At 66.9% G+C, this 55,229-nt stretch carries 53 protein-coding genes and 1 tRNA gene (2 of these 54 running past the window's edge); 21 read left to right on the forward strand and 33 right to left on the reverse strand.

All coding sequences use genetic code 11. The annotated features are described in order from the left end of the window. From QLQ15_RS17305 to QLQ15_RS17320, 4 genes are all read right to left on the reverse strand, one after another. Positions 1-1,230 carry the 5' end (the start) of an efflux RND transporter permease subunit gene (locus tag QLQ15_RS17305; protein ID WP_283214149.1) on the reverse strand. It extends 1,854 nt beyond the left edge of the window, so 1,230 of the gene's 3,084 nt are visible here — the first part of the coding sequence; it begins with the start codon at positions 1,228-1,230; the stop codon falls past the left edge of the window. Between the two features lie 177 nt (positions 1,231-1,407). Then, positions 1,408-1,956, reverse strand: coding sequence for a thioesterase family protein (locus QLQ15_RS17310; protein ID WP_283214150.1), 549 nt, complete (start codon positions 1,954-1,956; stop codon positions 1,408-1,410). Between the two features lie 57 nt (positions 1,957-2,013). Next, positions 2,014-2,880: a LytR/AlgR family response regulator transcription factor gene (locus QLQ15_RS17315; RefSeq protein WP_283214151.1), complete on the reverse strand. Its 867-nt coding sequence runs from the start codon at positions 2,878-2,880 to the stop codon at positions 2,014-2,016. Between the two features lies 1 nt (position 2,881). Continuing rightward, positions 2,882-3,967, reverse strand: coding sequence for a sensor histidine kinase (locus QLQ15_RS17320; protein WP_283214152.1), 1,086 nt, complete (start codon positions 3,965-3,967; stop codon positions 2,882-2,884). Between the two features lie 189 nt (positions 3,968-4,156). Here QLQ15_RS17320 and QLQ15_RS17325 point away from each other — a divergent pair, with 189 nt between their 5' ends. Further along, positions 4,157-4,765: a DNA-3-methyladenine glycosylase gene (locus QLQ15_RS17325; RefSeq protein WP_283214153.1), complete on the forward strand. Its 609-nt coding sequence runs from the start codon at positions 4,157-4,159 to the stop codon at positions 4,763-4,765. A 4-nt stretch (positions 4,766-4,769) separates the two neighbouring features. Here QLQ15_RS17325 and QLQ15_RS17330 read toward each other — a convergent pair whose 3' ends face one another. From QLQ15_RS17330 to QLQ15_RS17340, 3 genes are all read right to left on the reverse strand, one after another. Then, positions 4,770-6,902: a putative bifunctional diguanylate cyclase/phosphodiesterase gene (locus QLQ15_RS17330; RefSeq protein ID WP_283214154.1), complete on the reverse strand. Its 2,133-nt coding sequence runs from the start codon at positions 6,900-6,902 to the stop codon at positions 4,770-4,772. Continuing rightward, on the reverse strand, positions 6,899-7,825 hold the full coding sequence (locus QLQ15_RS17335; protein ID WP_432277868.1) for a phosphate/phosphite/phosphonate ABC transporter substrate-binding protein: 927 nt from the start codon (positions 7,823-7,825) through the stop codon (positions 6,899-6,901). Before QLQ15_RS17335 ends, QLQ15_RS17330 begins: the two co-directional genes overlap by 4 nt. Positions 7,826-7,914: 89 nt before the next feature. Continuing rightward, on the reverse strand, positions 7,915-8,715 hold the full coding sequence (locus QLQ15_RS17340; RefSeq protein ID WP_283214155.1) for an RNA methyltransferase: 801 nt from the start codon (positions 8,713-8,715) through the stop codon (positions 7,915-7,917). A gap of 99 nt (positions 8,716-8,814) precedes the next feature. Between QLQ15_RS17340 and QLQ15_RS17345 the strand changes: the two genes are divergently transcribed. Beyond that, a complete protein-coding gene (locus tag QLQ15_RS17345; RefSeq protein ID WP_283214156.1) occupies positions 8,815-9,633 on the forward strand; it encodes an inositol monophosphatase family protein in 819 nt (272 codons plus the stop codon). An 81-nt stretch (positions 9,634-9,714) separates the two neighbouring features. On the opposite strand, the gene QLQ15_RS17350 is transcribed toward QLQ15_RS17345, so the two are convergent. The 8 genes from QLQ15_RS17350 to QLQ15_RS17385 all read right to left on the reverse strand — a co-directional run bounded on the left by QLQ15_RS17350 (position 9,715) and on the right by QLQ15_RS17385 (position 19,042). Continuing rightward, on the reverse strand, positions 9,715-9,996 hold the full coding sequence (locus QLQ15_RS17350; RefSeq protein ID WP_283214157.1) for a hypothetical protein: 282 nt from the start codon (positions 9,994-9,996) through the stop codon (positions 9,715-9,717). 122 nt (positions 9,997-10,118) lie between these two features. Beyond that, the gene (locus QLQ15_RS17355) at positions 10,119-12,647 is read right to left on the reverse strand and encodes a Cache 3/Cache 2 fusion domain-containing protein (RefSeq protein ID WP_283214158.1); all 2,529 of its coding nucleotides are present in this window, start codon (positions 12,645-12,647) and stop codon (positions 10,119-10,121) included. 279 nt (positions 12,648-12,926) lie between these two features. Continuing rightward, positions 12,927-13,901 (reverse strand): protein translocase subunit SecF, encoded by a 975-nt coding sequence (gene secF, locus QLQ15_RS17360; RefSeq protein ID WP_283214159.1) that lies wholly within the window; start codon positions 13,899-13,901, stop codon positions 12,927-12,929. 18 nt (positions 13,902-13,919) lie between these two features. After that, positions 13,920-15,773, reverse strand: a complete 1,854-nt coding sequence (secD, locus tag QLQ15_RS17365; RefSeq protein ID WP_283214160.1) for a protein translocase subunit SecD — start codon at positions 15,771-15,773, stop codon at positions 13,920-13,922. A 55-nt stretch (positions 15,774-15,828) separates the two neighbouring features. Further along, entirely contained in the window at positions 15,829-16,167 is a 339-nt protein-coding gene (yajC, locus tag QLQ15_RS17370; protein ID WP_283214161.1) for a preprotein translocase subunit YajC, read from the reverse strand. A gap of 111 nt (positions 16,168-16,278) precedes the next feature. Further along, positions 16,279-17,400 carry a tRNA guanosine(34) transglycosylase Tgt gene (tgt, locus tag QLQ15_RS17375; protein WP_283214162.1) on the reverse strand — a complete coding sequence of 374 codons (1,122 nt, stop codon included), beginning with the start codon at positions 17,398-17,400 and terminating at the stop codon, positions 16,279-16,281. Further along, positions 17,397-18,455, reverse strand: a complete 1,059-nt coding sequence (gene queA, locus QLQ15_RS17380) for a tRNA preQ1(34) S-adenosylmethionine ribosyltransferase-isomerase QueA (protein ID WP_283214163.1) — start codon at positions 18,453-18,455, stop codon at positions 17,397-17,399. The genes tgt and queA overlap by 4 nt, the downstream gene beginning before the upstream one ends. A 155-nt stretch (positions 18,456-18,610) precedes the next feature. Beyond that, the gene (locus tag QLQ15_RS17385) at positions 18,611-19,042 is read right to left on the reverse strand and encodes an Lrp/AsnC family transcriptional regulator (protein WP_283214164.1); all 432 of its coding nucleotides are present in this window, start codon (positions 19,040-19,042) and stop codon (positions 18,611-18,613) included. 118 nt (positions 19,043-19,160) lie between these two features. Between QLQ15_RS17385 and QLQ15_RS17390 the strand changes: the two genes are divergently transcribed. Continuing rightward, positions 19,161-20,657 (forward strand): aminotransferase class III-fold pyridoxal phosphate-dependent enzyme, encoded by a 1,497-nt coding sequence (locus QLQ15_RS17390; protein WP_283214165.1) that lies wholly within the window; start codon positions 19,161-19,163, stop codon positions 20,655-20,657. Between the two features lie 105 nt (positions 20,658-20,762). On the opposite strand, the gene QLQ15_RS17395 is transcribed toward QLQ15_RS17390, so the two are convergent. Further along, complete coding sequence (locus QLQ15_RS17395) at positions 20,763-21,887, reverse strand: phytase (RefSeq protein WP_432277865.1); 1,125 nt, start codon at positions 21,885-21,887, stop codon at positions 20,763-20,765. A 149-nt stretch (positions 21,888-22,036) separates the two neighbouring features. On the opposite strand from QLQ15_RS17395, the gene QLQ15_RS17400 reads away from it, so the two are divergent. Together QLQ15_RS17400 and QLQ15_RS17405 are read left to right on the forward strand one after the other, a co-directional pair. Next, complete coding sequence (locus QLQ15_RS17400; RefSeq protein ID WP_283214166.1) at positions 22,037-23,347, forward strand: TonB-dependent receptor plug domain-containing protein; 1,311 nt, start codon at positions 22,037-22,039, stop codon at positions 23,345-23,347. After that, a complete protein-coding gene (locus QLQ15_RS17405; RefSeq protein WP_283214167.1) occupies positions 23,347-24,366 on the forward strand; it encodes a TonB-dependent receptor plug domain-containing protein in 1,020 nt (339 codons plus the stop codon). Before QLQ15_RS17400 ends, QLQ15_RS17405 begins: the two co-directional genes overlap by 1 nt. A gap of 63 nt (positions 24,367-24,429) precedes the next feature. On the opposite strand, the gene QLQ15_RS17410 is transcribed toward QLQ15_RS17405, so the two are convergent. After that, the gene (locus QLQ15_RS17410; protein ID WP_283214168.1) at positions 24,430-25,224 is read right to left on the reverse strand and encodes a class I SAM-dependent methyltransferase; all 795 of its coding nucleotides are present in this window, start codon (positions 25,222-25,224) and stop codon (positions 24,430-24,432) included. Between the two features lie 73 nt (positions 25,225-25,297). On the opposite strand from QLQ15_RS17410, the gene upp reads away from it, so the two are divergent. Continuing rightward, entirely contained in the window at positions 25,298-25,933 is a 636-nt protein-coding gene (gene upp, locus QLQ15_RS17415) for a uracil phosphoribosyltransferase (protein WP_283214169.1), read from the forward strand. 277 nt (positions 25,934-26,210) lie between these two features. Here the strand turns inward: upp and QLQ15_RS17420 are convergent, their stop codons facing one another. From QLQ15_RS17420 to rsmD, 9 genes are all read right to left on the reverse strand, one after another. Beyond that, entirely contained in the window at positions 26,211-26,612 is a 402-nt protein-coding gene (locus tag QLQ15_RS17420; protein WP_283214170.1) for a GFA family protein, read from the reverse strand. A gap of 147 nt (positions 26,613-26,759) precedes the next feature. Then, positions 26,760-27,110: a DUF805 domain-containing protein gene (locus QLQ15_RS17425; protein ID WP_283214171.1), complete on the reverse strand. Its 351-nt coding sequence runs from the start codon at positions 27,108-27,110 to the stop codon at positions 26,760-26,762. A 110-nt stretch (positions 27,111-27,220) separates the two neighbouring features. Beyond that, positions 27,221-27,949 (reverse strand): TMEM43 family protein, encoded by a 729-nt coding sequence (locus QLQ15_RS17430; protein ID WP_283214172.1) that lies wholly within the window; start codon positions 27,947-27,949, stop codon positions 27,221-27,223. Continuing rightward, positions 27,946-28,836: an MBL fold metallo-hydrolase gene (locus tag QLQ15_RS17435; RefSeq protein ID WP_283214173.1), complete on the reverse strand. Its 891-nt coding sequence runs from the start codon at positions 28,834-28,836 to the stop codon at positions 27,946-27,948. The genes QLQ15_RS17430 and QLQ15_RS17435 overlap by 4 nt, the downstream gene beginning before the upstream one ends. Positions 28,837-28,964: 128 nt before the next feature. Next, complete coding sequence (gene ggt, locus QLQ15_RS17440) at positions 28,965-30,677, reverse strand: gamma-glutamyltransferase (protein WP_345782437.1); 1,713 nt, start codon at positions 30,675-30,677, stop codon at positions 28,965-28,967. Then, positions 30,677-30,931: a YfhL family 4Fe-4S dicluster ferredoxin gene (locus QLQ15_RS17445; protein WP_283214174.1), complete on the reverse strand. Its 255-nt coding sequence runs from the start codon at positions 30,929-30,931 to the stop codon at positions 30,677-30,679. The genes ggt and QLQ15_RS17445 overlap by 1 nt, the downstream gene beginning before the upstream one ends. Positions 30,932-31,119: 188 nt before the next feature. After that, complete coding sequence (locus tag QLQ15_RS17450; protein ID WP_283214175.1) at positions 31,120-31,608, reverse strand: hypothetical protein; 489 nt, start codon at positions 31,606-31,608, stop codon at positions 31,120-31,122. Between the two features lie 63 nt (positions 31,609-31,671). After that, positions 31,672-32,175 carry a pantetheine-phosphate adenylyltransferase gene (coaD, locus tag QLQ15_RS17455; RefSeq protein WP_283214176.1) on the reverse strand — a complete coding sequence of 168 codons (504 nt, stop codon included), beginning with the start codon at positions 32,173-32,175 and terminating at the stop codon, positions 31,672-31,674. 86 nt (positions 32,176-32,261) lie between these two features. Further along, the gene (rsmD, locus tag QLQ15_RS17460; RefSeq protein ID WP_283214177.1) at positions 32,262-32,858 is read right to left on the reverse strand and encodes a 16S rRNA (guanine(966)-N(2))-methyltransferase RsmD; all 597 of its coding nucleotides are present in this window, start codon (positions 32,856-32,858) and stop codon (positions 32,262-32,264) included. A gap of 65 nt (positions 32,859-32,923) precedes the next feature. Here rsmD and ftsY point away from each other — a divergent pair, with 65 nt between their 5' ends. Genes ftsY through QLQ15_RS17480 form a run of 4 tightly spaced genes read left to right on the forward strand, consistent with a single transcriptional unit; the run spans position 32,924 to position 36,748 of the window. Further along, the gene (gene ftsY / locus QLQ15_RS17465; protein WP_283214178.1) at positions 32,924-34,123 is read left to right on the forward strand and encodes a signal recognition particle-docking protein FtsY; all 1,200 of its coding nucleotides are present in this window, start codon (positions 32,924-32,926) and stop codon (positions 34,121-34,123) included. A 20-nt stretch (positions 34,124-34,143) separates the two neighbouring features. Beyond that, a complete protein-coding gene (locus tag QLQ15_RS17470; RefSeq protein ID WP_283214179.1) occupies positions 34,144-35,406 on the forward strand; it encodes an AsmA family protein in 1,263 nt (420 codons plus the stop codon). Then, positions 35,403-36,473: an A/G-specific adenine glycosylase gene (gene mutY, locus QLQ15_RS17475; RefSeq protein WP_283214180.1), complete on the forward strand. Its 1,071-nt coding sequence runs from the start codon at positions 35,403-35,405 to the stop codon at positions 36,471-36,473. Before QLQ15_RS17470 ends, mutY begins: the two co-directional genes overlap by 4 nt. Before the next feature lie 2 nt (positions 36,474-36,475). Next, positions 36,476-36,748 carry an oxidative damage protection protein gene (locus tag QLQ15_RS17480; RefSeq protein WP_283214181.1) on the forward strand — a complete coding sequence of 91 codons (273 nt, stop codon included), beginning with the start codon at positions 36,476-36,478 and terminating at the stop codon, positions 36,746-36,748. A gap of 2 nt (positions 36,749-36,750) precedes the next feature. Here QLQ15_RS17480 and QLQ15_RS17485 read toward each other — a convergent pair whose 3' ends face one another. Beyond that, positions 36,751-37,188: a DUF6491 family protein gene (locus QLQ15_RS17485; RefSeq protein WP_283214182.1), complete on the reverse strand. Its 438-nt coding sequence runs from the start codon at positions 37,186-37,188 to the stop codon at positions 36,751-36,753. A gap of 172 nt (positions 37,189-37,360) precedes the next feature. Between QLQ15_RS17485 and QLQ15_RS17490 the strand changes: the two genes are divergently transcribed. After that, a tRNA-Phe gene (locus tag QLQ15_RS17490) sits at positions 37,361-37,436 on the forward strand. 110 nt (positions 37,437-37,546) lie between these two features. Here QLQ15_RS17490 and QLQ15_RS17495 read toward each other — a convergent pair. Both QLQ15_RS17495 and QLQ15_RS17500 read right to left on the reverse strand, forming a co-directional pair. Next, positions 37,547-38,029, reverse strand: coding sequence for an SRPBCC domain-containing protein (locus tag QLQ15_RS17495; RefSeq protein WP_283214183.1), 483 nt, complete (start codon positions 38,027-38,029; stop codon positions 37,547-37,549). Next, on the reverse strand, positions 38,026-38,367 hold the full coding sequence (locus QLQ15_RS17500; RefSeq protein ID WP_283214184.1) for an ArsR/SmtB family transcription factor: 342 nt from the start codon (positions 38,365-38,367) through the stop codon (positions 38,026-38,028). The genes QLQ15_RS17495 and QLQ15_RS17500 overlap by 4 nt, the downstream gene beginning before the upstream one ends. Positions 38,368-38,974: 607 nt before the next feature. Between QLQ15_RS17500 and QLQ15_RS17505 the strand changes: the two genes are divergently transcribed. The 6 genes from QLQ15_RS17505 (at position 38,975) to dxs (ending at position 45,648) form a co-directional block, all read left to right on the forward strand. After that, positions 38,975-39,172 (forward strand): hypothetical protein, encoded by a 198-nt coding sequence (locus tag QLQ15_RS17505; protein ID WP_283214185.1) that lies wholly within the window; start codon positions 38,975-38,977, stop codon positions 39,170-39,172. Positions 39,173-39,236: 64 nt separating this feature from the next. Next, on the forward strand, positions 39,237-39,719 hold the full coding sequence (locus tag QLQ15_RS17510; protein ID WP_283214186.1) for an LEA/WHy family protein: 483 nt from the start codon (positions 39,237-39,239) through the stop codon (positions 39,717-39,719). Between the two features lie 113 nt (positions 39,720-39,832). Beyond that, positions 39,833-41,617 (forward strand): acyl-CoA dehydrogenase C-terminal domain-containing protein, encoded by a 1,785-nt coding sequence (locus QLQ15_RS17515; RefSeq protein WP_283214187.1) that lies wholly within the window; start codon positions 39,833-39,835, stop codon positions 41,615-41,617. A 232-nt stretch (positions 41,618-41,849) separates the two neighbouring features. Then, positions 41,850-42,362 (forward strand): HNH endonuclease, encoded by a 513-nt coding sequence (locus QLQ15_RS17520; RefSeq protein ID WP_432277869.1) that lies wholly within the window; start codon positions 41,850-41,852, stop codon positions 42,360-42,362. 154 nt (positions 42,363-42,516) lie between these two features. Continuing rightward, positions 42,517-43,623, forward strand: coding sequence for a hypothetical protein (locus tag QLQ15_RS17525; protein ID WP_283214189.1), 1,107 nt, complete (start codon positions 42,517-42,519; stop codon positions 43,621-43,623). 117 nt (positions 43,624-43,740) lie between these two features. Further along, the gene (gene dxs / locus QLQ15_RS17530) at positions 43,741-45,648 is read left to right on the forward strand and encodes a 1-deoxy-D-xylulose-5-phosphate synthase (RefSeq protein ID WP_283214325.1); all 1,908 of its coding nucleotides are present in this window, start codon (positions 43,741-43,743) and stop codon (positions 45,646-45,648) included. Positions 45,649-45,716: 68 nt separating this feature from the next. Here dxs and QLQ15_RS17535 read toward each other — a convergent pair whose 3' ends face one another. Together QLQ15_RS17535 and QLQ15_RS17540 are read right to left on the reverse strand one after the other, a co-directional pair. Further along, entirely contained in the window at positions 45,717-46,754 is a 1,038-nt protein-coding gene (locus QLQ15_RS17535; protein WP_432277870.1) for a TraB/GumN family protein, read from the reverse strand. 66 nt (positions 46,755-46,820) lie between these two features. Then, complete coding sequence (locus QLQ15_RS17540) at positions 46,821-47,288, reverse strand: cupin domain-containing protein (protein WP_283214326.1); 468 nt, start codon at positions 47,286-47,288, stop codon at positions 46,821-46,823. A 58-nt stretch (positions 47,289-47,346) separates the two neighbouring features. On the opposite strand from QLQ15_RS17540, the gene QLQ15_RS17545 reads away from it, so the two are divergent. Then, positions 47,347-49,197: a Na/Pi cotransporter family protein gene (locus QLQ15_RS17545; RefSeq protein ID WP_283214191.1), complete on the forward strand. Its 1,851-nt coding sequence runs from the start codon at positions 47,347-47,349 to the stop codon at positions 49,195-49,197. Between the two features lie 522 nt (positions 49,198-49,719). Here the strand turns inward: QLQ15_RS17545 and QLQ15_RS17550 are convergent. Beyond that, positions 49,720-50,328, reverse strand: coding sequence for a hemerythrin domain-containing protein (locus QLQ15_RS17550; RefSeq protein WP_283214192.1), 609 nt, complete (start codon positions 50,326-50,328; stop codon positions 49,720-49,722). Positions 50,329-50,525: 197 nt separating this feature from the next. On the opposite strand from QLQ15_RS17550, the gene QLQ15_RS17555 reads away from it, so the two are divergent. Next, entirely contained in the window at positions 50,526-52,928 is a 2,403-nt protein-coding gene (locus QLQ15_RS17555) for a catalase (RefSeq protein ID WP_283214193.1), read from the forward strand. Positions 52,929-53,007: 79 nt separating this feature from the next. After that, positions 53,008-53,568: a cysteine hydrolase family protein gene (locus QLQ15_RS17560; RefSeq protein ID WP_283214194.1), complete on the forward strand. Its 561-nt coding sequence runs from the start codon at positions 53,008-53,010 to the stop codon at positions 53,566-53,568. Positions 53,569-54,162: 594 nt separating this feature from the next. On the opposite strand, the gene QLQ15_RS17565 is transcribed toward QLQ15_RS17560, so the two are convergent. Beyond that, complete coding sequence (locus QLQ15_RS17565; protein WP_283214195.1) at positions 54,163-54,426, reverse strand: hypothetical protein; 264 nt, start codon at positions 54,424-54,426, stop codon at positions 54,163-54,165. Between the two features lie 355 nt (positions 54,427-54,781). Between QLQ15_RS17565 and QLQ15_RS17570 the strand changes: the two genes are divergently transcribed. Next, a protein-coding gene (locus tag QLQ15_RS17570) for an Hsp20/alpha crystallin family protein (protein ID WP_283214196.1) crosses the window boundary here: on the forward strand, positions 54,782-55,229 show its 5' portion. It continues 23 nt past the right edge of the window; only the first 448 of its 471 coding nucleotides appear in the window; the start codon lies at positions 54,782-54,784; its stop codon lies off the right edge, out of view.

Genomic DNA, 55,229 nt, shown 5'->3' on the forward strand with positions numbered 1-55,229 from the left:
CTCGGCCACCACCACCGCCGCATCCATCACCATGCCCACCGCGAAAGCCAGGCCAGCCAGTGAGATCACGTTGAGGCTGCGACCCGTCAGCTGCAGCACGATGAACGTGGCAAGCAGCGAGATGGGAATGGCGCAGGCGATCAGCGCGGTAGCGCGCACATCGCGCAGGAACCACCACAGGCAGCCCACCGCCAGCAGCACGCCCGCGCCGAGGCTGCCCGAGAGCAGTCCGATGGCCCGGTTGATGAACACCGAAGCATCGAAGCTCTGGCGGATGTCCAGCCCCTGAGGCTTGAGCTCCTTCTCACGGATGTCCTCGACGACCGCCTTCACCTGGTCGAGCGTGTCGAGCACGTTCGCGCCGGTCTCGCGCAGGATGCGCAGGCCGATGGCGGGATTGCCGTTCTGATAGGCGAAGAAGCGCTGCTCGGGGCGCTTCACTTCCACCGTGGCCACGTCACCCAGCCGCACTGGCCGGCCGTCGCGCCAGGCCAGGATGAGGTTGCCGAGCGCTTCGGGGGAATAGCGCCCGGCGAACCTCAGAACGTACTCACGACGACCGGCCTCGACCACGCCGCCGGAGACGTCCGTCGCGCGCGCGGCGACGTCGGCCACCTGCGGAATCTGGATGCCCAGCGCGGCGGCGCGCTCCAGGTTGAGGGTGATGGTGAGTTCCTCCGGCGCGCCACCGTTGATCTCCACGCCTGCCACGCCTTCCACCGCGGACAGACGCGGCACGATGCGGTCCTCGATCATCTGCCGGTAGTCGAGGATGTCGCCGGCCGTGCCGGGCAACTTCTGCACGAAGAAGAACGTGAGCGAGTTGTTGGCATTGTCCGCGCCGGACTGCACCACCGGTGGCGTCGCGTCGCGCGGCAGCGGCTGCAGCCGGTTCATGCGCGACAGCACCTCCACCAGCATCGCATCCATGTCGCTTCCGACGGCGAAGGTGAGGTTGATGAAACTGTTGCCGGCATTGATGTTGGATTCGATCTCCTCCAGACCGGGCAGCCCCTGCATCACCGCCTCGATGGGTTCGACGATCTCCGATTCCATCTCCTGTGGCGACGCGGCGCGCCAGCTGGTCTGCACGGACATCTGCGGTCGCTCGATGTCCGGGAACAGTTGCAGCGGCAGGTCGAGCAGACTCATCACACCGAACGCGCAGACCATCGCCACGGTGACCGCGACGGCGGCGGGATTGCGCAGGGACATTTCGGTGAGTTTCATCGACGGTTCCGCGGGGGCGAATGCCGGCGCACGATGCGCCCACCCCGCTTTGCCGGAATGGTCCGGAAGTCATTCGTCGCGTGCCGTTGCGGCCAACGGTGTCCACTCCACGACGAACCGTTCGCGCAGGCTCGATGCGTTCAAGACTGGCGCGCTTCTTGCCGTATGCGCGCCGGTTCAGGTCACCTGCACGCAGGCGCCTTCCTTCTGTTCCATGTGGATCGCCACCGCGAGTGCCTGCAGGTCCGACACCACGTCCGGTTTGCAGGGCCTCACGACGGGCTGCCCGATTTCGGCCAGGACCTCGGTCGGACGCACCGCTGCCCGACGCGCCAGGAACGTCGCGCAGACATATGCGGTCGCCTGCGTGCGGCCATGGCGCTCGAATACCTGCTGCAGGTAGAAGGTGGTGTCGTCCCAGTACACGACACGTGTCCGCAGCTGGTAGCGCTGGAATGCCTTGAGCGGATGGCGGAAACGAATCGCTGCAACGGTGGCGAGCGGAGCCCAGCCCCGCTTCAGGAGCGAACGGGCCAGGCCCAGCCGTAACACCATGTCGAGACGTCCCAGGTCGGCAATGGCCAGGTAACGATCGTCGGTCATCTTGGACACGTCGATGTCGTTCGGCAGAACGGTGCACGGCAGCACGAACTCGTCCAGGACGCGCAGGCGCCTGCGCCACGCGAACGTGAGGATGAGCCACAGCAAGCGCAGCCTGAGCCGCATCACACACCCTCGCCGACGGTCCTTTCCTCTGAAACGCGATCCGCCGTCGAAACGGCCTTACAGCAACAGCGCCAGCTTGTCCCGATGCGTGCGCGACAACTTCAGTTCCTGCCCGCAATCCAGCCGCAGGAAGCCCTCGCCGTTGGTGTGCGGGCGCATCTCGACGACGCGCCGGGCGTTCACGATGGTGGAACGATGGATGCGCGGGAAACGCTGCGGGTCCAGCTGCTTCTCCAGGTCGCGCATCGTCGCGCGCAGGACCAGCGTCTCGCCCTGCGCCGTGTCGCCGTCGGTATGGATGCACATGTAGTCGCCCGCGGCATCGATCCAGCGGATGCTGGACAGGTCCACGCGCACGGTGCGGCCGCCGTCGCGCACGGCCAGCTTGTCCTCGCGGCGAAGTTGCTCCAGTGCGTCGGGCTTCAGCGCTTCGTCCAGGTCCAGCAGCGGTCGTCCGCTCAGCTCGCCCAGCAGGCCCAGCAGGTGCGCGCGGTGATCGATGGCCTGCCGCTGCGAGCGCGCTTCGCGGACGCGGGCCAGCGCCTGCGCCAGGCGCGCTTCGTCGACGGGCTTGAGCAGGTAATCGGTGGCCGAGGCCTCGAATGCGCGGATCGCGTAGTGGTCGTACGCGGTCACGAATACCACCAGCGGCATCTCGGCGGTGGGAATGCTGCGCAGTGTCTGGAAGCCATCCATGCCCGGCATCTGCACGTCGAGGAAGACCAGGTCCGGACGGTCGCGACGCAGGGCTTCGATGGCCGAAGCACCATCGCCGTACTCGCCGACGATCTCCACGTCGGGGTGCGATTCCAGGCGGATCTCCAGCCCGCGCCGCGCGAGCGGCTCGTCGTCGACGATCAGCGCGCGCAGGGGCAGGTGCGTCGTGTTGGCTTGCAGCGTCGCGTGGTCGACGGCCCGGTCCATGTCAGTCTCCACCCAGTTGCTTGGTCTCGAACGGCAGCCGCAGCGTCACCTCGATACCGCGCTCGCGGTTGCGCACGCCGAAACTGCTTTCCTCACCGTACAGCACGTTAAGTCGTTCGCGCGTGTTGCGCAGCCCCACGCCCTTGCCCGGCGGCAGCTGCCCACCCTCCAGGCTCTGGCAGCCGGGGCCGTCGTCCGTCACACGCAACACCAGTTGCTGGCCATCGCGTTGCGCCTCGATGCGCAGCGTCCCGCCTTCGATCTGCTTGGCCACGGCGTACTTGATCGCGTTCTCCACCAGCGGCTGCAGCAGCAGGCTGGGCAGCAGCGCGCGCCAGCAGTCCTCATCGATGTCGGTCTGGATGCGCAATCGCTCGGCGAAGCGGATCTTCTCGATGTCCAGGTACAGCGTCAGCGCATCCAGCTCCTGTCGCAACGTGACACGCTGCATCGGGTCGTTGTCGAGCGAATGGCGCAGGAACGACGACAGGCCCTGCACCATGCGGTTGGCGGTGGCGTTGTCACGATCAAGGATCAGCGTGGAGATCGCGTTGAGCGTGTTGAACAGGAAGTGCGGGTTGAGCTGGTAGCGCAGCATCTTCAGCTGCGCCTGGTGGGCCATGCTGCGCGCGGCCAGCGCGCGTTGCGTTTCATCCTGCAGCTGACGGTAGTACTTGATGCCCAGGTACATGCCCACCCACGCCAGGACGACGTAGATGTAGCTCAGCGAATAGGCCAGGTACGCGATGCGGCTGGTGGGCGCGCAGGTGTCGCAGAACTTCACCAGCACCGCGCGCGTGGTGAGATCCATCACGGCCGAGCTGGCGAGGATGGGAAGGATCATGGTCGCCAGCAGCTTGCGCGGCGACAGGCCCCAGCAGGCGCGCAGCAGATAGCGCAGGCCCAACGTGACGATGAAGCCGGTGCACGCGGCCGTGAGCGGGACGATCCAGTAACCCGACGGCTTGCCGTAGGCGATGGCCTGGATGTAGCCGAGGCTGAAATAGCCGACCCAGCCACCGGCGTGGAGGATCCAGAACAGGTGCTGGCGCGGAAGATCCAGCGGGTGGGTCGCGGTGATGGCCATGGCGTGCCGTGCAGGCGGCGGAGTACAGGGTTCCGATGCTATCGCCTGCAGAGGTCGGCACGGCAACGGTTCGTCGGCCGATTCGCACGCTTCGCCGCCGGAGGCCTCCCGTCGGCAATGGCATCGCGATGCAGGAATGGCCAGGGTGGCGTGAACGCGCGATGCGCGCGACCGCATTAGCATTCAGCGATGGTCCTCACGCCCCTGCCCCGCACCTTCTACGCCCGCGATTCGCGCGAGGTCGCTCCGGAGCTTCTCAATCGCGTCGTGGTGACGGCCGACGGTCGCGCCGGTCGCATCGTGGAGGTCGAGGCCTACCGCGGCGGCGAGGACCCGGCCGCGCATTCCTTCCGCGGCCCGACCAGGCGCACGCGCGTGATGTTCGGCGAACCGGGCCACCTGTATGTCTATTTCATCTACGGCATGCACTGGGCGATCAACGCGGTATGCGGCGAGGGCGCCGGCCACGCGGTGCTGATCCGCGCACTGTCGCCGCTGCAGGAAATCGAACGCATGCGCACGGCGCGTGGCACGAACGACGACCGCCTGCTCGCCAGCGGCCCCGGTCGGCTCGCACAGGCGTTGGGCATCGACGGTGCTTTCAACGGCGTGGACATCACCGATCCGGCCTCGCCGGTGTGGTTCGCCGACGACGGTACGCCGCCGCCGGGCGCACCCATCGCGTCATCGCGCATCGGCATCAGCAAGGCGGTGGACGAGCCGTGGCGATGGCACGTGCCGGACGACCCGCACGTCTCGCGCCGTCCTTCGCGCGCCGCGCGGCGCGCACGGCGCTGAACCGTCAAACGCGCAGGGCGAGGAACTCTTCGGCGGTCACCGGATGGCCCAGCCAGTAGCCCTGGGCGAAGTCGCAACCGCGTTCGCGCAGGATCGCGTACTGGCCTTCCTTCTCGACACCCTCGGCCACCACCATGATGCCCAGCGAGTGCGCCATCGCGATGATGGCAGTGGTCAGCGCGAGGTCGTCCGGATCGCGCAGCACGTCGGCGACGAAACTGCGATCGATCTTCACGCCATCCACCGGCACGCGGCGCAGATGGCTCAGGCCCGAGAAGCCGGTGCCGAAGTCGTCCAGCCACACGCGGATGCCCATGCCGCGCAGTTCCGACAGCAGCGCGCTGGCGTGCAGCTCGTCGCCGATCACCGCGGTCTCGGTCAGTTCCAGGTGCAGCAGCTTCGCGTCGAGCCCGGTCTCGCGCAGCGACGCGGAAATCACCTCCGGCAGATCGCCGCTGCGCAGCTGGCGCGGCGAGACGTTCACCGCGACGAACAGCGGGTGCTCGTCGTCGCGCTCCTGCTGCCAGCGCACGGCATCGGCGCATGCGGCATGCAATACCTGTGGGCCCAGCACTTCGATCAGGCCGCTCTGCTCGGCCACGTCGATGAACACCGATGGCGCGACGAAGCCCAGTTCCGGGTGACGCCAGCGCAGCAGCGCCTCGGCGCCGATCATCGCGCCATCGACCAGGCGGAACACCGGCTGGTAGACCAGGCTGAGTTCGCCGCGATCCCACGCACCACGCAGCTCCTGTTCCAGGTGCACGCGACGCTCCACCGCCTGGTTCATCGCGCGGCTGTAGAAACGGAAGCAGTTCTTGCCGGCGACCTTCGCCTGGTACATCGCGATGTCGCCGTTCTTCATCAGCGTGGTCGCGCTGGCGGCGTCCTCGGGGAACATGGTGATGCCGATGGAAGTGCCCAGGAACACCTGGCGATCCTGCACCGTCATCGGCACGCCCAGTTCCACCACCAGCGTCTCGGCCAGTTGCGTGGCCAGACCGCGTACGTCGTCGCCGGTGGCGTCCGTGCCCTGCACGAGGATCACGAACTCATCGCCGCCGAAGCGCGCGAGCAGCGCGTCCTCACCGCCCACGCGCTGCACCGCGGTCTCGATGCGGCGCGCGCACTGCAGCAGCACTTCATCGCCCGCGTCGTGCCCGAGGGTGTCGTTGACGCGCTTGAAGTCGTCGATGTCGGCGAACAGCAGCGCGAGCTGGCGGCCGGCACCGTGGATCTGGTCCAGGCGGCTCTCCAGCGATTCGCGGAAGGCCAGGCGGTTGGCCAGGCCGGTGAGCGCATCGGTGTAGGCCATGCGCCGGATCTCGCGATCGTGGCGGGCCAGGCTGCGGTTCATGCGGTCGAAGGCGCGCATGAGGTCGCCGACTTCGTCGTTGCGGTCGTCGATCGGCGTGGCGGTATCGAAATGCCCGTCCTCGATCGCGTGCGCCGCGTCGGCAAGCTGGCGGATCGGGCGCACCAGCATCCGCTGGATCAGCCCCAGGGACAGCGCACCGAACATCAGAAGGCCCACGCCCAGCAGACCGATCCAGATCACGTGGCGCTGGCTCAGCGCATCCAGTCGCGCGCGCAGCCTGCCCACCGCATCGTCCTGGTCGCGCCGCATGGCCTGCGTGTCGTAACCCACGCGCACGCCACCGATGCGTTGCCGGCCGATCATGATGGGCATCGAAACGTCCATCACGTCGCTGGCGATCTGCGTGTGCAGGCCCTTGGCTTCGATCACCTGCGTGGCCAGCGGATCGTCCATGCGGCGGCCGAAATGCGCGATCTCATCGCTGCCGTCGTGCACGACCTTGCCGTTCTCGTCGTACACCACGACGTAGCGCACCGCGGGCGTGCGCAGCGTGGTGCGTGCAAGCACGCCGATGGCATCCAGGTCGGAGTAGTACAGCGGATTGGTCAGCGTCGCCGCGAGCTGCGTCACCGCGCCCTCGCCCTGGCGGCGCAGGCTCTGCGCGACGATGGTGCGCATGGCCTCGCGGCTCACGCCCTCGACCTCGCGGCGCATGCGTTCCTGTCGGTTCAGCAGCAGTGCGACCAGCGCCACCACCACGATCAGCGCGATGCCCAGCAACATCAGGAACCGGGCCTGCAGGCCCATCCGCAGCTTCATTCGACCTCCGCCCGCACCCGCGCGACACCTTCGGAGATGCGGTCGAGGGTGCGCCTGGAGTCCGGATCGACCGGCATGAAACGCGTGGTGTTGAAGAAGCGCAACAGCGCGTCGCCCGCTTCCGGGTCGCCGGCGGCGTCGAGCAGCACTTCGCGCAGGCGCGCCTCGACGCGCGGATCGAGGTTGGAGCGCACCATCTCGATCGCTCGCGGATAGTCCGTGGTTTCGCCGATGACCATCAGGTCGTCGCGGAACGCCGGGGGCATGCGCTTGGGGTTGTTCCAGTCGAGATTGCTCATCACGCCGACGTCGGCCAGGCCCTTGTGCACCCAGGTCGAGATGTTCAGCTCCGACCAGGCGAACAGGTAGCCCACGCTGCCAGGCTCGATGGTGTCCTCGGGCGAGAGCAGGATCTCAAGCGGCAACCCACGCGTCAGCAGTTCCGCGGCCGGCACGAAATACGCACTGGTGGACGTCGGACGCTGGAAGGCGATGCTGTGGCCGGCCAGCTGGTCGAGCGAATGCACGTTGCCGTCGCGACGGGCGAAGAACACGCTGTGGTAGTGGCTGGCGCCGTCGCGCTCGGTGAGCAGCAGCGGGCGGGCGCCGGCGTTGCGCTGCAGGAGCATCGCCGTGCCGGTGGTCTCTGTGACCCAGTCCACGCGGCCACGGCGCAGGTAACTCGCCATCTGGTGCGAGTCCTTGGCCATGAGGATGCGCCCCTCGGTGATGCCGACATCGCGCATCCGCGGGACCACGTAGTCCAGCAGGGCCTTGAGTTGTTCGTAGTGGGTCTTGGGATCGTCGCTGATGCGGCCAAGCACCAGCACGCCGGGCGCGTTGCCCGCGATCGCCGAATGGGATGCGGTCGCCGTGGCCAGCGCGAGGAAGATCAGCAGGGCGATACGGCGCAGGCTGGCGATCAAGAACGACGACCCGGTCGGAATGCCGGAGCCAGCGTAATCGAAAATCCGGCTGACCCGATACGGCAAAGCGACGGCCGGGACGCAGTTCAGCGTTTTGACCCGGCCAGCATCGCCATGCGCTGGGCGTCGGCCAGGATGCCGCGCAGGATCCGCACCTCGCGCGTGTCCAGCCCGGCCCGCAGGTACAGCCGGCGCAGTTTGCGCATTGCCGACTCCGGTGCCCGCCCCTTGTGGAAGTCGATGGCGTCCAGGGTTTCGGCCAGCTGGGCGAAGAAGCCCTCCATCTCCGCATGCGAGGCCGGCGGGTCGCGCTGCTCGGCCTCGCCCGCGGCCTGCGATCCGACCGTGTCGAGCACGGCCATGCGCAGTTCGTAGCTCAGGACCTGCACGGCGGCGGCGAGGTTGAGCGAGCTGTAGTCCGGGTTGGCCGGGATATGGACGGCGGCGTGGCACAACTGCAGCTCGTCGTTGCTCAGCCCGGTGCGCTCGCGTCCGAAGACCAGGGCGACCTCGGCACCGCCCGCGGCTTCGCCCACCGCGCCCACCGCGCGCGCCGCCGCGTCGCGCGGGGACAGCTCCTCCAGCTGGACGCGACGGCTGCGGGCGGTACAGCCCAGCACCAGGCGGCAGTCGGCCACGGCATCGGCCAGGGTCTCGACGGTGACGGCCTCGCCGAGCACGTCGTCCGCGCCGGCGGCCAGGGCGTAGGACTCGGCGCTGGGGGCCTTTTCGGGCGCCACCAGCACCAGGCGCGAGAGCCCCATGGTCTTCATGGCGCGCGCGGCCGAGCCGATGTTGCCGGGGTGCTGGGTGCCGACCAGGACGATGCGGACACGGGCCGCCGGGGCATCGGCAGCGGGACGGGGGGAATTGGATTCGGAACTCATGGTTCGCAATGGTAAACTCCGCGACCCGGTCCAGAACCGGCGCGCTCTTTACCGCCGCCAGTCCATCCTCCCCCGTCCCCCGAACGAGGCGCTTGCCCCATGCAGAAACCCGCCGTCACCCTCATGGTCAAGGCCGCCCGCGCCGCCGGCAACGTGCTGCTGCGGCACATGAACAAGCTCGACGCGCTGAACGTGGTCGAGAAGGACCGGATGGACTATGCCAGCGAGGTCGATGGCCTCGCCGAGAAGGAAATCATCAAGGAATTCCGCCGCGCCACGCCGGACTACGCCATCCTGGGCGAGGAAACCGGTTCGATGGGCCAGAACCGCTTCACCTGGGTGATCGATCCGCTCGACGGCACCAGCAACTACCTGCACGGCATCCCGCATTTCTGCGTGTCGATCGCGCTGGTCGAGAACGGCGAGCCGATCCACGGCGTCATCTTCGACCCGCTGCGCAACGACCTGTTCACCGCCAGCCGCGGCAGCGGCGCCATGCTCAACGAGCGCAAGATCCGCATCGCCGACCGCAAGGATCTGGCCGGCGCGATGGTCATCACCGGTTTCCCGCCGCGCGAGCGCGAGCGCGTCAGCGCGCAGCTCAAGTGCGTGGATGCACTGCTGCTGGAGGCCGAGGACATCCGCCGTACCGGTTCGGCCGCGCTGGACCTGGCCTACGTCGCCTGCGGCCGCGCCGATGCCTACTTCGAAGCCGGCGTGAAGCCGTGGGACATCGCCGCCGGCGTGCTGCTGGTGCGCGAGGCGGGCGGCAAGGTCTGCGATTTCCGCGGCCGCACCACCGGCCCGATGGACAACCGCGGCCTGCCGGGGCGTCAGCTGGTCGCCGGCAACCTCAAGATCTGCGACGCCCTGCAGCAGAAGATCGTCAACACCGGTTACGCGGCCGCGTTCGACTGATCGCATCGCACGGGCGCCGATGACGAAAGGCCGCGCATCGCGCGGCCTTTTCGTTTTCGCGACCGTCGTCCGCCACGGGCCCTACTGCAGGGTCGACTGGCACTGCTCGAATTCAGCGCTCAGGGTGTTCTTGAAGACGTCGTCGCCGCCGGTGCGGAACGCGTCCGCCATCTGCGCGTTGGACACCTTGCGCGCCGAGGCCTTGAGGAAGCACGAACAGAACCGGTTCGCCTGGACGGGCGTGAGCCGGCTGTGTTCACCCAGGCGCTGCTCGCAGGTCGCCTGCAGCTCGTCGTCGCCGACCGACCGGGTGCAACCCACGCCGCACAGGACGAGCAGGAGGGAAATCAGGACGGTTCGCACGTGGGAAGCCTCCTTCGTTCGTGGGCACGCGTCGCGCGTATTGTCGCGCACCGACCGTGTTGCCCGCACCGCGGGCGCACCTCCCATCCCCCGACGGAGGCGTGCGCCCGCGATGCGTGCCCTCAGGCCACGTTTGCCCTGCGCGGGTGCGAGGCCGCCTCGGCGCTCCCGCGGTGCTGGGCCGATACGACGAACTGGCGCACTGCGTCGGCCAGGGTCTGTGCCTGCTCTTCCATGCTGTGCGCCGATGCCGAAGCTTCCTCGACGAGCGCGGCGTTCTGCTGCGTGCTTTCGTCCATGTGCGCGATGGTGGCGCTGACCTGTTCGATGCCCGTGGTCTGCTCCTGGGACGCATTGGAAATGTCGGCCATGATGTCGGTGACGCGGCGCACCGAGGCGACGATCTCACCCATCGTGGCGCCAGTGCGGTTCACCAGCGTGGAACCGTCGTGGATCTTCGCCACCGAGTCCTCGATGAGGCCCTTGATCTCCTTGGCCGCCTGCGCGGAACGCTGGGCGAGCGAGCGCACTTCCGATGCCACCACCGCGAACCCGCGTCCGCTCTCGCCGGCACGCGCAGCTTCCACGGCGGCGTTGAGCGCCAGGATGTTGGTCTGGAACGCGATGCCATCGATCACGCCGATGATCTCGGCGATGCGCTGCGACGCCGACTCGATGTCGCGCATGGTCGCCACCGCCTCGCCCACCACGTCGCCGCCCTGCGCGGCGACCGCGCCAGCGTCGATGGCGAGCTGATTGGCCTGGCGTGCGGATTCGGCGTTCTGGCGCACGGTGGAGGTCAGTTCCTCCATCGACGCGGCGGTTTCCTCCAGGCTCGCGGCCTGCTGTTCCGTGCGCGTGGACAGATCGGCGTTGCCCGAGGCGATCTCGGCGGCGGCGGTGTTGATGGCGCTGGAAGCGTCCTGGATCCGGCCGACGATGGCAGTGAGCTGCGCCACGGTGGCGTTGGCGTCGTCGCGCATGCGCTCGAACACGCCATGGAACTGTCCGTCCATGCGCTGCGTGAGGTCGCCGCGGGCGATCGCGCGCAGCAGCATCGAGACGCGCGCGAGGTTGTCGTCGCTCACCGCCATCATCGCGTTGAGGCCATCGAGCATCACGCGGAAGTCATTGCGGAAGCGCATCGCATCGCCGCGCACGCTGAAATCGCCCATCGCAGCCGCAGCCGCGAGGCGCTTGATCTCGTCGTTGATGGCCGACAGGCTGGTCTTGACGGCGTCCATCGTGCGCGTGAGCACGGCCTTCTCGCCGGGCAGGCGCTCCATGTCGACGGACAGGTCGCCCTCGGCGTAGTGCTGCATCACGTCCACCAGCTGCATCTTCACCGCGATGTGCGAGGCGACCAGCGTGTTGGTGTCGCGCACCATCTGGCCGTACTGGCCCGGGAACGCGGTGTCGTCCATGCGGTGGCTGATCTGGCCGGCGTCATGGCGTGCGGCCATCTCGCGCTGGGCGGCGATGACCGACTGCACCTGCTCGCGCATGCGCGCCATCGAACGCTGCAACCCGCCCAGTTCGTCGTCGCGGGCGGGCGGCATCGCGCCGTCCATGCGGCCCTGCGCGACGTCGTCGGCAAGGCGCGATGCAGCGGCCAGCGGGAAGATCACGATGCGGCGGATGCTCACCCACGACACGGCCAGGATCACCAGCAGCGTCACCAGCGAGGCGATCGCGATGAGTACGGTCAGCGCGTGGGTGGAGGCGACGATCTGCGCCTGCGGTTCGGCGGCGACCACGGCCCAGTGCCAGGTGGGGAAGGTTTCGACCGCCAGCAACGTCGGTGCGGGCGTGGCACCGTCCTTGCCCGTCATGCTGGCCTCCACCACGCCACCGCCCGCGGCGATGGCGGCGTCCAGCGCGCGGTAGCCGGCCGCGTCGAAGTGCGCACGTACAGGGGCGCCTTCCGCCGCGGAATGGATCGCGAAGGTTTCCTCACCCGCCTTGGTGCTGTCGATCACGAAGAACTGGCCGGCCTCGCCGATGCGCATCGACGACACCTTCTCCTTCAACGCGGTCAGTTCCTGCCCGTAGTCCTTGCCCACGAAGAGAATGCCCACCATCTGGCCCGCGTCGTCGTGCAGCGGCCGGTAATGGACCATGTAATCGCGGCCGAAGAGCTTGGTCTTGCCGGTGTAGGGCTCGTCCTTGAGCATGCGCGCGTAGGCCGGGCTGTCGTGTGCGAGCTTCGTGCCGATCACGCGCTCGCCCTTCTCGTTGCGCACGGACGTCGCCACGCGGGTGAACTCCTCGCCCTGCCGGACGAAGAGGCTGACCACGGCGCCGGTGTCCTGGGTGAAGCGATCCACGCCAGCGAATCCGGCGTCCACCTTCCTGTCCTGCAGCCACAGCGTGGGCAGGCCATCGTCCTTCGCGGGAGCCAGCCGCACGGAACCGCTGGCGAACGCGGTCTGCAACGCACCGCCCAGCGTGCGCGTGGCTTCGGTCAGGCTGTGCTCGTAGGTGGCGACGTTGTCGCGCAGGATCTGCGCAGTCGCGCGCAGGTCGTGGCTGGCGCGCTCTTCCACTGCCTGCGCAGCGTGACGGTTCACCAGCACGGCCAGGCCGGCGAGCATCAGCACCATCGTGACGCCCAGCGTGAAACCGATCTGGTGTCCCAGCGACGAACGCACCCAATGCAACAGGCCGGACCGCCGGTGATTCAGCGGGGAACGCGGGCTGCGATCGGCCGCATGGGCGGCGGAAGGAAGGGCGGAGAGGGACATGGCGAGCGCCGGGTATGGGGGTCGCCCCGTTATCGGCCGACTCATTTGTGACTTGAGTCTCACAATCCCCGATGCGGTAACTCTGCCCCGGCGCCGTGAACCTACCGGCCCCTTGCCGTCGCTTCCGGAAAAAAGAAAAGGCCGCGCAGTGCGCGGCCTTCTCCAGGAACCTTACGACGGTCCGGCTTACGGACGACGCGCCAGAGCGGCCTCGTCCTTGGCCTTCGGCAGCAGGTCCTGCTTGGTGACCTTGAACGGCCCCAGCGAAAGCATCGGCACCGCCACGAAGATCGTGGACACCACCACGACCACCGCGCCCACCATGTGGGTCAGCGCCAGGCCTTCCATCGACGAGCCGCCGTACAGGTACAGCGCCCAGGCCGAGAGGAAGAACATCACCGCCGTGATCACCGTGCGCGAGAGCGTCTGGTTGATCGAGCGGTTCAGCACTTCCATCGAGTCCACGCGCAGGGTGCGGAAGTTCTCGCGCACGCGGTCGAACACCACGATGATGTCGTTGATCGCGAAGCCCATCACCGACAGCAGGCCCGCCAGCACGGTCAGGTCGAACTCGCGACCCGTGCCGTAGATGTAGGCGGCCGTGACGATCAGGTCGAAGAACGCCGTGAGGCTGGCGACCAGTGCGAACTTCAGCTCGAACCGGAAGGCGATGTAGATCACGAAGCCGACCAGCATGAACAGCGTCGCGTAGATACCGTCGCGCACCAGGTCGGCGCCCACCTGCGGACCGACGAATTCGCTGCGCAGCACGCGCGCCGGGTTCTCGGCGGTGGATACCGCCTGGACCACCTGGTTGGCGATGGTCTTGTCGCCCATCGTGTTGTTGCTTTCGCCATGCGGTTGCAGGCGGATCATCAGGCCGTTACCGCCGCCGATGCCCTGCACCTGCGCGTTCTCGAAGCCGGCGGCGGCGAGCTTCTGGCGGACCTGCTCGACGTCGGCCGGCTTCTCGAACGCGGTTTCCACCAGCGTGCCGCCGGTGAATTCCAGCGCATAGGCTTCCTTGCGGAAGCCGAACGTGCCGATGACGATCAGCGAGGCGATCACCAGCAGGACCACCACCGTCATCGCGACATAGCGCGTGCGCAGGAAGTCGATCTTGGTGTCGTTGGGGATGAGATGCAGCGGGAAAAGTTTCATTGATTCGTTCTCACCCGGTCAGATGGCCACGGACTTGAGCTTCTTGCGGCTGCCGTAGATCAGCTGCGCCAGGGCACGCGAAACGGTGATGGCGGTGAACATCGAGGCGAAGATGCCGATGATCATGGTCAGCGCGAAGCCCTTCAGCGGACCCGTGCCGAACACGTACAGCGCCACGCCCACGATCAGGCCGGTCAGGTTGGCGTCGAGGATGGTGCCGCCGGCCTTCTCGTAACCGGCCGCGATGGCGGCCTTTGGCGGTACGCCATGGCGCAGTTCCTCGCGGATGCGCTCGTTGATCAGCACGTTGGCGTCCACCGACAGGCCCACGGACAACGCCAGGCCGGCGAAGCCCGGCAGAGTCATGGTGGCGCCGAACACCGACATCACCGCGACCACGATCAGCAGGTTCATCAGCAGCGCCACCGAGGTGATCACGCCGAACATGCGGTAGTAGAGGGTGAAGAAGGCCAGCGTGAACACGAAGGCGTACAGCACGGCGGTGATGCCGCGCTTGACGTTCTCGGCGCCCAGGCTCGGGCCGATGATCTTTTCCTCGACGAAGTCCATCGGTGCGGCCAGCGAGCCGGAGCTCAGCAGCTTGGCGAGGGTCTCCGCTTCGGTCCGCTCCAGGCCCGTGGTCTGGAAGTTCTTGCCGAACACGCCCGCGATGCGGGTCGGCGACAGCGCCTCTTCCTTCACGCGGACGCTGCGCACTTCCTGTCCGTTGACCATGGTCACGGTCGGGATGCGTTCGATGTACACCACCGACATCAGCTTGCCGACGTTCTCGCTGGTGAAGTCGAACATGCGCTGGCCGGCCAGGCTGTTGAGCGTGATGTCCACCGCCGGCAGGCCGCCCTGGTCACGACCGAGCTTGGCGCCGACCATCTGGTCGCCCGAGGCGAGCACGCGCTTGCTCAGCAGGACCGGCTGGCCGGAGTCGCGGATGGTGTACAGCTTGGCGCCCGCGGGCACCACGCCGGTGCGCTGGGCGTCCTGTGCGTCGCCATCGACGACGGCACGGAATTCGAGCGTCGCGGTGGCGCCGATCAGGCGCTTGGCCTCGGCCGTATCCTGCACGCCGGGCAACTGGACCACGATGCGGTCCTCGCCCTGGCGCTGGATGATCGGCTCGGCCACGCCCAGCTGGTTGACGCGATTGCGCAGCGTGGTGACGTTCTGCTCGATCGCGCTGCTGGCGATCTGGCGCAGCTCCGCCTCGGGGACGGTCACCGTCACGGTGTTGCCGCTGACCTCGAAGGCCAGCGCCGGCATCAGCTTGGCCAGTTCGTTGCGGGCGAGCTCGCCGGCATTCTGGCCCGGAGCCGGACTGAGCACGGCGACGATGCTGTTGTTCGGACGACGCTCCACCGACTGGTACGCGATCTTGGCGTCGCGCAGGCTGACGCGGATGTCGTCGGCGTACGCATCCAGGCGCTTCTCCAGCGCAGCCTTCTGGTCCACCTGCATGACGAAGTGCACGCCGCCCTGCAGGTCCAGGCCCAGCACCATCGGCTGTCCGCCCAGGCGCGAGAGCCAGTTGGGCACCGTCGAGGCCAGGTTCAGCGCCACGGTGTAGTTCTCGCCCAAGACCGTGCGCAATGCGTTGCTGGCCTTGTTCTGTGCGTCCAGCGTGGCCAGGCGCACCATCATGCTTTCGCCTTCCACGGCCACGGACTTCGGCGTGACGCCAGCCTTGGTCAGCTCGTCCTTGACGCGCGCGCGCAGCGCGTCATCGAGCTGGCCGTTGCGGTTGGCCGTGATCTGGACGGCGGGGTCCTTCTGGTAGGCGTTGGGCAGTGCGTAAAGCACGCCCAGCGCCAGCACAAGCAGAATCAGAACATATTTCCAGCGAGAAAATTCAAGCATCGCGGCAACCCGCGCGCGCCGGAGGCGCACGCTCAAAAGGAATCGGAAAAAGGAATCAGGCGGACTTCAGCGTGCCCTTGGGCAGCACGTTGGCGATGGCGCCCTTCTGCACGCGGATGCGCACGTTGTCGGCGATCTCGACGGTGATGAAGTTCTCGCCGATGTCGGTGACGGTGCCGGCGATGCCGCCGTTGGTCAGCACTTCATCGCCCTTGGAGAGCTTCTCCAGCATCCCGCGATGCTCCTTCTGGCGCTTCATCTGCGGGCGGATCATGAGGAAATACATGACGCCGATGAGCAGGATCGGGAACAGCAGCGTGCTCCAGCCACCGGCACTGGGCGCTCCCTGGGCCTGGGCAAAGGCGGGGGAAATCACGAGGTCAAGCAGGTTCATACCGGTCATCCTGATCGAAAATTAGCGGGGGATTATGCCACGGGGCCGCCCGGAGCCTGTTCCGCGCCGCGCCATTTCCGCGACGCGCCCCGGCCAGACCCCTGCGCACCCTCAGGAGGCGTCCCCGACGGCGCGTGCGGCATAGAAGGACTGCCGGAAGGCCTCGAAGGTTCCCCCTGCGATGGCTTCGCGCATCTGCGCCATCAGCCTCTGGTAATACCGCAGGTTGTGCAGGGTGCCCAGCATGGGGGCCAGCATCTCGTTGCAGCGGTCCAGGTGGCGGAGGTAGCTGCGGGTGAAACCGTTGCTGCAGGTGTAACAGTCGCAGCCTTCCTCGATCGGGCGCATGTCGCGCTCGTACTTGGCGTTTCGCACCCGCACGGTGCCGAACGAGGTGAAATAGTGGCCGTTGCGCGCATTTCGGGTGGGCATGACGCAGTCGAACATGTCGATGCCGCGGGCCACACCTTCCACCAGGTCCTCCGGGCGGCCCACGCCCATCAGGTAGCGCGGCCTGTCGGCCGGCAGCTGGGGGCAGGTGTGTTCGAGCATGTGGTTGCGCTCGCCCTCCGGCTCGCCCACGGCGAGGCCACCGATGGCGTAGCCGTCGAAGCCGATGTCCTTGAGGCCTTCGACCGAACGCGTGCGCAGCTCCGGATAGACGCCACCCTGGACGATGCCGAACAGCGCCGCGTCGTTGCCTTCGTGCGCGCGCCGGCTGCGCTCGGCCCAGCGCAGGCTCAGCTCCATCGAACGCCGCGCGACATCCTCGGTCGCCGGGTACGGCGTGCACTCGTCGAAGATCATCACCACATCCGAGTCCAGCACCTTCTGGATGCGCATGCTCTCCTCGGGCCCGAGGAAGACCTTGCTGCCGTCGGTCGGCGCGGCGAAGGTCACGCCCTGCTCGGTGATCTTGCGCTTGTGCGCCAGCGAGAACACCTGGAACCCACCGGAGTCGGTGAGGATGGGACCGTTCCAGCGCGTGAATCCGTGCAGGCCGCCGTGATCGCCGATCACGTCCAGGCCCGGGCGCAGGTACAGATGGAAGGTGTTGCCCAGGATCATCTCCGCGCCGAGTTCGCGGACCTGCTCCGGCAGCACCCCCTTGACCGACCCGTACGTGCCCACCGGCATGAAGGTCGGCGTTTCCACGGTGCCCCGCGGGAAGGTCAGGCGGCCGCGGCGCGCGGCGCCGTCGGTGCCCAGCAGCTCGAACGACAGACGGCTCATGCCTGCGCCTCCGGTGCGGGGAACAGCATCATCGCGTCGCCGTAGGAAAAGAAGCGGTAGCGTTCGGCGATGGCGTGGTCGTACGCCGCGAAGATGCGCGCCTTGCCGGCGAAGGCGGATACGAGCATCAGCAGGGTGCTCTCGGGGAGGTGGAAATTGGTGATCAGGGCATCGACCGAACGGATGCGGTAGCCCGGCAGGATGAACAGGCGGGTCTCGCCGGCATAGGGCTGCAGGTGGCCCTCGCGCATGGCGCTTTCCAGCGCGCGCACGACCGTGGTGCCCACCGCGATCACGCGACCGCCGGCGGCGCGCGTGCGCTGGATCTGTTCGATCAGCTCTGCGCCCACGTTGAGCCACTCGCTGTGCATCACGTGCTGGTCGAGTTCGTCCACGCGTACCGGCTGGAACGTACCGGCGCCGACGTGCAGCGTGACGTGGCCGAACTGCACGCCCCTGTCCTTCAGCGACCGCAGCAGGGCTTCGTCGAAATGCAGCCCGGCGGTGGGCGCGGCGACCGCGCCGACCTCGCGCGCGAACACGGTCTGGTAGCGCGTGTCGTCGTCATGTCCGGCTTCGCGCTGGATGTACGGCGGCAGCGGCAGGCGGCCGGCGCGCAGCAGGTACTTCTCCAGCGATTCGGGCACGTGGAAGCGCAGGTGGTAGAACTCGCCCTCGCGGCCGAGCACTTCGGCCTCGCCGCCCGCATCCAGCAGGATGCGCGCGCCGGCCTTGGGCGACTTGCTGACGCCCAGCTGCGCGCGAGCCTCCGCGCCGCCGAGCAGGCGTTCGATCAGGATCTCGACCCGCCCACCGCTGGTCTTCTGACCGTACAGGCGCGCCGGGATCACGCGCGTGTCGTTGAACACCAGCAGATCGCCCGGGGCCAGCAGGTCGGGCAGGTCCCGGAACACGCGGTCCTGGAAGCCGCGGTCAACCGCGTCATCGTCGGCCGCCGGCGGAACCATCAGCAGCCGGCTGGCCGAACGCTCGGGCAGCGGCGCCTGGGCGATCAGCTCGGGCGGCAGGTCGTAATGGAAGTCGGATTTCTTCAAGGGAAGGCCGGCAGGACAGGCCGGTCGGTCGCGGGAGGCGGTCGACCATTGTAAGAGGTTCGGGCGGGTCGCCCGTGGCCCGGTGTTCGGCCCACCGTCATTCCCGTGCCACGCCCCTTCCCCGGCCTCCCCGCGCGGGAGAAGCACCAACGCCGTCAGCGTTCGAACTTCGCCGACAGGATGATGGCCGAGGTGGTCCGCTCCACGCCGTCGATCGCGCCAATGCGGTCGGTCAGCTCGTCCATCTCGCGCACCGTCGGCACCACGCCCAGTGCGACCAGGTCGAATGCGCCGCTCACTGAATGCAGGGCCCGCACCTCCGGCATGGCATGCAGCGAGGCCACGACGGACGGCATCTGCTTGGGCAGCACGGTGATCATGATGTGCGCGCGGATGTGTCCGCGCTCGGCATCGTCGTGGATGCGCACGGTATAGCCGTCGATCACGCCCATCCGTTCCAGGCGTTCGATGCGGCTGTGCACGGTCGTCCGCGACAGCTTCAGCCGGCGCGCGATGTCGGCGGTGGAGGCGCGTGCGTTCTCGCGCAGGACCGACAGGAGCTGCTGGTCGGACTCGGTGATCTTCATCCTGCCCACCATTTTCGTCTAAACGACGAAATTATCCATAATTTCGTACAAACCAGCACTGTCTATCGACGATTTAATTTCGATAATAGAAGGAATAGATCCGACCCGGAGAACCCCCATGGCCGTCATCGACCGTCTCGCTTCCCTGCGCGCCCATGGCGGCCGCCGCCGTACCGTGGGCCTGGACGACGCCACCATCGTCCGCTTCGCTGCGAGCCACGCCGAGCTGATCGAGGCGATCGAGGCCGCCGAGCAGGAATACCAGCGCCTGAAGGACGAATTCGCCGAACTGCTGGACCTGGACGAAGACGCGCAGGTGCACGCCGTCCAGGCTGGCTACGTGAACTTCTACCCGGACGACGCGGTGAACCCGTACATCGCGCTGGCCGCGCGCGGGCCGTGGGTGGTCACGCTGAAGGGCGCGGTCCTGCACGACTCCGGTGGCTACGGCATGCTCGGCTTCGGGCATGCGCCCAAGGCCGTGATCGCCGCGATGGCGCGCCCGCAGGCGATGGCCAACATCATGACGCCGTCGCTGTCGCAGCTGCGTTTCGAGCGCGCGATCCGCGCCGCCATCGGCGCTTCGCGCGGCGGCTGCCCGTACGAGAAGTTCTTCTGCCTGAACTCCGGTTCCGAATCGGTCTCGCTGGCCGCGCGCATCGCCGATGCCAACACCAAGCTGATGACCGATGCCGGCGGCCGCCATGCCGGCCGCGCGATCAAGCGCGTCGTCGTCAAGGGCAGCTTCCACGGCCGCACGGAACGCCCGGCGCTGTACTCGGATTCCTCGCGCAAGACCTACCTGCAGCACCTGGCCAGCTTCCGCGGCGAGGACTCCGTGCTCACGGTCGAGCCCTACGACGTCGACGCGCTGAAGAACGTCTTCGCCGACGCCGACGCCAACGGCTGGTTCGTCGAAGCGATGTTCCTGGAGCCGGTGATGGGCGAAGGCGATCCGGGCCGCAGCGTGCCGCCTGCGTTCTACGCCGCCGCACGCGAACTCACCCGCGCGCACGGTTCGCTGCTGCTGGTGGATTCCATCCAGGCCGGCCTGCGCGCGCACGGCGTGCTGTCGATCATCGACTACCCCGGCTTCGAGCAGCTCGATCCGCCGGACATGGAGACCTACTCCAAGGCGCTCAACGCCGGCCAGTACCCGCTGTCGGTGCTCGCCGTCGGCAAGCTCGCGGCGGGGCTCTACAAGAAGGGCCTGTACGGCAACACCATGACCACCAACCCGCGTGCGCTCGATGTGGCCTGCGCGGTGATGTCGCAGGTCACGCCGGCCTTGCGCGAGAACATCCGTGCACGCGGCGCGGAGTCGATCGCGAAGCTGGAGAAGCTCAAGGGCGAACTCGGCGGGCTGATCACCAAGGTGCAGGGCACCGGCTTGCTGTTCTCGTGCGAGCTCGATCCCCAGTTCAAGTGCTACGGCGCCAACTCCACCGAGGAATGGCTGCGCGAGCACGGCATCGGCGTGATCCACGGCGGTGTCAATTCGCTGCGCTTCACGCCCACCTTCACCATCACCAGCGAAGAGATCGACCTGCTGGTGGCGATGGTCGCGCGCGCATTGAAGGAAGGTCCGCGCGCGCAGCAGGCCGTCGCGGCCTGACGTTTCCGGGTTGTAGCGGCGGCGGGTGCGTTCGTCCCCCGGCACCCGCCGCCCTCCCCTCTTTCGATTCCTGCGTGACCGCGCGCGCACAGGCGCGCGCGTATCTCACGGCGCTATGCACTCCGGCAGCGACAGCGCCGCCGCGATGTCGCGCCAGTCGAACGCCGCCACGGCCTGGTCGTCGTCCACGGCGTAGAACACGCCCTGCGGGAAGCGTGCATCGGCACTCTGGTCCAACCACACACCATCGGTGTTGGCGGTCTTGCGCCCGGCGAACGCGCCCAGGTGCTTCAGCGTGACGCGGTCGAACACGTGGAACAGGCTGCGATCCTTGAACTGGTCGGTGGCGATCCAGAAACCGGTGCCTCCCGCGCAGCGCATCAGCGCCATGCCTTCGGCCTGCGCCTTGAACAGGTCCGCGCCGATGTCGCGACCGCGGTAGCGTCCGTCCAGTCCGTAATCGCGCAGGCGCGTGCCGGTGGCGACGTCCTCTTCGGCCAGCAGCAGGCGGTCGTGTTCGATGTCGCCGAACACCGATTCAGCAATGCGGATGGCGCCGTCCGCCGTGGTCTCGCCGAACGTGCCCATCAGCCGCGCGTGCCAGCCGTCCGGCACGCGCCGCAACTGGTAACGCTTGAAGCGCTTGTCCAGTTCGGCCAGCGGTGGCGGCACGTCCTCGTTCTGCGGCGACATGTAGTTGTCGCTGACGATGACCTCGATGCTGTCCTTCTGCGCGCGCACCCAAAGGCCGTACGGCTGCTTCAGGTCCTCGCTGCCGAAGGCGAGCAGCGGTTTGAAGTCCGGCAGCTGGAACATCTGCACGCGGTGGTTGTCGCGCTCCACCACCAGCACGTAATCGTCGATCACCGCGATGCCGTTTGGCCGCTGCAACTGCCCCAGCGCCGTGCCTGGCCCACCGACCGTGCGCAGCGTCGCACCGCTGACGCCGTCGTAGACGACGAGCCGGTCGCTGGCCTTTCCGGTGGCGATCAGCCAGCGCTTGCCATCGTGCGTGCGCCAGCTCGCCGGCGAATCGATGTTCTCCGCAGGCGTGGCGGCGGTGAGGAAGGCCTCGGTGACGACGCGGTGGGCGATACCCGCCTGGCTGAGCAACGGCTCCACCTCCATCGCCTCGTCCGGTTCGCGGTCCCGCTGCGAAGCGGTTGGCGCGGTGGTGGTGCAGGCAACAAGGCAGGACACAAAGGCGAGCGTGGCCAGTCGCAGCGACATGATTTCCCCTGGGACTTCGTAAGCAAAGCGCGAGTTTCTACGCATCGATTGTGACGCGGCTGTGTCAGGTAACTGGCGCGTCGTTGTCATCCTTCCGCCATGCGACGTGCGTACAACACGCCGCTTGTCTTGCATGTGGATGCAACTCGATGAAACGTAACCTGCTGTCCGCGGCGATGTCGCGGGCGTTGTTGTGCGCGCTCGTCGCGCCGATCAGCTTTTCGGTGATGGCCAATGAAGCACCGGCCGACGCCTCGCCCGACCCGAAGCAGCTCGACGCGGTGGTGGTGCAGGCCGACATCGCATACCGCAACCGCAGCGACGCGATCGCGCCGGTGCTGTCGTACGACCTGGAGTACTTCCAGCGTTTCGAGCCGCTCACCGTTGGCGACATGCTCAAGCGCGTGCCCAGCGTGGCCTTCGTGTCCGACATCCTGGAGTATGACGGCGCACAGCTGCGCGGCCTGGATCCGGGCTATACGCAGATCCTGATCAACGGCAAGAAGGTTCCGGGCGCGTCCAACGACCGCTCCTTCTTCGTCGACCGCATTCCGGCCGAACTGGTCGAACGCATCGAGATCATCCGCAGCACCAGCGCCAATCGTTCGGGCGATGCCGTCGCCGGTGCGCTCAACATCGTGCTGCGCGATGCGTACCAGTTCGACGGAACGTACGTTCGCGCCGGTGCCTTGCGCTTCGACGACGGCGAGGTCAAACCTACCTACGGTGCAGTAGCCAGCGGCCAGGTGGGCGAAGGCCGCCTGCTCGGCGGCTTCAACGTGCAGGGTCGCTACAACCCGAAGCGCAAGCGCAGCGACCGTTTCGAAGAGCCGGGCGGGGACTTCGTCGACCGCGAGGACCAGGACGACACGCGCGACGGCGACGACTACTCCGCCAACCTGTCCTACACGCGCGACATCGGCACCAGTCGGCTGTCGATCGACGGCTTCTATGTGCGCACCGACCGCACCGAAACCGAGCATTCGCTGGAGTTCAACGACCCCACCAGCACCCTTCGCGACAACCTGCTCTCGATCAACGACCAGGTCGAGAAGATCGACCAGGACAACTGGTCGCTGGGCCTGGAATACGTCTTCGACATGGCCGGCGGGCGCACCGAGTTCGACCTGGACTACGCCCGCTTCGACGACGACACCACCTCCACGGAAGAGCAGACCAGTTTCGACGATGGCGACACCCCGCCGTCCTTCGACGAGCGCGAGGGCACACGCGAGATCGCCACCCTGCGCGACCGCGAAGCGACGTCGAAGCTTGCGCACAAGCGCGCATGGGGTACGACGACGCTTGAGTTCGGCGCGGACTTCATGGACAAGCGGCGCGACACGGCGCTGGCCGTGAGCGAGGTCGACACGGACGAGGAAGGTGCGGCATTGCCGCCGTACGATGAGTTCGAGCGCGCCGCCAGCCGCATCGAAGAGCAGCGGATCGACCCTACCTGATGGTCTCGGGCCGCTCCGGCGCGTTGGCATGGGAAGCGGGCCTGCGCTACGAGACCACCGACGTGGATGTGTCCGCCGACGGCGAGGACGACAGCAACGATTACTCGGTGCTGTTGCCATCGGCTCACCTCAAGTGGGACTTCACCGACGCCGACCGCCTGCTCTTCTCGGTGGGCCGCACCGTTCGCCGCCCGAACTTCGACCAGGTGTTGCCGCTGACGCTGGAGGGGGAATTCGGTGACAACGACTTCGCCGGCAATCCGCAACTCGATCCGGAGCGCGCATGGGGCGTGGACTTCGGCTATGAGCGCCGTCTCGGCACGCGCGGCGTGTTCGGCGTGAACGTGTTCTATCGTGACGTGAAGGACCTGATCGAGATGGTCAACACGGGCGAGCCCAGCGCCACCGCACTGGACGACTACGACGACGAGGTCGAGGAATTCCTCGATGACAATCCCGGCGCGGACGAGAACACGCCCGGCTTCCCCGAGTTCGACCCGGACAGCTTCGTCTATACCGCGCGCAACGTCGGCGATGGCAAGGTCTACGGTATCGAGTTCGACCTGTCCACGCCGCTCACCGCACTCGGCCTGCCCGACACGGGTCTGTTCGTGAACTACTCGTGGCTGGACAGCACGGTGGACGACGCCTTCGGCGAACGTCGCTTCAACAACCAGGCCAGTTACGTCTACAACGTCGGATTCATCCAGGACATTCCCGAATGGGGCATGTCGTTCGGTGCCAGCTATCGGCGGCAGGGCGATGCGTACTCGCGCGTGCTCGCCGAGGAAGTCACCACGCGCTACGACGGCGACCTGGAGGTATTCGTGGAGAAGCGTTTCGGCGAGCGCATGTCGGTCCGCCTGACCGGTTCGAACCTGCTGGATGCCTCCAAGGTCGAAGCCTTCAACAAGTTCGACAATGCCGCCGACCAGCTGTCCCGCGATTTCGACGAGTTCGAACTGGAACGCGAATCGTCCGGCCCGGTGTACCAGCTGATCGCGCGTTACTCGTTCTGAGCGACCGTCGCGCAGGCCGTGGTCGGGGGGCCACCCGCCTGCGCGGCGTCATCGCAGAACCACTCACGCACGCGCGGCGAACAGAAGCGCGTGCATCGGCACGCTGATCTTTCCATGATGGAGCTGGCCGGCAATGGCATCGGCCAGCTTCGTTTCCGCCGCGCGCGTCAGCGCCGCGCGCGCGGCATCGTTGAGGTGCTGCGTCACGGGAATCGCCGCGGCGATCACGTCCACTTCCATCGCGACGAACCCCTGCGGGTCGCCGAATACCGCATGCATCGATCGTGCGGCCAGGTCGATGTCGCGGAAGCCGGCCATCTGCAGCAGCATGCGCAGCTGCTCGGCATCGCCGAGGCAGAACGGGGCTGCGAGCGCGGGGATTCCGATCAGCTCGACCAGCACCTCGTTGAAGCGCGCCCAGAACGGATGCCTGTCGAGGTTTTCCCACACCGCCAGCGCGATCCGTCCCTGCGGGCCCAGCACGCGATGGGCCTCCTTCAGCAGTGCGGTGCGGTCGGGCACGAACTGCAGGCCGTGCTGGCACAGGACCAGGTCGAAAGCGCCATCGGCGAACGGCAGCGTCGTCGCGTCGCCCTGCTGCCACTCGATGCGCAGGCCTTCCTGCGCGGCTTGCGCCTGTGCGACCTCCAGCATCGCCGGATTCAGGTCCATGCCGGTCACCCGACCACCGGAACCGACGCGCCGGGCGGCCAGGCGGGCGACGATGCCCGTCCCGCATGCCAGGTCGAGCACGCGCTCACCCTCCTGCGGCCGGGCGAGGTCCAGCAGCACCTCCGCCCAGGGCCGGAACAGCGCTGGCACGATCTCGCGCTCGTAGGTGATTGCCGGGTTGGCCATCGCGCCTCCTCGCGGCAACGTCCACGCGCCGCCGCCGTGCTCACCCTACCCCCGCATGCGCTAGGCTTGCGCGATGAAAATCGTCGAAGTCCGTCATCCCCTGGTGCAGCACAAGCTCGGCCTGATGCGCGTGGGCGAGATCAGCACCAAGGAGTTCCGCGAACTCGCCTCCGAGGTCGCGACGTTGCTGACCTACGAGGCCACCGCCGACCTGGAGACCGAAGAGGTCATCGTCCAGGGCTGGGCCGGACCGGTGACGACGCGGCGCATCAAGGGCGCCAAGGTCACGTTGGTACCCATCCTGCGCGCGGGACTGGGCATGCTGCCCGGCGTGCTGGAACTGATTCCGGCGGCGAAGGTGGGCGTGGTCGGCCTGCAGCGCGACGAGAAATCGCTGCAGCCGGTCGGGTACTACGAAAAGCTGACCGGCCGCATGGACGAGCGCACAGCGATCATCCTCGATCCGATGCTCGCCACCGGCGGAACGCTGGTGGCTACGGTGGACATGCTCAAGGCCGCCGGCTGCAGGCGCATCAAGGGCCTGTTCCTGGTGGCGGCACCGGAAGGCCTGCGCGTGCTCGAATCGCGCCATCCCGATGTCGAGGTATTCACGGCATCGATCGACGAGCGGCTCAACGAGGTCGGCTACATCCTGCCGGGCCTGGGCGATGCCGGCGACAAGATCTTCGGCACGCGGCACGAACGCTGAAGCCGGGCCCCGGTTTCCGCACATGCATCGACGAAGGGGAACGTCGCGTCCCTGGAAAAGCTTGCCTCCCGCGCGGCGATGCATACAGCGGGTGATCAGGGGAATTGGGGTGCGTCAGCGTCGTCTCACGACGGGCCGGCCGCGCACGGAAGGCAAGACGTGCAGCCTCGCATCGCAAGACTGACGCGCAAATCAGAACTTTCCGAAACCGCACAGGCAGGGCTTGAGCCGCGCGCACCTCGTGACGAGGCGCGACAACGGCCCAACGCAGACCGCCTCACCAGTTGTTGCGGCCGTCCATCTTCTCCACGGCGATCGCCGACCAGTCGAGGTCGTCGACCAGTCGCAGGTTCACCGCGTAGATGCGTTGCTGCGGCACCGTGTTCGCGGTGACACCTTCCTTCGGGGTCCCGTCCGCGTTGTAGGACGACGCCCAGTCGGGTGAGTCGCCCCAGGTGTGCATGCCGCAGCGGCCGCAGAAGTGATGGCGGTTCATGCCGGTGGCCGAATAGGTCTGCTCGTCGTCCTGCGAGACGAACAGCAGTTCACCGGGTTTGTAGTAAGCCCACACGGCGCCGGTACGCGCGCAGAACGAGCAATTGCATTCCTTCGCCGCGCGTGGGATTTCCGCCGCCTGGATCTTCGTGGCGCCGCAATGGCAGGACGCGATGAGGGGCATGGCACGACTCCTTTCCGGGTGGAGTCCGCAGTATGGCGCGGGCTGCTGACAGGGTCTGGCAGCAGCGAGCGCCGGAAAGGAAAACGGCACGCCCGACCGGAGACCGATCGGGCATGCCGTCGTACTACAGGCCAGGGCTCTGGAACGTCAGCCGGCGGCCTTCGGGTCTGGCCCGAACGCATTCGGACCGCGCACGCCCTCCTGCGCCAGCAGGTAGATCAGGTACAGCCCGACCAGCGGGATGAGTCCGATAAGGATGAACCAGCCGCTCTTGCCGATGTCGTGCAGGCGACGCGCCGTCACACCCAGTCCCGGCAGCAGAACCGCCAGAGCGTAGATGCTCCCGATCCACGACTGTTTGATCAGGCCAGCGACAAGCCCGATGCACAGCGCCAGGATCACGTTGACCAGCAGGAACATCCAGTACTCCTTCCGGCGGGCGCGACCCGCGAAATCGAAGTAGTGGTTGCGCACGACCTTCAGGTACCACTCCATCATTCACCCCAGCTTTCGAAAGATCGAAAAACTAGAGGTGCGAGGCGCGATCCGGAATCAGACGTTTCGTATTCGCGGGGCTCCGAGCCCGACGCGTGTCGTCCCGACCAGACTCAATGGGCCCGGCGACGCATCCGTCGCCAGGTCAGCGCAGCCAACGCCAGCGCGGCCGCACCTGCGAGCAACCACGGCAGCAGCTTGCGATCCTGGCCCGGCGGCAGTTCCACGACGGCCGATGCGCGCGCCGCGGTCAGCGCCTGCGCGGCTGCCGCCGGCGTGAGTTGCCATCGGCCATCGCGCAGTTCGACCTTTCCTTCCAGCGATGGAAGGTGCAGCTCACGCCACTGGATGCGCAGGTCGCCGACCTGCGGGTCCAGCGGATTCTCGGCACTGCCCAGCCCATCGCCTTCCGGCTGGAACGACGCGGCCAGATTCGCCGGAAGGCGCGAGAAGTTGGGGCGGAACACGCGCCATTGACCCAGCGTCTGCAGCACCTGGAGGTCGATCGGCCGGCCGTCGAGTGTGGCGTCCTGAGACCACCACCGGCGCTGCTCCAATGGAACGCGCTTCGGGTTCTCGTGGCCCGCCGGGAACGACGACGAATCGATCGGCGCGGTGTGCCACACGCGTGTGTATCCGTCCGCACCCGCACGCCACTGGTACATCTCGACCTGGCGTTCCAGACCGAACTGTCGCGTGGCCACGCCGAAGTCACGGTCGCGCAAGGCCTTGCCCGCGCGCGGCGGATCCATCGGCTCGTCGGCGGTCGCCTGCGCCGATACCGCGCCCGTCATCAGTACGGCGGCCAGCGACAGCGCGGCGGCCGCCAGGTGCGGCTTCATGCAGCCAGTGCCCTGGCCTGCAGCTCCGGCACTTCGTGCGCCGTGCCGAACTTGCCTTTCTCGTCCTGTACGACCTGCGCCAACGCGCACTGCGGGTCGTGAGTGAAGAACAGGTGCACATTGCGGCGCAGCTTGTCGGACAGGAACGCCTTCTTCTCGTCGATCAGCAGTTCGGCGTTGCGGTCGTAGCCCATGGTGATCGGCACGTGCACCCACGGACGGCCCGGAATGAGGTCCGCACAGAACACCACGCCCCCGTGCGCTTCGTTTCCGACGACTTCCGGTCCCACGATCTCCGAAAGCATCAGCCCCGGCGTGTGGCCGTCGCTGTAATGGAAACGCACGGTGCTGCCGAGCGTTCTGGAGAATTCGCCGTCGACCAGTTCAAGCCGGCCGCTACCTTCCAGCAGGCCGGGCAGTTCGGGAATGAAACTCGCACGGTCGCGCGGATGTGGTTGCAGCGCGCGTTCGTAATGGCGACGGCCGACGACGTAGGTCGCGTTGGGGAACATCAGCCGGGGTGCCTGGCCTTCCGTCCATGGCGCGAGCAGGCCGCCGGCGTGGTCGAAGTGCAGGTGCGAGAGCACGACAACGTCGATGTCTTCGGGTCTGAAGCCGGCGGCGGCCAGCGACTCCACCAGCACGTGGCGGTCTTCCACCACGCCGTAGCGCTCGCGCAGTTTCGGTTCGAAGAATGCGCCGATACCGGTTTCGAACAGCACCGTCTTGCCATTGAGCGGCGAGGCCAGCAGTGCGCGGCACGCCAGCTCGATGCGGTTCTGGTCGTCCGGCGAGGACCACTTCGCCCACATGGCGCGCGGCGCGTTGCCGAACATCGCGCCGCCGTCGAGCTTCTGGCTGTTGCCGAGAATGGACCAGAGTTTCATGGCGTCACCTTGCGAACGGACGCTGCGATTTTAACGCCGTGACGATGGAATCTCGAATGACCGGGCACACGCGGACCGCGGCGCGGGCCGGCCATTCCCGGGGAGAGCGAAGGCCCCGAACGGGACCTTCACTTCACCAGCACGTCCGCCTTGCCCACCGGGTTGCGCGGGTCGGTGCCGCCTTCCAGCGTATTGGTGCGCTTGTCCCACGACACCGTCTGCAGGTTGCCCCAGGGACGCTCGGCGGCGTTCACCTTGTGGCCCATCGCTTCCAGCGCCTTGACCGTTTCCGGCGACAAAGCGCCCGCCTCGGCCGAGATCACGTCCGGCATCCACTGGTGATGGATGCGCGGCTTGGCGGCCACCTGCTGCGCGCTCAGTCCCTGGTCGTAGCCCAGGATGCCGATCAGCACCTCGGTGATGATGCGGCTGCCGCCCGGGGCTCCGAGGACGGCCAGCCTGTCCTTCGATTCGATGAAGCTGGGCGTCATCGAACTGAGCATGCGCTTCCCGGCCTGCGGCGCATTGGCGGCGAAACCCATCACGCCGAACGCGTTGGGCGTGCCCGGACGCAGTGCGAAGTCGTCCATCTCGTTGTTCAGCAGCACGCCGGTGCCGGGAGCGACCAGACCCGAGCCGTACAGCAGGTTCACCGTCTGCGTGGTCGAGACGCGATTGCCGTCGGCATCGAGGATGGAGAAGTGGGTGGTCTCATCGTCTTCCAGCGGAGCCGGCACGCCCGGCAGCAGATCGCTGGGCGTGGCCCGGGACGGATGGATGCTGGCGCGCTGCCCCGCGGCGTAATCGGCGCTGATCAGCCGTGCCAGCGGCATCTTCACGAAATCCGGATCGCCCAGGTACAGCGTGCGGTCGCGGAATGCACGACGCATGGACTCGACGATCACGTGCGTGCGCTGCGCCTCATCCAGCTTCGCCAGGTCCCAGCCCGACAGCATCTGCAGCATCTGCGCGATGGCCACGCCGCCCGACGACGGCGGCGGCGCGGTGGTGACCTGCCAATCGCGATAACGGAAATGCAGCGGCTCGCGTTCCTTGACGCGATAACCGCTGAGCTCCTCGGCTCGCCATTGCCCGCCTTCTTCCTTCACGGACGCCAGCAGCTTCTGCGCGATCTCGCCCTTGTAGAAGCCGTCGAAGCCCTTCTGCGCGAGCAGTTCCAGCGTGCGCGCCAGGTCCGGTTGCTTGAGGACCTCGCCGGCCTTCGGCGGCGTGCCGTCGGCCAGGAACACTTCGCGCGTGCCGCGATAACGCTCCATCACCTCGCGACGGCTGGCGTAGCCGCGCTCCAGTCGTGGGTAGACCTCGAACCCTTCACGTGCGATGCGGATCGCCGGCGCGAGCGAGGTCTTCAGCGGCAGGCGTCCGTACTTCTGCGACACGTGCACCAGTGCGGCCGGAAGGCCCGGGATGCCGGCCGACCAAGGCCCGTTGGTGGCGCGATCGTTGTCGAGCTGCCCGTTCGTATCGAGGTAGGCCTGCGGCGTGGCCGATGCGGGCGCGGTTTCGCGCGCGTCGACGAAGACATCCTTGCCGCTCTTCGCATCGTGCAGGAGGAAGAAACCGCCGCCACCGATGCCGGAGCTGATCGGCTCCACCACGGCGAGCGTGGCCGACACCGCGACCGCGGCGTCGAATGCGTTGCCGCCCTGGCGGATCATCTCCATGCCGGCGTCCGTCGCCAGCGCATGCGCGGATGCGATGGCCGCGCCCGGCGGCTTCGCCGTGGATGCCTTCTGTGCCGCCTGGAGCGGGAACGTTGCGGTGATCAGCAAACCTGCACTCAACGCGCCGGCAGCCAGCGCGCGCAACGTCATTCGCATCAGCGGTTCTCCTGTTGCAACCGGGCCAGCTTGGCCAGCAGCTGCTCGTTGGATTCGGGATGTTCCGGGTCGGGGTCGATGCACTCGACCGGACAGACGACCACGCACTGTGGTTCGTCGAAATGGCCGACGCATTCGGTGCAGCGCGCCGGGTCGATCACATAGATCGTCTCGCCCTGCGAGATCGCCTGGTTCGGGCAGGCCGGTTCGCAGACGTCGCAGTTGACGCAGAGCTCGTTGATCTTCAGGGACATGCACGCATTGTCGCATGGCGGCCCGCGGCAGGCCCTTTCGCGAAGGGACGCTGTGTTGCGAATCGGGGCGAACCGTCGAAAAAAGAACGGGCCCGCAATGCGGGCCCGTTCCAACGCGCTGGATTCCCGTTTTCGCGGGATGACGTTCCGCCAGGGGCGTGGCCGCTGCGCGGCCACGCGGCGTCACGTCACTTGGCTTCGATGAACTCGAACTTGGCGCCCGACGGCTCGACGGCCGCCTTGACGCGGTCGGCGTCGGCCTGCGCACCGATGAACATCACGCGCACGCCCTTCATCGTGCCCGGGGCGGCCTGGGCGAACGAAGCGACGGCCAGGTCGGCCGACTTGGCCGAATCCTGCGAACCGAAGGCCAGCAGCGTGCCTTCCACGCCACCGCGGGCGACGTCGCTCTGCGCCTTCTCGAGCTGGCGGGCGTACTCGTCCTGGAAGGTGGCGACGGCCGGGTCCGGCAGCGTGTACAGGTAGACGTTGGTGGCGCCTTCGATGTTGCGCTTGACCACTTCGGTCAGGTACGTGTCCCACGCTGCGCCGTCCTTGGTGGTCGGGGCGGCCAGCGGCGCTTCGGCGACGGCGGCGGTCTCGGCCTGCTTGTTGCACGCGGCCAGCAGCGGCATGGAGAGGCAGGCGATCAGCAGCAGGCGGGTGGTGGTCTTCATCGGGTTCCCCTTGGTTTTATTCGGGTGACAGGTGGTGTGAAACGTTGGATCCGGCGGGCCGGATCAGCGAGGTTGGCGTTGCCATTGCGTCTGCAACGCCGCTGCGACCGCCGGCGGCACGAAACCCGAGACATCGCCGCCGAGGCGGGAGATCTCGCGCACCAGCGAGGAGGAAATGAAGCCGTACTGTTCTGCGGGGGTGAGGAACAGCGTCTCCACTTCCGGAATCAGGTGGCGGTTCATGCTGGCCAGCTGGAATTCGTACTCGAAGTCCGACACCGCGCGCAGGCCGCGCAGCAGCACGCCGGCACCGACTTCGTCGACGAAGTGCGCCAGCAGGCAATCGAAGCCGCGGACCTCCACATGCGCATGGTGCGCCACGGCCTCGCGGGCCAGGCCCACGCGCAGCTCCAGCGGAAGGGCGGGCCCCTTGGCCGGGCTTTCGGCCACGCCGATGATCAGGCGTTCGAACAGCGGCGCAGCGCGGTCGACCAGGTCGATGTGGCCGTTGGTGATCGGGTCGAAGGTGCCGGGGTAGACGGCGATTCGGTTTCGGGCCACGGTCATTCTGGGTCAGGCGTTGGCACCGGAGTCAGGGTCGCCCGGCGAGGCCGGCAGTGTAGCAGCGGCCGCCCCGCGCGGGCGCCGGTGCACTAGGGTGTCCGGCGATAGAGCGCATAGCGCACCTCCCGGGTGCGTCCCTCGCGGTGCAGGCGCCAGTCCGCAGGCAGCGCGAAGGCCGCCTCGTGCGGCGCCTCCACGTACAGCCATCCGTCGGGACGCAGACGCGTCGTTACCTGCGGCAGCACTGCTTCCCACATTCCGGCCGCGAACGGCGGGTCGACGAAGGCAAGGTCGTACGCCCCTTCGGGCTGGGTCGCCAACCAGGACAGCGCATCGCCCTGGACGACGCTGGCCGCCTCGCCGCCGGGCAAGCGCGCCGCCACCGCGCGCAGCGCCGCGGCGAGCGTCGCATCGCGTTCGACCAGCACCGCGGAGGCCGCACCGCGCGACAGCGCCTCCAGTCCGAGCGCACCGCTGCCGGCGAACAGGTCCAGCACGCGCGCGCCGGGCAGCATCGGCATGAGCCAGTTGAACAAGGTCTCGCGAACACGATCGGACGTGGGCCGCAGACCCGGTGCATCGGGAACGCTCAGCCGCGTGCCACGCCAGCGTCCGCCGATCAGCCGGACCTTGCCTTCGACGTTGGAGGCGCCCGGTCGAGGCCGGCCTGGAGTCGGTTTGTTCATCGGGGACGCGCGGGGGCCGGTGCTAGCATGTGTGCATTCTCGCGCATTCCCCCACGCCCCCCTCGATGCTCAGCTTCTTCCGTCGCAAGAAACCCCAGACCCCAGCCGATGCGGCCAAGCCCGGGAGCGCGCAGGAGCACTACAGCGTCGAGGAACTGGCCGCGGCTTTCCCCAACACCGACGAAGGCGAAACCGTGGCTGAGCCGGTCACGGAGCCGGCGCCCCCAGCGTCTGCTATGGAGCCCGTTCCCGCGGAGATCATCGCCGCCGCGCTGGAGGTCGAACCCACCGCCACCGTAGCGGCCGCGGAGCCGGTCGAAACCACGCCTGCCGCTCCCGCCCCCGCCGGCAAGCCCGGCTGGCGCGAACGCCTGCGCGGCAGTGGCTTCGCGCGCAGCTTCAGCGGCCTGTTCTCGCGCCATCCGCGCCTGGACGACGACCTGCTCGACGAGATCGAGACGGCGCTGATCACCGCCGACGTGGGTGTCACCGCCACTTCGCAACTGATCGAAGACCTGCGTCGGCGCATGAAGGCGCGCGAGTTCGCCGATGCGAACGCGCTGCTCGCTGCGCTGCGCGGCGACCTGCTGGCGATGCTGGCGCCGGTCGCCCAACCGCTGCAGATCGACACCCAGGCCAAGCCGTTCGTGCTGCTCACCGTGGGCGTCAACGGCGTGGGCAAGACCACCACCATCGGCAAGTTGGCCAAGCGCTTCAAGGACGAGAACCGTCCGCTGATGCTCGCCGCCGGCGACACCTTCCGCGCTGCGGCGGTCGCGCAGCTGCAGGCCTGGGGCGATCGCAACGGCGTGCCCGTCGTCGCACAGGGACAGAACGCGGATGCCGCGTCGGTCGCGTTCGACGCGCTGCAGGCGGCGAAGGCGCGCGGCACGCAGGTGTTGATCGCCGACACCGCAGGCCGCCTGCATACGCAACAGGGCCTGATGGCCGAGCTGGGCAAGATCAAGCGCGTGCTGCAGAAACTGGATGCGTCCGCACCGCACGAAGTACTCATGGTCATCGACGGCACGACCGGCCAGAACGCGCTCTCGCAGCTGCGACAGTTCCATGCTGCCGTTGGCGTGACCGGCCTGGTGGTGACCAAGCTGGACGGCACCGCCAAGGGCGGCGTGGTGTTCGCACTCGCGCGCGAGTTCGGCATTCCGATCCGCTACGCCGGCATCGGCGAACGTCCGGAGGACCTGCGCGTGTTCGACGCAGAGGCCTTCGTCGACGCCCTGCTGCCCGAGAACCTGGGCGCCTGACGCCCGTCGCCCGTCCGCGAATGGCCGCGCCGGATCCCGTCCCGCCATCGCGCCGCCGCCGGGTCGCGCTGATCGTGCTGATCGGCGTGCTGGTGCTGTTCGCGTTTGCATTGCACTGGGTGTCGCGGCCCGACCGTGTCGCCGGGCTGATCCTGTCGCAGGTGGGCAAGGCGCTCGGCCTGGAGATCACCGCCAGCGGCGCCAGCGAATACCGGCTGCGGGGCGTTCCCATGCTGACCATCCGCGACGTCGTCGCGCGTCAGCCCGGCGCGGCGACACCCCTCCTTCGGGCCGAGCGCATCCGCCTTGAACTGCCGTGGTCGACGATCCGCGCGCGTGGCGCGGACCTGACGGTACGGCGCATCGAACTGGACGCACCGCAGCTCGACATCGCCGCGTTGCAGCGATGGCTGGCGACGCGCCCGCCGACGAAGGAAACGCGCATTCCCACGCTCACCGATGGCCTGCGCATCGTGCGCGGGCGCGTGACCGGCGATGGCTGGAGCGTGGACGCGATCGATGCGGACCTGCCCCGACTGCATCCCCGTCGCGCCGCGCACGCGCGCCTGCGCGGTCGCGTCATCAGCGGGACGACGCGAATGCCCTTCGACGTGCGCGTCGCCCTGACACGCCCGGCCGCACGCGCGGGACTGGGCGTCGTCGGCGACCTCACGGTGCAAGCGCCGACATGGTCGCTGCCCACGCGCACCAGGCTGTCCGGCCGGCTGCACAACGGCGACGATGGCATCGGCCTGGACGACCTGCGCATGGGATCGGACGCGACCTGGCGCAACTCGGGCACGGCGCTTCCCTTCACGTTCGGTATCGCCGGACCGGCACGCTTTCGTGAGGGCGAGCTGCGCATCGCACCTCTGGGCACGGTGCTGTGGGGCACGGGCGTGATTCCGCGCCTGGAAGCCATCGGCGCGTTCGGCTTCGGCCCGCAACTGCAGTTTCAGCTGCGCGGCACGCTGCAGGCATGGCCGCGTTCGTGGCCGGCGCTGCCCTCGCCGCTGTCGGAGTCCACATCGCCCCTGCCCTTCACGCTGGGCTATGCAGGGCGCGGTGATCTCTCCGGCCTCGCCATGCTGGGCCTGCAGCGCGACGGCGCGGAGTTCGACGGCCGCTTCCACCTGCCTGACGTGCTTGCATGGGTCGACACCTTCGATCGCGGCTCGCCGTTGCCGCCGTTGCGTGGACGCCTTTCCGCCCCCACGCTGGTGATCTCCGGCGCGACCCTGGAAGGCGTCGAAGTGGAATTCAGCGAAGACACCCCGCAATGAAGCCGACCAACGATTTCGCCACGCGCCTGCTGGCGTGGTTCGACGTGAGCGGGCGCCACGATCTGCCGTGGCAACACCCTCGCACGCCGTACCGGGTGTGGCTGTCGGAGATCATGCTGCAGCAGACGCAGGTGAAGACCGCAGCGCCGTATTTCGAACGCTTCGTCGCCGCGCTGCCGACACTGCGCGACCTCGCCGCGGCGCCGCTCGACGACGTACTCGCGCTGTGGTCCGGGCTGGGCTACTACGCCCGCGCGCGCAATCTGCACGCCGCGGCGAAACTGTGCATGGAACAGCACGGTGGCGAACTGCCGCGCGACGTCGAAGCGCTCAAGGCGCTGCCTGGCGTGGGTCGAAGTACGGCAGCGGCGATCGCCTCGCAGGCCTGGAACGACCGGCACGCGATCCTCGATGGCAACGTCAAGCGCGTGATGTGCCGCTATCACGGTGTCGAGAGTTTTCCGGGTCTGCCTGCGATCGAAAAACAGCTGTGGGAACTGGTCGACGCGTACGTCGCCGATCCTGCCCTGCCCGATGCCCGCATGGCCGATTACACGCAGGCACAGATGGACCTGGGCGCAACGTTGTGCACGCGCAGCGACCCCGCCTGCGTGCTGTGTCCACTGCAGAGCGATTGCGTGGCCCTTCGCGATGGCCGTGTCCAATACCTGCCAAGGCCGCGAATCTCGAAGAAGACACCACAGAAGTACGCGCATGTGTTGTGGGCGGAAGATCCGCAGGGCCGCATCCTGATGCAGCGCCGGCCGCCGACCGGCATCTGGGCCTCGCTTTGGACGCTGCCACAAGCCGACGACGAGCCGCTCGCACGCGACTGGTTCCAAACGCACCTGTCCGGCGAGTTCGCGCACGCGGTGCCGCTGCCGGCCATCGACCACGCGTTCAGTCATTACCGACTGAGGATCACGCCATTGCACTGGCGCGGCATGCAGCTGCGCGGGCGGATCGGCGACAATGACGCGCTGCGCTGGGTCGCGCGCGACGAGCTGGACCTGCTCGGCATTCCTGCCCCGATCCGCAAACTGCTGTTGACCCGTCCGGACGCCTGATCATGCCGCGCACTGTGTACTGCGAATACGAGAAACGCGAAGCCGAAGGGCTCGACTTCGTGCCCTGGCCCGGTGAGTTGGGCAAGCGCGTGTTCGCGCACATCGGCAAGCCCGCATGGGCGGCGTGGCTCGCGCATCAGACGATGCTGATCAACGAGAACCGCCTTTCGCCCATGAACCCGCAGCACCGCGCCTTCCTGGAAGGCGAGATGGTGAAGTTCCTGTTCGGCGGCGATGCAGCCAAGCCCGCCGGCTACGTGCCGCCGGCGGAATAAAGTCAGGCCTTGTCGCGCTCAGCCATCTGCGCCTGACGCTTCTCCTGTTCGGCGGCACGCAGCGCCTTGACGTCGATAGGGCGGATTTCCCTGATCCAGCACGGCACATGGCGCACCGCGCTGCCGAGTACGAGCACCTTGTCGAAACGCGAGTACACGCGCCCGAACTGGTTGGTCACACTGATGGCGTTGGCGAAGTCGAGGTCAGTGCAGGTCGCCTGCAGTTCGAGCAGGTAGACCTGGCTGGGACGCGTCCACACCGCCAATGCGGTGTTGCCCAGCGGCGTCCAGCCGTCGAGCTGGCCGAAATACTGGAAACTCGGAACCGGTGCGCCGGCATGCGCGCGATACAGCGCCAGACGGTCGGCGTCGGTGAGGCGGTCGCTTGCGCATCCGCCCAGGACGAACGTGGCCAGCACGGCAAAAACGAAGGATTTCATGGGGCCTCCCGGCAGCATCGGCGCTGCCCATCCAATCGTCGATTCCATCATGCGACCGCCGACAAAGCCCCGCCACCGCGTCGCGCGCGGCCGTTCAGCCGTCATCCGGCTTGCCATGTGGATTCGTCCTCCGTATCATTCCGCTCCTCGCACGGCCTGACCGTTGCGGAATGGCCGGGTAGCTCAGTTGGTAGAGCAGGGGATTGAAAATCCCCGTGTCGGGGGTTCGATTCCCTCCCCGGCCACCATTCAAATTCCAAGCCCTGCAAGCTCTCCAGCTTCGCGGGGCTTTTCGTTTCTGGCCTCTCGGATTCGCGAGCCCTCGGACACGGTCAGCGCCCGCGGGTTTCGCTCTGGGCTATCGCAACGACATCACGTGCTCTACGAACTGGTCGACGGCCATCTCGGTGCCCTGCTGCCATCCGGACGCTTTGTTTTCCTGGAAATCGGCTTCGTCCCGATGCAGTGCCGTGAAGACGTAGCGGGTTCCGGTTCCTTCGGCCTCCATCGTGACGATGGCAGTGATGGGGATGTCGTCGAACACCGCCGGCCGATAGCCGGGAAACAGCATGGACGTCCAGACGAGTCGCTCCATGGGAACGACGTCCAGGAAACAGCCCAGGTGCGGAACCTCCTGGTCCACCTGCGTTGTGAGGCTGAACCTGCCGCCCGGTCGCACATCCATCTCGCAGTCGTAAACCGCGCCCCAAGCCTTGGGCATGTACCACTCCTTGAGGTGTTCGGGCTTGGTCAATGCCTCCCACACAAGATGCCTGGGCGCATCGATGAAACGCTCGAGCACGAAATCGGTCTTGGGATTGATCTCGAAGCGCTTGCTCATGACTTCGACTCCTTCTGTTTGAGTTGCTTGACGTACTCGTCGAACCGATCCAGCCGGGACTCCCACGCCTGACGCCGCTCGGATAGCCAGTGCTCGGCGACCTTGAACCGTTCTGGCGCGATCTCGTACGTCCGCACCCGCCCCCGCTTCTTCGACTTCACCAGCCGGCTGCGTTCGAGCACCGATAGGTGCTGCACGAACGAGGGAAGTTTCATGTCGAAAGGCGCCGCCAGCTGGGTGACGGTGGCTGGTCCGAGGGACAGCTGCTCCAGGACTCTTCGCCGAGTCGAATTGGACAGCGCATAGAAGACATCGTCGGCGACAGCGGAGTGGACCATTTCGGCACCAGATTGGTCGGAAGCCCGATCTGGCATCGAGTTCTATCACCGGATAATACTTAGGTCAACACCTAACTATTTTCGATCCTGCGGGGCCGGCTCAGCACGCCAAGACGGCGGCCGTGGCTGCCCAAATCCGCCGGCCGTCGGCACTTCCCTGCGGGCGTCGGCCCGCTGCTAGGATGCCGATACCGGAACAGGGGCCGGCTCTCATGCATGCAGCCATTCACCAGGTACTGGTGTATGCCTCCTTCGGCGGCGGTGGACTGGTCGCCGCGGCCGTGGTCGTGCGCGCTTTCGGGGCGCATAGTGGGGGCGAAAGCGCTTTCTTCCTCAGAAATTGGCTGAGGTGAGCGCGGGCCATTTCCCGGGACGAAGTCCGGCCTGACCGGTCCAGCCGGTCCGCCGGAATGTGCGGGTAAGAAAATTCCTACCCAACCCTGCACAATTGCCCGATGGCGTTGCGCGAGGTTCACGAGCGATTCTTGGCCACGCCCCGGCAGCCCGGCCAATGCGCAAGCACGGATGCTGCTCAGCAAAGGAAAATGGCCGTCACCGTGAGCAGGTGATCAGCTGGGCCGGGGCGCTTTCTCCTCTCCTGCATCGCATGGACGACGATTTCGAAATGTTGGCCTCCGACGTCCGCGAGGATTCCGCACCTCGCGCCAATGCCGAGCTCTCAGCTTCCGTTCGCAGCTATCGCCGGATGCGCGCCAAACGCACCCTGCTCGGCTATCTGGCGGTCTGGAGCGTCGTGGCAGCCCTGGCCCTGATCGCCCAGGCCGTAGCCCCCGCAGCGAGCTGACGCGTCGCACCGGCGGCGCCATGCGCCGTAGTATCCTCGCCGTCCCATCACGCGGAGCGGCGGCATGAAGGCACGGCACTGGACACCTTGGCTGGCGCTTGGTCTGGCAGCGCTGCTGGCCGGTTGCGTTTCCGGTCCGGTTCGCCGGGTGTCCGAACCCTCCGCCCGCATTCAGCAGCTCACGGTCCGCGCCGACGGCAACTGGTCGATCGAGCTGCGGATCGAGAACTTCAGCAGCGTGCCGATGCGCTTCGATGCGGTTGACCTGCACCTGTCCGTCGCCCAGCAGGCGGACGCCGGACAGGTTCGCGCGCAGCCCGCGCTGTCCATCGGCCCCGAATCCGCCGACGTGATCACGGTGACGCTGATGCCGCAGGTGTCCGGCAAGATCGCCGCCGCCGACGCCCTGGCCGCCGGCCGCAGCGTGCCCTACACGTTGAGCGGCCGCATCGACGCCACGCCCGACCAGGGCAAGCCGCGCGTCTTCAACATCGAACGCAAGAGTGAGCTGAGCCCCGCGCCGGGCTTGCCCGGCGTCCTGCGCTGATCCGATAGGCGATCCGCCGCACGGTGGATCGCCTGCCCCGTTTCTCCGCCGCAAATCCAAACAATCGTTTGCTTGAGGCGGGAATCCCACCGATACGACCGCGAGACATCCCGATGAGCACCTACCACGCCCCCGTCGCCGACATGCGCTTCGTCCTTTTCGACGTGCTTGGCGCAGAAGCCCAGTTCCAGCGCCTGGGCTTCGCCGATGCAACGCGCGACGTGCTCGATGCCGTGCTGGACGAAGCCGCGCGTTTCACCGAAACGGTGCTGGCACCGCTCAATGCCGTCGGCGACCGCGAAGGCTGCAGGCTCGACCAGGCAAGCGGCCGCGTGACCACGCCGACCGGATTCAAGCAGGCCTATGCCCAGTTCGTCGAAGGCGGCTGGGCCGGCCTCACCTCTCCGGCCGAATTCGGCGGACAGGGCCTGCCACATGCAGCGGGCGTGCCGTTGAAGGAAATGATCGACGCGTCGAACCTGGCGTGGGGCAACTTCCCGCTGCTCTCGCACGGCGCGACGGAAGCGCTCATGCACCACGGCGAAGCCTGGCAACAGGAAGTGTTCCTCAAGCCGCTGGTGGAAGGGCGCTGGACCGGCACCATGTGCCTGACCGAGCCGCACTGCGGCAGTGACCTGGGCCTGCTCAAGACGCGCGCCGAACCCAACGGCGATGGCAGCTACTCCATCACTGGCACCAAGATCTTCATCACCGCCGGCGAGCACGACTTCACCGACAACATCGTGCACCTGGTGCTGGCGCGCCTGCCGGATGCGCCTGCAGGCAGCAAGGGCATCTCTTTGTTCGTCGTGCCGCGCGAACGCGTCGGCCAGGACGGTTCAGCGGGCGGTGCCAACGCCGTGCGCTGCGGCAGCCTGGAACACAAGATGGGCATCCACGGCTCGGCGACCTGCGTGATGAATTTCGACGGCGCGCAGGGGTATCTGATCGGCCAGCCGCACAAGGGCCTGATGGCGATGTTCACCATGATGAACACCGCGCGCCTGGCCGTTGGCCTGCAGGGCCTGGGCCTGTCCGATCGCGCACTGCAGAACGCATTGCGTTACTCGCGTGAGCGCCTGCAGATGCGTGCGCTGTCCGGCGCGAAGTTTCCGGACAAGCCGGCCGACCCGATCATCGTGCACCCCGACGTGCGTCGCATGCTGCTCACGTGCAAGGCGCTGGTCGAGGGCGGCCGCGTGATGGGTTACGACGCGGCGCTGCAGGTCGACATCGCGCACCATGCGCCCGACGCCGCCGAACGCGAGCAGGCCGATGTACTGGTGGGCTTCCTCACGCCCATCGTCAAGGCCTGCCTCACCGAGTGGGGCGTGGAGTGCACCTACCAGGCGCTGCAGTGCTTCGGCGGCCACGGCTATATCGCCGAACACGGCATGGAACAGCTGTCGCGCGATGCCCGCATCACCACGCTGTACGAAGGCACCACCGGCATCCAGGCGCTGGACTTGCTGGGTCGCAAGATCATGCAGCTGCAGGGCGCGGGCCTGAGGATCTTCCTGGCGCAGGTGATGTCGTTCTGCGATGCGCACGCGAACGATGCCGCGGTCGCGGAGTTCATCGCTCCGCTGCGCGAAAAGGCCGCGCAGTGGCAGCAGCTCACGCTGCAGGTCGGCAAGCGCGCTGCCGCCAATCCCGATGAAGTCGGCGCGGCGTCGTACGACTACCTGATGTATTCCGGCTACGTCGTGCTGGCCTACTGGTGGGCGCGCAGCGTCGCAGCCGCCAACGCTTCCGCGCAGCCGCAGACGTTCAAGGACGACAAGCGCGATACCGCGCGCTTCTATTTCGCGCGCATCCTGCCGCGCACGCTCGCGCATGCAGCCGCAATGGAAAGCGGCGTTGCTGGCCTGCCTGAGCTGTCCGTCGACGTGGCCTGACCTCCGGCGTGGCCTGCGGAACACGACCGCAGGCCACGCGAGTACACAAAACGTAAACAAAGGGGTATAAGCTGGTTTCCCGATGGAGACCGATAGAGCGACGCTACGCCTGGTCCGAACCGGAACCGAACGGGGTCCGGCCCGTCCCTCCTTCGCCCCACGTCCCTCCAACGACCGCCTGAACTCGGTGCGGCTGCTTTCGTTGGATGCACACGGTCGCGTGCTCGACTGGATGAGCTGGCAGGACGCGACCTGCCTCTACGTACGCGGTGCTGTCGCCTGGACGATGGGCGATCCCTGTCTGCAGGTACACGGTGGCATCAATCGACTCAGCGGCGAACGCAGCATCATCGAGCTGCACCCCATCGTCGCCGCACGCAGCCATGCGCGCGCTCATGCACTCGATCCCACTCCCGCACTGACCAACGCGGCGCTGTTCGCACGCGACGGCTACCTGTGCATGTACTGCGGTCACGACTTCAGCCGCCCGCACCTCACCCGCGACCATGTCATGCCGGTGTCCAAGGGCGGGCGCGACATCTGGGAGAACGTGGTCGCCGCGTGCTTCCACTGCAACTCCCGCAAGGGCAACCGCACACCGCAACAGGCAAGCATGCCGCTGCTGGCCGTGCCCTACCGGCCGAGCTGGGTCGAACACCTGATCCTGTCCAACCGCAACATCCTGGCCGACCAGATGGCGTTCCTGCGCAGTCAGTTGCCAAAGACCGCCCGCCTCCCGGCCTGAGTCCCGACGTGATCGTCGTCCCGCTTTGCGGATTCCGCCAGACCACGCACCGGGGGCCTGACCAAGAACGTTCGTTTCCGACGCTCTGCGCGCGTTGACGACAACAAGGGTGTCCGCAACACTCGCCAACCATTGCAAAACCACGGAAGCGACGATGCGCCTCACCCTCGGTCTGACCGGCATGGATCCGGCCACGGAATCCGCGCTCCAGGCAGCCTTCCAGGCGGCCAACGGCCGTCTCGGTAATCGCTGGGAGCTGGCGCCGGACACCGAAGCCGACTACATCATCGTGGACATGGACAGCATGTACGGGCCGATGAGCTGGCTGCGCCTTCATGCTGCCGGCAAAAGTGTCATCGCCCTGACCGCCGCTCAGCGCACGCAGGCCGACTTCCGCCTTGGCCAGCCGTTCGACGCCAACTCCGTGGGCAACCTGCTGCGCGAGATCGGCACCCAGGCCGGCGTCGTATTCGAAGAACCCAAGGCTCCGGCTCCCGCCCCGGCGGCACCGACGCCTGCTCCGGCGGCGCCCGCGGCCGTCGCTGCACCGATTGCACCGGCCCCGGTCGCGCCCGCCGCTCCGGTGGCGCCGGCCCCCGTCGCAGCACCGCCTCCGGCCGCGGCACCTGCCGCGCCCGCACCTGCCGCCGCTGCACCGGTTGTCGACACCCCGCCCGCTCCGGCCCCTGCGCCGGCTGCATCCAATGGGACGCTGCTCGACTGGCTGGCCGGGGACCGCCTGCGCGGCCGCGTGCGCGTGCGCGGCGTCGAGGAAGGCCTGCTGATCGATCTGGACCAGCGCGTCTACCACGGCCCGGCCGCACTCAAACCGTTGGCACGCCACTTCGAAGGCAAGGTCGAGTCGGCCAGCTTCGCGCCCGTCGATGCCGCCACCTGGGACAGCGAAAGCGCGCGCCTGGGTGCCTCGATGCCGCTGTCGCGCCTGGTGTGGTTCGGCAACCTGCTGGCCGGCAAGGGCACCCTGGCCGCCGAGCACGATCCGAATCGCCGCTACCTGATGGTGAAGTGGCCGCAGACCGAACGCGAGTTCCCCAAGCACTTCCGCATCGCCACGGTGATGATGAAGGGGCCGGCGCTGATCGGCGAAATCGCCGAAGCCAGCGGCGTGCCGGCGGCGGAAGTCGCCGATTTCATCAATGCCAACCTCGCCACCGGTTTCGCCGAGCCGGAGAAGGAACCCGAACCCGCGGATCCGGGCAAGGCCGGCGGCAGCCTGTTCGGCCGACTGCGCGGCCGCTGATCTTCACGTGACATTCGCGGCGTTCGGACGCCGCAGCTGAACCCGTCGGGGCGGCGCGCCTTGCCCGCTCCGGACGACGGCGGGACAATGTCGGACTTGCCGTCTGACACCGTCGTGATGATCGATCCGCAGCGTTATCCGCGTCTGTCCAAAATCAACGTTCCGGCCGACCTGCGCCAGTTCCCCGAAGAGGAGCTGTCCGCGATCGCCGAGGAGCTGCGTGCCTACCTGATCGAACAGGTCGCGCTGGTCGGCGGGCACTTCGGCGCCGGCCTTGGTGTGATCGAACTCACCGTCGCGTTGCACTGGCTCTACGAGACGCCGGTGGACCGGCTCGTGTGGGACGTGGGCCACCAGACCTACCCGCACAAGATCCTCACCGGCCGTCGCGACAACATCCACACGGTCAAGCAGAAGGACGGCGTGGCGCCGTTCCCGAAGCGCGAGGAAAGCGAGTACGACACCTTCGGCGTCGGCCATTCGTCGACATCGATCTCCGCCGCGCTGGGCATGGCGATCGCGCTGCAGCAGATGGGCGACGACCGCAAGGTCGTGGCCGTCATCGGCGACGGCGCGATGACCGCCGGCATGGCGTTCGAGGCACTCAACCACGGCGGCGGCATGGACCCGGAGCCGAACCTGCTGGTGATCCTCAACGACAACCAGATGTCGATCTCGGAGAACGTCGGCGGGCTCACCCAGATGCTCGGCCGCCTCACCGGCAGCCGCACGCTCAATGCGATCCGCGAAGGCGGCAAGCGCCTGCTGGGCGACAAGAACAAGCCGGCGGCGAAGTTCGTCAAGCGCTGGGAAGAACACTGGAAAGGCATGTTCGTGCCGTCCACGCTGTTCGAGGAAATGGGCTTCCACTACACCGGCCCCATCGATGGTCACGACCTGCCCGCACTGCTCTCCGCGCTGAAGACGCTGAAGAAGCTGAAGGGCCCGCAGTTGCTGCACATCATCACCACCAAGGGCAAGGGCTACGAGCTCGCCGAAGGCGACCAGATCGGTTACCACGCCGTGGGCCCGTTCGATCCCGAGAAGGGTCTGGTGAGCAAGCCCGGCGCGAAGAAGCCCACCTATACCGACGTCTTCGGCGAGTGGCTGTGCGACATGGCCGCTGTCGAGCCGAAGCTGCTGGGCATCACGCCGGCGATGCGCGAGGGCTCGGGCCTGGTGCGCTTCAGCAAGGAATACCCGCAGCGTTACTTCGACGTCGCCATCGCGGAGCAGCACGCGGTGACGCTGGCCGCCGGCATGGCCTGCGAGGGCGCGAAACCTGTCGTGGCCATCTACTCCACGTTCCTGCAGCGCGGCTACGACCAGCTGGTGCACGACGTGGCGATCCAGCACCTCGACGTGCTGTTCGCGATCGACCGCGGTGGCGTGGTCGGGCCTGACGGTGCGACGCACGCCGGCAACCTCGACCTGAGCTACCTGCGCTGCGTGCCGAACATGGTGGTGATGGCGCCGGCCGACGAGAACGAGTGCCGGATGATGCTGAGCACCGGTTACCACCACGTCGGCCCGGCCGCCGTGCGCTACCCGCGCGGCACCGGACCGGGTGTCGCCGTGCAGCCCAGCCTCGACACGCTGCCCATCGGCAAGGCCGAAGTGCGGCACGCCGGTTCGAAGGTCGCGCTGCTCGCGTTCGGCGCGGTCACGCCGGCCGCCGAGGCTGTCGGCGCAGAGCTGGGCCTCACTGTCGTCAACATGCGTTTCGTGCGCCCGCTGGATCGCGCATTGATCCTGGAACTGGCGCGCAACCACGCCGGCTTCGTGACCATCGAAGACAACGTCGTCGCCGGTGGCGCGGGTTCGGGCGTGGCGGAGCTGCTGGCCGCGGAAGGCATCACGCTGCCGATCCTGCACTTGGGCCTGCCCGACGAGTTCCAGCACCACGCCAGCCGCGAACAGCTGCTGTCGGAATCGGGGCTGGATGCGGCGGGCATTCGCGACGCCGTACTCAAGCGCTGGCCCGACCTGGGCCGCCCGAACATCGCGGTGAGCGCGGCAGGATGACTCCGGCGCGCTGCATAGGGATTTGTCATTCCCGCGAAGGCGGGGATGACGATTTGGAGGAAGCGCCGTCAGGGGCGCGGCGGCATTCCTTCTGACGGTACTTCTGGCGCCTCTGGCTGGGCCGCAATCGACGGCTCCTCCACCGCGTATCCCTTCGCCCGCAACTTCGCGATGTAGCCGTCAGGCTTGAGCAGTTCGCGCATCGGCAGTACCGCGAAGGTCACGCGGTTCTTCGCCAGCGCGGCTTCCGCTGCACCGAGCCAGCGCGCGGCCACCTGTTCCTCGATGTCTCCTGTGCGCTTGCGCAGCACGCCCGACTGCGCGGCTGCGCGCAGACAGGCTTCGTTCTGATCGGTGTACGGCAGCGCCTTCAGCGTCTCCAGGTCGCCCACCGCCCAGGCGTTGGCGCGGTCGCGCATCGTGCCCAGGTCGGACTCCAGCCGTTGCAGCGTCTTTGCGAAGCAGTCCAGATCCTCCAGCTTCGAGGTCCTGAACTCGTTCAACGCGGCTTTCGGATCCTGGATCATCACCTTCACCATGGTTTCGGTGCGTGGCACGTCGTACTGCTTCGCCAGTCGCTCGACGACCGGCCACACCAGGCCGCCCTGACGCAGGCCCGTGTCCTCGATGGCTTCCTCGTAGAGCTCCATCGCGGCGAGGATCGGCCGGTACGATTCCACTCCGCGGTCGTCGCCGATGTACTTGTGCTTGAGCACGAGCCAGCGCGCGTACATGTCCGGCGGCACCACCTCCTGCAGCGTCTGCCCATCCGGGTTCTTCCGCGCGCCGAAGGCCTTCGGCGCCAGTGCCAGCTTGCCGAAGAAGCCAAGGTCCGCATCGATGCGCACACCCGGCCCTTCGATGACTTCCTGCGCCTGTGCGATCACCTTCTCGACGTCGCGCGATTCCCACTCCATGCGCCGTGGCACCGGCGACACGGTGCCCAGCACCCACAATGTGTTGTCGCCCCTGCGCACCTTCCAAAGACCCGGCCCCGGCTGCACGCCACTGACGACCACGGGCTCGAGGTCACGGATCGGCAGATCGGATGCCGTTGTCTGTGCGAAAGCCACGCCCATGCCACCGATGAGCAGTGCCGACAGCATGAGAACCGGACGAGGTATCACGGCCTTCCCTCCTTGAAGTCGCTCCTGCGACGCATCCGTTACGACCTAGATGCGGGCACCAAGTTCATGCAGCACGCCGGCGACTTTGTCATCTTCCCCCAGCATCTCGAAGCCCTCCCACACGAATCCCGGCGACACGGTGCAGGCCACCAGGGTGAAGGCACCGAGTGGACGCGCGGCCTGCCAGTGACCGGCAGGCACGACGTGCATCGCCACGCCACCCGCCGACGCGCGATCCAGACGGATCGTCGAAAGGCGCGATGCGTCCCGATCGAACACCTGCAACTCAAGCGCATCGCCGTCCTGCCAATGCCAGCACTCATCGGCATCCACTCGGTGCCAGCGGCTGACCTGGCCGCGCGGCAGCAGATAGCGGATGGCCGTGAGCGCCGGTCGCAGGTGACCGTTGTGTTCGATGGTGATGTCCGATTCGTAGATGCGGCGGAAGAATCCGCCTTCCGGATGCGGAGCCAGTACGAGTTCGGCGATCAGGCGTTCGAGGGCGGCGTCCATGCGGGCATCGTAGGGCAACGCGGCGGCGATGGCGGGCAGTCCGTGCGTGTTGCCTCGCATGCCTGCGGTCTGCCACGCGATCGTTACATGGCCATCACATTCGACAGGGTACGTCGCATGCTCGAGGAACGTTGCATTGCATCACGCACGCGCATCGTCCCGGGTCGCGACCTGCCCGCCATGCCACGGCGCCCTTCCACCCTCTGCTTCCGCGCCATCCGAAGTAACGAGGACGCTCACCACCATGTCAACGACGGTGTCGGTTCTGGGGGGCGTTGGCTTGTTCCTGCTCGGCATGAGCGTGATGACCAGCGGGTTGAAAGCGCTGGCCGGATCGAAGTTGCGCGACACGCTGCGCAGGATGGCTGCGACGCCGCTGTCGGGCGCGTTCTGGGGCGCGTTCGTCACACTGCTGGTGCAGTCCTCCAGCGCGACCACGATGACGACCATCGGCCTGGTGAGCGCGGGGCTGCTCACGTTCGCGCAAGGTCTGGGCCTGGTGTTCGGTGCGAACGTCGGCACGACCGGCACCGGTTGGCTCATCGCACTCATCGGCGTGCGGGTGTCGCTCACCTCCGCCGCGCTGCCGATGATCTTCGTCGGCGCATTGCTGAAGCTGCTGGGCCGCGAGCGCTGGTCCGCGGCAGGGGGCGCGCTTGCCGGCTTCGCGTTGGTGCTGCTGGGATTGACGACGCTGCAACAAGGCATGGGCGGACTGGCCGAGCAGTTGCAGCCGGCCGACTTCCCCACGGTCTTCGGCCCGGGCGTCAGCCTCTGGTCCAGCCTGTGGGGCGTGCTGGCGCTGGTCGCATTGGGGTTGGCGATGACAGCGGTGATGCAGTCGTCCACGGCTGCCATCGCCGTCACGCTGTCGGCACACTACGCGGGTGCCATCGGACTGGATCAGGCGTGCGCGCTGATCATCGGGCAGAACATCGGCACCGCCACGAGCTCCGCGCTGGCCGCCATCGGTGCCAGCAGCACCGCCAAGCGCCTGGCGTTGGCCTATGTGTTGTTCAAGGTGATTGCCGCTCTGATCGCGCTGGTGGTTTTTCCGTTGACCACGCCACTGCTGGTGCGCGCTTCGACATCCATCGATGGCGTGACGCTGCTGGCCGCCTATCACACGGCCTACAACGTGGTCGGTGTCGCCTTGCTGCTGCCGTTGATCGACCGCTTCACGCAAGTGGTGGAGCGGATACTGCCCGAGCGCCGATCGCCGCTGACGCGATGCCTCGATCCGGCCGCGCTTTCAACGCCTTTGGCTGCAGAGGAAGCCGTGCGCCGAACGGTGGCGCGCGCACTGGAAACCACCTGCAGCGCCATCGCCTCCGCATTGGCCGCGCCCACTGAAGCCGCCGGAAAAGTGAGCGTCACGGCGGCGCAGGCCAGCGACGCGTTGCGCCAGGCGTGGGAGTTCATGTCCGAAGCCAGCGGCCCGCCTGAATCGAAGACCGAGCAGGAGCGGCTCACCCGCACACTGCACGCACTGGACGAGGCGTCCCGCGTGGCCGAGATCGCAGGCGAGCCCGGCGGACTGGGCGCAGCGTCCAGCGAGCCGGACGATATGCGCGGCACCGCGTTGTGCATGAAGGCGATGGCGTGCGCGATCCGGATTGCCCACCATGTCGGCGCGCTGCCCGGTGACCCTCATGACGAGTCAGGCCACGTCCCAGACCTGCGAGCGGATGGTGTGGCCATCGCGTCGGCGATGAGCGAGCTGCAACACAACGCGAATGCCCTGCGCGAGCTGCAGCGCGCGCACCGGACCAAGGTGCTCGCCTCCGTGGCCGCTGGAACCGTCAGCGCGAACGACGCGACCGCGCGGGTCGAGACGCTACGACGTCTTGAAGTACTTGCCCGCCATGCGCGACTTTGCGCGGAGTATCTCGTTGAGGGTGGGGTTTGATCCGCCTCTGCGTGGCTGGCGTCGGTGTTGTCGCGTGCCCCACCGATACGAAGCCCGGCGGCCCATGGCAATGCACACGAAGTCCCATGACCTCGCGCAGAACCTTGTGTGGATAGGGCCTTCCGGACTGCTCCGCGGAGCGCGGAGAGGATCTTGACTGCAACGATTGGTCGGGACGGCCGGATTTGAACCGACGACCCTCTGCCCCCCAGGCATGTGCCCTGACCCGACCATCCCTTTGATCCGGAAGGATTTAGGACTGAGATTCGGCCGCTCAGCGGACCTCATTCCGATCACGTGGAATCAACTACTTGCAAACCGATAGGGTGATGCCCAAATGCCCGCTTTCGACCCAAAGCGGACGTCCGTCCGATTCATTCCGGAGCACGCATGTCCTCCAATTCGGAACCGCGCTCCATCGAAACGGTGTCGGTTGACGCACGCCAGGACGAGGGGCTGATCTTCATCAAGGTGATCGCGTCCATGGGGGTTTCTCAGTTGCGCTGGTTACGTGCCATCGCTCTACTGCGTCATCGACTTCGCCATGCTCCGGATGCCGGCTTTCGCCTTCTCCCCTGCGATCATGGCCGCGGAGGCACTGGACTGCTTCCAGTTCTCGTAGTCCTCGTCGAACTGCGCACGCTCCTGCGCGGAGAACATCTGGCGCGCCATCTTGAACATGGTGCTCTCTTCCTCCTTCGCATGGTGGTCGACGAACTCGCCGAAGACCTTCGTGCGCCCAGCAAACTCAGGGCTTCCCGGATCGGCAGCATGGACTTCGGGGATGACGGTGTTCTCCACGGCATGGTGCTCCGTATACGCCTCGGCACAGGCTTGCAGGCCTTCCCGGTCCGCGCGTTCCTTGAAGGCCGGGTAGAACACCGTCTCCTCCCACTTCGCGTGGGGAATCAGCGCATCCTCGATCTTCTCCAGGAGTCCTTCGCGCTTCTTCACGCCCCGGTCCGTTGTTTCCTTGAGCTCGGCGAACAAGCCGCGCAGCTCGTCGTGCTCTGCCTTCAGCGTCTTCAGGATGTCACGTGTCATGAAAGTGCCTGCCGTTGTAGGTGGGTGCGCCGAACATGGCACCTTTCCTGTCGAGAATGCGTGGACGCTCGTTTCGTCACGATGCATGGACGCTGCGCGTTCACCGCTTCGGCACTCTCTCGCGCGTAGCTTGGAGCGCCGCGTGGATAGGGCACATAACGCGCTCTTCGCCAAGTTGAACGAGATCTCGCGAAAGACCACGCGGCGTGCACCCGCAACGCGGCAGTCTGGGGTTGGCCAGGGATGTGATGCCCTGTCCATCCCACCGCATCTGGAGAACGTCCATGGCCAGCCGAAAGAAGCCCGCCGCAGCCAAGGAAGCGAAGCCACGCAAGGCCAGCACGAGCAAGGCAGGCGGGACGGCAAAAGGCGGTCGCGGCAAGGAGGGCGGCGATGGCGCCCTCGCGAATCAGGAGCGGGAGGTGCAGGCAACCGCAGCGGCGTTCCCGCATAACGCGAACAAGGCGACCGAGTACGGCCGCGAAGGCGCGTTGGATCCGCCCGAAGGTGCGCATGTCGACGTTCAGTCGTTGGTTGGCGCCAGTACCTTGAGCGAATCGCAGGTGTCCGCGAAGGCGGGAGCGCGTGCGGCATCTGGCGCCAGTCCGACGACGGAGCCACTGGATCGCGTTCGGGTGGACGCGGGCGGAGAGCGCCTCACAACGAATCAGGGCGTTCCTGTCGCGCAGAATCAGGATTCCCTGAAGGCGGGCCTGCGAGGGCCCGCGCTGCTTAAGGACTTCATCCTCCGGGAGAAGCTCACGCACTTCGATCACGAGCGCATTCCCGAGCGCATCGTGCACGCGCGCGGCTCCGGCGCGCACGGCTATTTCGAGTGCTACCGGTCGCTGCGCAAGATCACGCGCGCCGCGCCCTTCCAGCAGGACGGCAAGATCACGCCGGTGTTTGTGCGCTTCTCAACGGTGCAGGGCGCGCGCGGCTCGAAGGACACGGCACGCGACGTTCGCGGCTTCGCGGTGAAGTTCTACACCGACGAAGGAAACTGGGACCTGGTGGGCAATAACATCCCGGTGTTCTTCATCCAGGACGCCATGAAGTTTCCCGACCTGGTGCATGCGGTGAAACCGGAACCCCACCACGGGATGCCGCAGGCCGCCTCGGCGCACGACACCTTCTGGGACTTCGTGTCGCTGATGCCGGAGTCCACCCACATGCTGATGTGGGTGATGTCGGACCGCGGCATCCCGCGCAGCTTCAGGATGATGCAGGGATTCGGCGTGCATACGTTCCGGTTCGTCAACGAGGCCGGTGAATCTCGGTTGGTGAAGTTCCACTGGACACCGCGCCTGGGCACGCACTCGCTGGTCTGGGACGAGGCGGTCAAGATCTCTGGCGCCGATCCCGACTACCACCGCCGGGACCTGTGGGAGGCCATCGAAGCCGGTGAGTTCCCGGAATGGGAACTGGGCGTCCAGGTCTTCACCGATGAACAGGCGAACAAGTTCAGCTTCGATGTGCTGGACGCGACGAAGATCGTGCCGGAGGAGTTGGTGCCGGTGGAACCGATCGGACGCATGGTGCTCAACCGCAACCCGGACAATTTCTTCGCGGAGACCGAACAGGTGGCCTACTGCACGGCCCACGTCGTGCCGGGCATCGATTTCACCAATGACCCGCTACTGGCCGGGCGCATCCACTCCTACGTCGACACGCAGCTGTCCCGCCTGGGTGGGCCCAACTTCCATGAGATCCCGATCAACGCCCCGATCGCACCGGTCCACAACAACCAGCGCGACGGGATGCATCGGCAAGCGATCCATCGGGGACGCGTCGCGTACGAACCAAACAGTCTTGGCGGAGGATGTCCTTTCCAGGCCGGGGCTGCCGGCTTCGTTGCGTTCCCGGAGCCCCTGCGAGCTGAGGAGCTGCGCGGACGCCCGGAGAAGTTCGCCGAGCACTTCAATCAGGCGACGCTGTTCTATAGCAGCCAGAGCGACACGGAGAAGGCCCATATCGCGGCAGCGTTCCGGTTTGAGTTGAGCAAGGTTACCGTGCCGGCGATTCGCGAACGCATGCTCTCGCAGCTCATGAACGTATCGGCCGACCTGGCAACCGAAGTGGCCAACGGGCTCGGGATCGGTGAGGTGGAGCCCGCGCCACTGGCCATCGAGCGGGTTCCCCGGCCGGAGGTGAAGGAGTCCGGCGCCCTGTCGTTGCTGTCCCACCCCGGCGACGGCGGCATCCGCACGCGCAAGGTCGCGCTACTGGTTGGCGATGGTGTCAATGGTGCGGCGTTGGCAGCGGTGCATGCCGCGCTGAAAGGTGCTGGCGCGATGCCGCGGCTCGTGGGGCAGAGGGTGGGCCCGTTCACCACGCGCGAGGGGCGCGCGATGGAGGCAGAGGCTTCGCTGGAGAACGAGCCAGGTCCCCTGTTCGACGCCGTCGTGCTTCCGGAAGGTGAGGAGGTGGTGCAGGCGCTGATTGGCGACGGTCGCGCCATCGAGTTCGTGAAGGAGCAGTACCGCCATTGCAAACCGATTCTTGCCATTGGCGCGTCGAGCGCGCTCCTTCAAGCAGCGGGGGCATCGCCCGAGCTGCCGGACGGGAGCGAGGACCCGGGCATCGTGCAGGCCGATAGACCTGACGACGACAGCATCGCCGCCTTCGTGGATGCGCTTTCGCACCATCGGCACTGGGAGCGTGAGACAGATCCGCCCGGCGTTTGATGGGCCTGATCGCGGGCAGACAGAGCCGTAGACCGCACAACGAAGGGCCGGGGTGCAGGCTCAGGCCTAATGTTCGCATATGCCAGCAAAACCGCCAGCGTTGCTCATCGTGGACATGATGAACCTGTTCGAGTTCGAGGACGCTGCCTCGCTGGCATTTGCGGCCGTTCGTTGTGCGTCCGTGATAGAGCGGCTGCGCACGCGGTTCGATCGCGCCGGTGCGCCTGTTGTCTATATCAATGACAACTTCGCCCACTGGCAGGGCGAGTTTCGTGATCTGGTGGCGCAATGCATCAGCACGCAGGGTCCGCCTGCTGAGATCGCGCGCAAGCTGGCGCCTCGCAGTAGCGATTTCCACATTCTCAAGCCGAAGCATTCGGCCTTCCTCGCCACACCGCTTACGGTCCTGCTCGCCAAGCTTCGGACGCAACGCCTGGTGATTACCGGAATCGCAGCCGACTCGTGCATCCTCGCGACGGCCCAGGACGCCCACATGCGGGAGTTCGGGCTATGGGTACCTGGCGATGCAGTTGCTGCCCAGACATCCGAACGCAAGGCGCGGGCGCTGGCACTCATGGCGCAAACATTGGGCGCAGACGTGCGAGGGGAACGTTCGGTGCGGGGATTGTTTCCGCGCTGACCGGAGCGCCTTCGACACTGGGGACCTAGGCTGCACCTGGTAGATGTAGGTGAATATCGTGACTGGGCGCAACCTAAGTCGGGAGTGCTCGTGCCTGGTTCGAGCCGAAGTTCATCTGGCTCGTCGTTGGCGCGCTGCTAATGCAGCCTGTTCGATTGCCTCACCACGTGCGTCCTGGCAAGCCTCGCGAAGCTAGGCACAGCTCACGCCGCGCGAACCTCCGCTTCTGACCGATAGCGGTCATTGAGGTAGGGCGGTCGGCTCGGCCAGTGCCAATGTCCGCTTCCCAAAGCGGACATCGCCACCATTGGGGAAAGTGCATCCACGATCGCGAACCTTGCAGGTCGAGGATCCGGAAGGGAGGCATCACGGATATCAATCGGGAGCCATCAATTGCTGTGGCGGTGCTGGACATTGATCTCGGAGGCGAGAGGGGTGCCGACGTCGCCACCCTGCTCACTGAACGAGGGATTCCGAATCTGGTTGCAAGTGCATACGTCGACGACGAGATTCCGGCTGCGATGCGCGGTGGACCCCACTTAAGGACCTTGAGCTTGCTTTAGCAGCCTGTCTCGACCAAACAACCAGCGCTACCTAACCCGCCGGGGCTTGGTCGCCGTTCTCGCGTTGGTGGAGAATCTTGGCAGCCTGCGCATCGGCGGCAGCCCGATGTTGGAGGGATTTGCACATCTCGATGCCGGCCGACGTCAGACCCAGTCCTTCCTCGTCCTCAACCACCAATCCGCTCTCGATGAGCCGGTCTCGAACGACGGAGTCATCATCGGTCAGCGCAGTGTGCTGAGAGATCCTTTTTAACACCTCCAGTAAAGCGAGGTCTTCAAGCGAAATTGGATCCATGGCCGTCGGCGCGGGCGCGGCGTACTGCCGCCAGAATCGAGACTATACCAACTGATCGGTCCGGCAGAATCCGCCTCCAGCCGCGGAGGATCAGCTTCTCAAGCCGCAAGGGCTTTACCCCGCTGCCAAATGTACGGTTCTGCCCGCTAGAGGACTTCTGGAATGCCTGAGCGCTGGGAACGGTTTCGGCCCAAGGCGGACATACCTGAAGGGTAATTTCTACGAATTTTTGACGACCCTTAAGAATCGCCAACGGACCTGCATCCCCCGCTTGAAAAGACGCGTCGGCGCGCTATTTTTCAGCCCGGATGGGACCTGCCACATCCGGAGATCAACGCTTTTTTGGAGAGATGCGATGAATCAGATGGCTCGCTTTCCGCAGTGGGGCGGACAGGGAACCACAGACCCAGTCCGTCAAATCATCGATCGCCTTTTTGAAGGCAACTTTTTGCAGGGCGGCTCCAGGGACGAATCGTCAGTCGTGACAAGCCAATGGATTCCGTTAGTAGACATCAAGGAAGAGCAGGACCGCTTCATCCTCTATGCCGATATTCCCGGCGTAGACCCTAAGAACATCGATGTGCAGATGGATAGGGGATTGCTAACCATTAAGGGAGAGCGTACCTCCGAGATCGAAGAAAGCGAACGCTTCTCCCGCATCGAGCGCCAACACGGAAGCTTCCACCGCCGTTTTGCCCTCCCTGATAGCGCCGACCCTGAAGGGATTACGGCGACCGGTCACAACGGCGTGTTGCGGATCATGATCCCGAAGCGTCCCGAGACCACCCCTCGCCGTATCCAGG

Origin of the sequence: Lysobacter stagni (assembly GCF_030053425.1) — a bacterium.
GTDB lineage: Bacteria > Pseudomonadota > Gammaproteobacteria > Xanthomonadales > Xanthomonadaceae > Lysobacter_J > Lysobacter_J stagni.

Excerpts from the sequence above, each read along its gene's own strand:
- ftsY (WP_283214178.1), top strand. The coding sequence starts at position 32,924 with ATGCTCAGCTTCTTCCGTCGCAAGAAACCCCAGACCCCAGCCGATGCG.
- QLQ15_RS17330 (WP_283214154.1), bottom strand. The coding sequence starts at position 6,902 with ATGAAGCTGCGGATGGGCCTGCAGGCCCGGTTCCTGATGTTGCTGGGC.
- QLQ15_RS17400 (WP_283214166.1), top strand. The coding sequence starts at position 22,037 with ATGAAACGTAACCTGCTGTCCGCGGCGATGTCGCGGGCGTTGTTGTGC.
- QLQ15_RS17495 (WP_283214183.1), bottom strand. The coding sequence starts at position 38,029 with ATGAGCAAGCGCTTCGAGATCAATCCCAAGACCGATTTCGTGCTCGAG.
- QLQ15_RS17425 (WP_283214171.1), bottom strand. The coding sequence starts at position 27,110 with ATGATGGAGTGGTACCTGAAGGTCGTGCGCAACCACTACTTCGATTTC.
- mutY (WP_283214180.1), top strand. The coding sequence starts at position 35,403 with ATGAAGCCGACCAACGATTTCGCCACGCGCCTGCTGGCGTGGTTCGAC.
- coaD (WP_283214176.1), bottom strand. The coding sequence starts at position 32,175 with ATGACCGTGGCCCGAAACCGAATCGCCGTCTACCCCGGCACCTTCGAC.
- QLQ15_RS17555 (WP_283214193.1), top strand. The coding sequence starts at position 50,526 with ATGGCCAGCCGAAAGAAGCCCGCCGCAGCCAAGGAAGCGAAGCCACGC.
- QLQ15_RS17565 (WP_283214195.1), bottom strand. The coding sequence starts at position 54,426 with ATGGATCCAATTTCGCTTGAAGACCTCGCTTTACTGGAGGTGTTAAAA.
- ggt (WP_345782437.1), bottom strand. The coding sequence starts at position 30,677 with ATGCGAATGACGTTGCGCGCGCTGGCTGCCGGCGCGTTGAGTGCAGGT.
- secD (WP_283214160.1), bottom strand. The coding sequence starts at position 15,773 with ATGCTTGAATTTTCTCGCTGGAAATATGTTCTGATTCTGCTTGTGCTG.
- QLQ15_RS17395 (WP_432277865.1), bottom strand. The coding sequence starts at position 21,887 with ATGTCGCTGCGACTGGCCACGCTCGCCTTTGTGTCCTGCCTTGTTGCC.
- yajC (WP_283214161.1), bottom strand. The coding sequence starts at position 16,167 with ATGAACCTGCTTGACCTCGTGATTTCCCCCGCCTTTGCCCAGGCCCAG.
- secF (WP_283214159.1), bottom strand. The coding sequence starts at position 13,901 with ATGAAACTTTTCCCGCTGCATCTCATCCCCAACGACACCAAGATCGAC.
- QLQ15_RS17450 (WP_283214175.1), bottom strand. The coding sequence starts at position 31,608 with ATGAAGACCACCACCCGCCTGCTGCTGATCGCCTGCCTCTCCATGCCG.
- QLQ15_RS17430 (WP_283214172.1), bottom strand. The coding sequence starts at position 27,949 with ATGAAGCCGCACCTGGCGGCCGCCGCGCTGTCGCTGGCCGCCGTACTG.
- QLQ15_RS17420 (WP_283214170.1), bottom strand. The coding sequence starts at position 26,612 with ATGCCCCTCATCGCGTCCTGCCATTGCGGCGCCACGAAGATCCAGGCG.
- QLQ15_RS17550 (WP_283214192.1), bottom strand. The coding sequence starts at position 50,328 with ATGCATCGTGACGAAACGAGCGTCCACGCATTCTCGACAGGAAAGGTG.
- QLQ15_RS17390 (WP_283214165.1), top strand. The coding sequence starts at position 19,161 with ATGGCCGTCATCGACCGTCTCGCTTCCCTGCGCGCCCATGGCGGCCGC.
- upp (WP_283214169.1), top strand. The coding sequence starts at position 25,298 with ATGAAAATCGTCGAAGTCCGTCATCCCCTGGTGCAGCACAAGCTCGGC.
- QLQ15_RS17560 (WP_283214194.1), top strand. The coding sequence starts at position 53,008 with ATGCCAGCAAAACCGCCAGCGTTGCTCATCGTGGACATGATGAACCTG.
- QLQ15_RS17320 (WP_283214152.1), bottom strand. The coding sequence starts at position 3,967 with ATGGCCATCACCGCGACCCACCCGCTGGATCTTCCGCGCCAGCACCTG.
- dxs (WP_283214325.1), top strand. The coding sequence starts at position 43,741 with ATGATCGATCCGCAGCGTTATCCGCGTCTGTCCAAAATCAACGTTCCG.
- QLQ15_RS17505 (WP_283214185.1), top strand. The coding sequence starts at position 38,975 with ATGGACGACGATTTCGAAATGTTGGCCTCCGACGTCCGCGAGGATTCC.
- QLQ15_RS17325 (WP_283214153.1), top strand. The coding sequence starts at position 4,157 with ATGGTCCTCACGCCCCTGCCCCGCACCTTCTACGCCCGCGATTCGCGC.
- tgt (WP_283214162.1), bottom strand. The coding sequence starts at position 17,400 with ATGAGCCGTCTGTCGTTCGAGCTGCTGGGCACCGACGGCGCCGCGCGC.
- QLQ15_RS17435 (WP_283214173.1), bottom strand. The coding sequence starts at position 28,836 with ATGAAACTCTGGTCCATTCTCGGCAACAGCCAGAAGCTCGACGGCGGC.
- QLQ15_RS17485 (WP_283214182.1), bottom strand. The coding sequence starts at position 37,188 with ATGAAATCCTTCGTTTTTGCCGTGCTGGCCACGTTCGTCCTGGGCGGA.
- QLQ15_RS17535 (WP_432277870.1), bottom strand. The coding sequence starts at position 46,754 with ATGCTGTCGGCACTGCTCATCGGTGGCATGGGCGTGGCTTTCGCACAG.
- QLQ15_RS17340 (WP_283214155.1), bottom strand. The coding sequence starts at position 8,715 with ATGAGTTCCGAATCCAATTCCCCCCGTCCCGCTGCCGATGCCCCGGCG.
- QLQ15_RS17525 (WP_283214189.1), top strand. The coding sequence starts at position 42,517 with ATGCGCCTCACCCTCGGTCTGACCGGCATGGATCCGGCCACGGAATCC.
- QLQ15_RS17410 (WP_283214168.1), bottom strand. The coding sequence starts at position 25,224 with ATGGCCAACCCGGCAATCACCTACGAGCGCGAGATCGTGCCAGCGCTG.
- rsmD (WP_283214177.1), bottom strand. The coding sequence starts at position 32,858 with ATGAACAAACCGACTCCAGGCCGGCCTCGACCGGGCGCCTCCAACGTC.
- QLQ15_RS17385 (WP_283214164.1), bottom strand. The coding sequence starts at position 19,042 with ATGAAGATCACCGAGTCCGACCAGCAGCTCCTGTCGGTCCTGCGCGAG.
- QLQ15_RS17545 (WP_283214191.1), top strand. The coding sequence starts at position 47,347 with ATGCCTGCGGTCTGCCACGCGATCGTTACATGGCCATCACATTCGACA.
- QLQ15_RS17345 (WP_283214156.1), top strand. The coding sequence starts at position 8,815 with ATGCAGAAACCCGCCGTCACCCTCATGGTCAAGGCCGCCCGCGCCGCC.
- QLQ15_RS17315 (WP_283214151.1), bottom strand. The coding sequence starts at position 2,880 with ATGGACCGGGCCGTCGACCACGCGACGCTGCAAGCCAACACGACGCAC.
- QLQ15_RS17405 (WP_283214167.1), top strand. The coding sequence starts at position 23,347 with ATGGTCTCGGGCCGCTCCGGCGCGTTGGCATGGGAAGCGGGCCTGCGC.
- QLQ15_RS17480 (WP_283214181.1), top strand. The coding sequence starts at position 36,476 with ATGCCGCGCACTGTGTACTGCGAATACGAGAAACGCGAAGCCGAAGGG.
- QLQ15_RS17500 (WP_283214184.1), bottom strand. The coding sequence starts at position 38,367 with ATGGTCCACTCCGCTGTCGCCGACGATGTCTTCTATGCGCTGTCCAAT.
- QLQ15_RS17540 (WP_283214326.1), bottom strand. The coding sequence starts at position 47,288 with ATGGACGCCGCCCTCGAACGCCTGATCGCCGAACTCGTACTGGCTCCG.
- QLQ15_RS17515 (WP_283214187.1), top strand. The coding sequence starts at position 39,833 with ATGAGCACCTACCACGCCCCCGTCGCCGACATGCGCTTCGTCCTTTTC.
- QLQ15_RS17445 (WP_283214174.1), bottom strand. The coding sequence starts at position 30,931 with ATGTCCCTGAAGATCAACGAGCTCTGCGTCAACTGCGACGTCTGCGAA.
- QLQ15_RS17470 (WP_283214179.1), top strand. The coding sequence starts at position 34,144 with ATGGCCGCGCCGGATCCCGTCCCGCCATCGCGCCGCCGCCGGGTCGCG.
- QLQ15_RS17520 (WP_432277869.1), top strand. The coding sequence starts at position 41,850 with ATGAGCTGGCAGGACGCGACCTGCCTCTACGTACGCGGTGCTGTCGCC.
- QLQ15_RS17510 (WP_283214186.1), top strand. The coding sequence starts at position 39,237 with ATGAAGGCACGGCACTGGACACCTTGGCTGGCGCTTGGTCTGGCAGCG.
- QLQ15_RS17310 (WP_283214150.1), bottom strand. The coding sequence starts at position 1,956 with ATGCGGCTCAGGCTGCGCTTGCTGTGGCTCATCCTCACGTTCGCGTGG.